Consider the following 57671-nt stretch of genomic DNA (forward strand, 5'->3'; position numbering starts at 1 on the left):
CTCAGCCGAAACGTTAACCAAAGGCGCCTCCTCTCAGGCCGAGGTGGTACCCTTTTGCCTGTCGCCTCCGGTCCCCTTTTGCATGTCGCCCGACACTCGTGGCCGCGTCGCCTGCGCCATCCGGCTCGAAGGGCCGGCCTTTCTATCTTGGCGGCCCCGCCACGTTGACCACGACCGCCGGCACGACGACGTTTTCGGGAGACAATCGCTACTTTGGCGCGACGACGGTGCGCGGCGGGACCCTGACCGCATCGGGCGCGAACGCCGGAACGGCGCGCTGACGGGCGCCGTCGCCTCCGCCGGCGGCGGCCGCCCCGCGCATCCGCTGTCTCGCGCGTGCGACGCTTCGGCGAGGATCTTTCGCGCAAGGCGCTGACATCGGCGAAACAGGGCCGGATCGGCATCTGTCTGCGAAAGCCGCAGCCGTCGCTCCGATGGGCGCGCGCCGTGCGCCAAACCAGGGTTTCCGACCTCGTCATGATCCGAGGCGCACTGCGACGACCTTTGTTCATGCAGGGCCGCGATGTGTGCGTGCGGTAGCGCGGCTCGTTTCTCCCAGCCGGCGGCGGAGCCGCCGTCGCGCCACAAACGGGGTGCAGTCAGGCCGGATCAGAAGGACGGGTGGAATGTCCGACGATCGAACCGAGTTCAAACCGTCCCGACGCGACCTCCTGGCCAGCGGCGCGGCGACCATTCTCGGCGTCGATCTCCTGCACGCGAAGCCTGCCGCCGCGGCGCAGGCCTCAGCGCCCGATGCGCCGCCTGCCGGCTACAACATTCTGTTCATCCTCGTCGACCAGGAGCATTTCTTTCCGAAATGGCCGTTCCCGGTCCCGGCGCGCGAATGGCTGAGGGCGAACGGCGTCACCTTCTCCAACCACCAGGCGGCGTCCTGCGTCTGCTCGCCCGCCCGCTCGGTCATCTATACGGGAGCGCACATCCAGCATTCCGGCGTCTTCGACAACCTGAACTATCTGTGGCAGCCGGACCTGTCGACGTCGATCAAGACGATCGGACACCGGATGCACGACCTCGGCTATCACGCGGCCTATCAGGGCAAGTGGCATCTCAGCGCCAATCTCGATCAGACGCGGGTCGCGATCGATGCGCCGATGGCCGACTACCGCAAGATCATCGGCAGCTACGGCTTCGACGACTTTTTTGGCGTCGGAGACCTCATCGACGGCGGCCTCGGCGGCTTCACATACGACGGATTGACCACGGACCGCACGGTCAGCTGGATGAGAAACGAGGGCGCGGCGCTTCGCGCCAAGGGCCAGCCGTGGTTCCTCGCCGTCAATTTCGTCAATCCGCACGACGTGATGTACATCGACTCGGATCTTCCCGGTCAGGTCGTCCAGGGCAGGAACCCGGCGATCGCGATCTTCCCGACGCCGCAGGACCGGCTTTACCAGGAGCGCTGGGACGACCTGCCGCTGCCCGCGACCAGGAGCCAGCCGCTCGACGCGCCGGGCCGGCCCAAGGCGCACGCCATCTATCAGTCCATTCAGGACATGATGGTCGGGGCGTGGCCGGACGAGGATCGTCGCTGGCGCATCCTGCGAAACTACTACTACAATTGCATCCGCGACTGCGACCAGCAGGTCATGCAGGTGTTGAAGGCGCTGAAGGACACCGATCAGGACCAGAACACGATTATCGTGTTCAACGCCGATCATGGCGAACTCGGCGGGCATCACCAGATGCGCGGCAAAGGCAACTGCGCCTACAAGGAGCAGAACCACGTGCCGCTGATCGTCCGTCATCCCGCCTATCCGGGCGGCGTAACCTGCGATGCGCTGACGTCGCAGATCGACCTTGCGCCGACTCTGATCGCCCTGACCGGTCTGGAACCGTCGAGGCGGGCGAAGGCCGCCGAGGGACTGGTCGGCCGCGACGTCTCGGGCTTGCTCGGGAAGGGCGGCGCGGCGAAGGTCGACGAAGTCCGCCCCGCTACGCTGTTCAATTACAACATGCTCTCCTATCAGGACGTCGCATGGGCGGAACACTTCGTTCAGATCATGTTCTCGCGCGCGGTCACGGATGCGGAAAAGATCCAGGAATTCCTGAAGAACGACCCGGACTTCGGCGAGCGCGTCGGCATCCGCAGCGTATTCGACGGGCGCTATCGCTTTTCCCGCTATTTCGGGCAGACGGATTTCAACACGCCGACGACGATGGAGGCGCTGCTCGCCAAGAACGACGTCGAACTCTACGATCTGAAAGAGGACCCCGACGAGATACACAATCTGGCCATGGATCCGGTGAAGCATGGAGACCTTCTGATCGCGCTCAACAAGGTCGCCAACGATTTGATCGCCGCCGAGGTCGGCCTCGACGACGGCGTCTTCCTGCCGATCCGCAACGGCAAATGGTTCTTCCCGCCGCCGAGCGAACGGTGAGGCCTCGTCCGAAGACCATCCCAATTCCAGTGGCCGATGCGGAATTCGCGACGTCGATCCGGAGCGATCACGCGAACATCCGGAAGCGCCGGATCAACAGGAAGACGGCGAGCGCGGCGAGCGCGCACAGGCCGCTGGCGTAGAGCGTTCCGTAGTCGGACTCGGTGAAGGGCAGGTTTTTCGTGTTCATGCCGAAATAGCCGGTTACGAAGGCCGGCGGCAGCAAGAGCGTCGTGACCACGGTGAGCAGGAACAGGTTCTTGTTGGTCGCGGAGGCGAGTTGCGACGCCGCCTCTTCCTGAAGGAGCCGGGCCCGGTCGCCTTGCAGATGCAGGTCGGAATGGAAGGAGGCCACCCGCTGCCTGACCCGACGTCCGAGATCGCGGTAGATTTCCAGCGCGCTCTGCGAGCGGTGCTGATCGAGTTGCCCCAGCACGCTCAGCGCGCCCTGGACGAGACGGTCCTGCTTCGAGATCGCGCGCCTGAGCTTGAGCAGCTTGCCGGTCTCGTCGCTCATCGCCTCGGACAGGACGCGGTCCTCGATGCGGTCGATCTCCTCAGCGATCGATTGCGCGGCGGCGCCGAGCGAATCCGCCGCTTCCTCGAGCATGCGCTCGAACAGCCCGGCGCTTCCCTCGAACCTGGCGCCGTTCTCGATTCTGGCCCTCAGCGCGTGGGCCGCCCTCACCGGGTGACGCCGCGCGGTCAGGAGAAACTGGGGTCGCAGAACGAACCGGAGGTCGGTGGGATCCTCCGAGGCGGCCATGAGATCGCGCTGAACGTCCAGGAGAACGCCCCACAGGGCGTCCCCGCCCCAGTCCAGGCGCGGGTGCGTGTCGGGAGACAGCAGGACGGCCTTCGCCTCCTCCGGCAGACCTTCCTGAGCGCCGATCCAGTCGCGGGTGCGCGCGTTGGCCAGAATCACGTGCGCCCAGACAAACCGGCGCCCGTGAATCAGATCGACAGGTCGATCCTCGGGAAGGAGGGCGCCCACTCCGCTTCCGTCGAACTCGAACGCCCAGGCCAAGCCAGGCGCCACGCTGGCGAGATCCACCCTGGACTGTTCCCTCATCGCCTGCCTCCTCGTCGCGACGGAAACCGCAGCCTACAGCCACTTCTTCCAGCGGAAGAAAACATACGGCAGCACCGCCGCGCACACCATCAGAAGCAGCGCGAACGGATAGCCCCACGTCCATTCCAGTTCCGGCATCACCTTGAAGTTCATACCGTAGATCGAGGCGATCACGGTCGGCGGCATGAAGATGACCGCGAGCACGGAAAAGAGTTTGATAATGTCGTTCTGCGCCAGGTTGATCAGCCCGAGCGTCGCGTCGAGCAGAAACTGCACTTTTTGCGCCTTGAAGCTCGCGTCCTCCTCGAGCGACTGCAGATCGCGCAGCGCCGTCTTGGTCGCCTCGCGCGCCGCCCGCTGCGCCTTGTCGGCCTTGCCGCCCTCCCCGTTCGCGTCGGCCATCAGAAACAGCAGCAGCCGCTCGATCGACACCATGCTTTCGCGCAGATTGGAGATCTTCTCGTCCTCGAGCCCGAGATCCCAGAGCGTGTCGGAATAAATCTGGCTGCGCCCCTCCATTTTCTCCTTGGCGTGAAACACCCGGCTCGCGATCGCGTCGAGGCGGACCCCAACCTGGTTCAGCGCGCGGGCCGAGCGGTTGATCACAGTGTTGATGAGTCCGGTCGCGATGGCGTCGGGCGAGCGCGCGGCCGCCTGCGCCCTGCAGAGCTTCTGGGCGTAGATGTCGAACGATTCGCAGGCGTGGTAGCGCACGGTGACCAGCGCCGTCGGCGCGATGACGAAGGTGACGTCGGTGATGTCGGGCGTGTCCTTCGGCTCGCTGATCACGCTCGCCTGGAGGTAGCGGACGCCGTTCTCTGCGTAATGGGCTTCCGGCGGCTCGGCGTAGTCGGGGTCGGCGCGGGTGGCGATGGCGACGCCGACGAAAAGCTGGACTTTCTCGTCCTCCTCCGCGGTCGGCTCGATCATGTCGATCCAGATCGTACCCTCCGGGATCGCCTCCTTGGGCGCGAGAACCTTGCGCGACAGGGGGGCGGACGGCGCAGGCGCCTGCGACAGACAATGAACGACGATCAAGCGCTGCTCTCCAAAATCCCGGTTTCATATCCCTGTCGCACAGGTTCCCGTCAGTTTGGCGACACCCGCGCGAGTGCGCCCATTCCGCTGCTCCGGCGGGGGGGGAATCCCTAGCGCAGCAGCGGCTCCGCCTCCGCTCGCAGCCCATCCGCGTCCTCGCTCACGAAGCCGAGATCGGCGAGCGCCCGCGCCACGGCGGCGACGAGGTCGGCGTTGCTGTCGGCGCGCTCTCCGGACGGCAGCGTCAGATTGTTTTCGAAACCGACCCGCGCATGGCCGCCGAGCAGCGCCCCCGCCGTCACGCACGCGGCCTCGCGCCGGCCGAAAGCGCAGACGCTCCAATGGGCGAAGCGGGGCGCGCCGGGCGCGAGAAACGGCAGCAGGTCCGCCGGCGCCGCGGTCCTGAGCAGCGTGAAGCGACCGAGGACGTAGAGCACGGCGACCGAGTCGAAGGGGACGACCCCGCGCCTGTGCATGTCCGCGAGCCGGGCGGCCTCCTCCGGGCTGTAGAGGATGATCTGCGGCCAGATCCGCATCCGCTTCAGGCGGACGAGGAAGTCGGCGAACGGCTTTTCGTCCCCGGCTTCCGGCGCGAGTTCCCGCAGCGCGAGCGACGCCGCCTCCGGGTTGGTCGCCAGCACCACCGCCATCTGCTCGGCCGGCGCGTATTTCCCGAGCGACTCGCTGGTGATCTGCACCACGAGGCGGTCGCCGACCGTCCGGCAGATCGCCGAGATCGCCGCGCGATAGGCCTCGGCGTCGAGCAGGTGGGCGCCGTCGGAATCGCGCACGTGCAGGTGGAGCATCGCGGCCCCGGCCTCGAGGCACTCGGCGGCCGCGCGCGCCAGGTCGTCGGCCGTCATCGGCAGCCCGGGATGGTCGGCCCTGGTCTTGCGGCCGCCGTTCGGCGCGACCGCGATCGCCACGCGCCTTCGCTGAACCCCGATCACGCCGCCCGCCTTTCCGATCGCCTCGCGGGTTCCTATGATTCGCCCGCCCGCCACGCCCGGCTTTGAGGAATGAGAATGACGCATATTTTGCATCGTGCGGCAAAGGTCGTTCCGCCCGTCGCCGTTTCGGGCGCGGGCGTGGAGATCGTCGACGCCGACGGCCGGCGCTATCTCGACGCCTCGGGCGGCGCCGCGGTGTCCTGTCTCGGCCACGGGCACCCGGACGTCGTCGCCGCCCTCCATCGCCAACTCGACGCGCTCGCCTACGCCCACACGGGGTTCTTCACCTCGGAGCCGGCCGAAAAGCTCGCCGACCGCCTCGTCGCCGATGCGCCGGAAGGCGTCAGTCACGTCTATCTGGTCAGCGGCGGCTCGGAAGCGGTCGAGGCCGCCCTCAAGCTCGCCCGGCAATATTTCGTCGAGATTGGCCAGCCGCAGCGACGGCGCGTCGTCGCCCGCCGACAGAGCTACCACGGCAACACGCTGGGCGCGCTCGCCGCGGGCGGCAATGCGTGGCGGCGGCGCCCGTTCGAGCCCCTGCTGATCGAGACCCATCATGTCGACCCGTGCTTCGCCTACCGGTTTCAGCGTGAAGGGGAGAGCGACGCCGACTACGCCGCGCGCGCCGCCGGGGCGCTCGAGGCCAAGCTCGTCGAGCTCGGCCCGGAGACGGTGGCGGCCTTCGTCGCCGAGACCGTGGTCGGCGCGACCGCCGGCGCCGTGCCGCCGGTGGCGGATTATTTCCGGCGCGTGCGAAGACTCTGCGACCGCTACGGCGTGTTGCTCATCCTCGACGAGGTCATGTGCGGCATGGGCCGGACGGGGACGCTGCACGCCTGCACGCAAGAGGGCGTCGCGCCGGACCTGATGACCGTGGCCAAGGGCCTCGGCGGCGGTTACCAGCCGATCGGCGCGGTGTTTCTCGCGCGAAAGATCTTCGACGCTGTCGCCGACGGATCAGGCGCCTTCCAGCACGGGCACACCTACATGGGGCATCCGATGGCCGCGGCGGCGGCGCTCGCCGTGCAGGAAACGATCGCGCGCGACGACCTGCTCGCCAACGTCCGGGCGATGGGCGATCGTCTGCGCTTGCGCCTCGTCGAACGCCTCGGCGCGAGCCCGCACGTCGGCGACATCCGCGGCCGGGGCCTGTTTCGGGCGCTGGAATTGGTCGCCGACCGGGCGACACGGGCCCCGTTCGATCCGGCGTTGAAGCTTCATGCGCGGATCAAGCGCGAGGCGATGGCCCGCGGTCTGATGGTCTACCCGATGGGCGGAACGATCGACGGCCGGCGCGGCGACCACGTCCTCCTCGCGCCGCCGTTCATCGTGACCGAGGCGCATGTCGAGGCGATCGTCGATCGGCTCGGCGAGGCGGTCGAGGCGGCGCTTCGGAGCGTGTGATAATGAGCGATCCGCTTCGGGACCCGATGGCCGGCCGCTCCGGTTCGCGGGGCCGGAAGAGCCCGTGACGACGCCCTGAGCCGGAAGCCGGCGCCCGACCCGTCGCCGGCGCCCCTACGGGCGCGCGGCAGGCAGCACGACATCGACCAGCCAGCGCACCAGGTCGCTTCGGCCGCGCGCGGCGGACACCACGGCCGAGACCGGAAACGAGCCGAGCTCCAGGGGCGGGGCGAAGACCGAGAGGCCGAAGCGCGGCGCAAAGGCCGCGGCGATCCGCGACGGCAGCGTCACGACGACATCGCTTTCCGCCGCCGCCGCGAGGGCGGACAGGAAGTAGGGGACCGCCGCGACCACCTCGCGCCGCATGCCGTTCGCCCGCAGCGCCGCATCGACCACGCCTTCGAGGTCGCCGTCGAGCGACACCACGACGTGGCGGGCGGCGAGATAGGCTGCGATGGCGAAAGGGCCGGGGCCCTCATGCCCGCGCGACGCCGCAACGACGCTGTACGTCTCGTCGAACAGCGTTTTCGACGCGACCGACGCCGGCAGGGCGCCGAACCGGCCGATCGCGACCTCGACCGTTCCCGCCCGAAGCGCTTCCACGGCGGCCCGGCGAACCAGCGGCCGAAAGCTCAGCCGGAGATTCGGCGCCGCCTCGCCGAGCCGCGCGATCAGCGGCGCCGCGAGCAGCGCGCAGTGATAATCGGAGGCCGCGATCCGCACCACCCCGGCCGCCTCGGCCAGATCGAAGGCGCGCGAATCGACCATGTCGCGGGCGAGCGCAAACAGCCGGTCGAGGTCCGGCGCCAGCGCGAGCGCCCTCGCCGTCGGCGCCAGTCCGTGCGGACGGCGGACGAACAGCGGGTCGCCGAAGATCGCGCGCAATCGGGCCAGCGCGTGGCTGACGGTCGATTGCGTCATCGCCAGTTCGCGCGCCGTGTCGGTCGCCCGCCGGGTGCGCAGGAGGCTCGCGAGGACGGTCAGGAGGGTGAAGTCCAGGCTTCTGATATCGACATGCGCCATATCCGACTTCAAATCTCTTCATTTGAATCGATATCAGTCTGCGCCCAGATTGAGCCCCGAACAACCGCGGAGGCGAAGGGTGAAGATCGCGATCATCGGCAGGGGCGCCGTCGGCAAAGCCATCGGCGGCGGCTGGGCCGCCGCCGGCCATCAGGTGGTCTACGGCGTTCGGGCCCCCTCCGCCGCGGACGAGACCGAGACCGCGCCGGCCGCGGCGGACGCCGACGTCGTCGTCATCGCCACGCCCTGGAGCGCCGTCCCCGTCGTCGTCGCGGCGGCCGGCGGCCTCGCGGGCAAGACCGTGATCGACTGCACCAATCCGCTCGCCCTGATCGACGGACGGCTGCAACTGGCGATCGGTCACACGACCTCCGGCGGCGAGACGCTGGCCGCGCTCGCGCCCGAGGCCTCCGTCGTCAAGACTCTGAACCAGCTCGGCGCTGAGAACCTCGGCGGCGCCCGCCGCTTCCCGGCCCCGCCCGTGATGTTCGCAGCCGGCGACGACGCAACCCGCAAGGCCGTCGCGCTCAGGCTCGTCGGCGACCTCGGCTTCGAGGCGATCGACGCCGGCCCGCTGGTCAACAGCCGCCTGCTCGAATCCCTGGCGATGCTGTGGATCGACCAGGCGCTGGCCCGCGGCGCCGGACGCGCCTTCGCCTACGCCCGCATCCGTCGCGCGACCTGACGGGGAGGCCCCGACGAGAACGTCAATGCCGTCAACGCCAGGTCGCCCGGGCGGATCGCCCTGGCGATCGCCAATCCCGGCGCCCGCCGCGATCGCGGCGCTCGGCGAATAGGCCGGGTCGTTCGCCTCGAGCGGGAGGACACGCATGCGCGCACTCACCAGGGCGGCCGCGATCGCGGCGGCGAGTTTCCTCTTCGGCGTTCTCGGCTTCGGCCTGCACATGGCCGCGCCGACCGCCATGCTGGCCGATGCGCACGGCATGATCGGATCGATCGCGGGTCTGATCGGGCTCCTGCTCGCCCTGGTCCTCGGCCTGGTGATCTGGACCAGTCACGGCGTCTACACCACGCAGGTCACGGAATCTCTGTCGCTCGGGCCGATCGTGATGCAACTCGACCATGCGTTCGAGCAACTGGGGCCGAAGGGACTCGAGGGGCGGAAACTGCTTCAGGGGCAGGTGCGGAGCCACCGGGAGCGGTTCTGGGGCGAGGACCGGCGCCGCCGCGGCGCGATCAGCTACGCGGTTTCGCGGGCGGACACGCGCGACATGGCCGAGTGTCTCGCCCGGATCGCGCCCGCCGACGACGGCGAGCGGCGGCTCGTCGCCACTACGCAATCCCTGTCGGCGTCGATGATCCAGACGCAACTCCTGATGGCGCGGCAGCTCGCGACGCCGCTGCCCCCCATCCTGCTCGCCGTCGTGGTGGGCTGGTCGTTCCTGCTGTTCTTCGCCTATGGCCTGTCGTCGGCCGCCAACCCGATCAGCCTCGTCATGGCGGCGCTCGGCGCGGTCGCGGTCGCCAGCGCCCTCCTGCTCATCTTCGAATTGATGGACCCCTACGACGGCCTCTTCCACATTCCGCCGGCGGGGATCGATCACGTGCTCGCCGCCATCGGCGTCCGGAGCGACGCGAAAGCGTGAGCGCCGCCCGCGCCGCGGCTTTCCCATCGATCGCGACGCCGCTGCGCCCGCGCGGACGCCGACCCGGCCCTTCCGCCGGCCTTCGCCATAGAAAGCGCACAACTCCGCGCCACTGGCGTCCCCGCGGCGGGCATGGGAAAGAGCGCGGCGGTCGGCCGGCGAAAGGACACGGGGAAGACATGGCTAACGGCATGCGATTGCTGGCGCTCGCTCTGACGGCGCTCGTCTCGGCCGGCGCCGCGGCCCAGAACGCGCCGCTGGACCTGCAGCAGCCGGTCAAGCTCGCCAAGGCGCCGAAGAGCGGACCGACGGCCAACCTGTCGGCGGCCGACGCGGTCGCCCGCGCCAACGCGTGGCTCGACGCCGCGCGCGTGATCACCGCCGATTTCGTCCAGATCGCCCCCGGCGGCAAGCGCTCCGAGGGCCAGTTGACGGTCCAGCGTCCCGGGAAAATGGCGTTCAAATACGCGGACCCGGCGCGGTTCGAGGTCATCGCCGACGGGCGCAGCGTCGCCATCATCGACCACAAGCTCAACACCCAGGACGAGTATTTCATCGGCCAGACGCCGCTCAAGTTCCTGCTCGCCGACCACATCGACCTCGCCCGCGACACGCAGGTCCTCAGCGTCGCCCAGGACGAGAAGGCGGTGACGATCGAGATCGAGGACAAGGCGGCGCTCGGCGGCTCGGCGCACCTCGAGCTGATCTTCGATCCGGCGACCTTCGCCCTGAAACAATGGACGGTGATCGACGCTCAAGGCTATCAGACCGTGGTGACGCTGTTCAACCTCGACCTGGCGACCCAGCCCGATCCCGACCTCTTCCACATCGACGAGAGGCTCCCGACCCGGCAGCTCGGCAGGGGACGATAATCCTTTCGGAGGACAGTCACGGGTGTATCGAAGGGATGACAAGCGGGCCGGCCCATGGTTTCATGAGGCTGGGGCAAAATGTCGCAGGTCATAGAGATTTTGAGCGGAAACGTCCAATTCGAGTGTGGCCATCGGCCGCCGGGCGCGGCGATGAACGCGGAGCTCGCGTCGCTCGCCGACGTCCTCGACGCCGCGGTGGTGATCATCCACGATGTCGAGGGCCGGATTCTGCATTGGACCTCGGGCTGCGAGCGTCTGTACGGCTACCCCCGGTCGGAGGCCGTCGGCGAGCGCGTCCATGATCTGCTCGACACCCGCTATCCCGTTGAGCGCGCCGAGATCGTCGCCACGCTGGCCGAGCGCGGCGCGTGGCAGGGCGAACTCGACCATCGCGCCCGCGACGGCTCGCGGCTGTCGGTCCAGAGCTTGTGGACGACGCGACAGTCGGCCGACGGCGCGACCAACGCGGTGCTGCAGAACAATCACGACGTCACCAGCCTGAGGCGGACTCAGGCCGAGCTGGCTGCGCGCGAGGCGCACCTCAGCTCCATTCTGGCGACGGTTCCCGACGCGATGATCGTCAGCGACGACCACGGCGTGATCACCTCCTTCAGCGCCGGGGCGACCGCTCTGTTCGGCTACAGCCCCGACGAGATCGTCGGGCGGAACGTCAAGGTGCTGATGCCGGGGCCCTACCGGGACGATCACAGCACCTACATGGACAACTATCTGCGCACCGGCGAGGCGCGGATCATCGGCTACGGCCGCCTCGTGCAGGCGGTCACCAAGGACGGCAAGATCTTTCCCGTCGAACTGGCGATCGGCGAGGCGACGGGCGCCGGGCGGCGCATCTTCACCGGCTTCATCCGCGATCTGTCGAGCCGGCAGAAGATGGAGCAGGAATTGCGTCAGGCGCAAAAGATGGACGCGATCGGCCAGCTCACCGGCGGGGTCGCGCATGACTTCAACAACATATTGACGGCGATCATCGCCAACCTCGAGCTGCTGGCGCCGATGCTCGAGGACCCCGACCACCGCGAGCTGGCGCGCGAGGCGCAGGGCGCGGCGCAGGACGGGTCGAAGCTCGCCGCCCAGCTGCTGGCCTTCGCGCGCCGCCAGCCGCTCAACCCGAAGCCGACCGACGTCGGCCGACACGTCGCCGGCTTCGCCGAGATGCTGCGCCGCACGCTGGGCGAAGCGGTGGCGCTCGAGCTGTCGGTCCCGACGGAAGCGCTTCTGGCCGTGGTCGACGGCGCGCAACTGCAGAACGCCGTGCTCAACCTCGCCATCAACGCGCGCGACGCGATGCCGCGCGGCGGCCGGCTCGCGGTCGAGATTTCCCAGGTTCGCCTCGACCCCGACTACGCCCAGATGTACCCCGAGGTGCGCACCGGCCGCTACGTGCTGGTCACGGTCACCGACACCGGCAGCGGCATGACCGAGGAGGTGCGACGCAAGGCGTTCGACCCGTTCTTCACCACCAAGCCGGTCGGCTCGGGCACGGGGCTCGGCCTGAGCATGGTCTACGGCTTCGTCAAGCAGTCCGGCGGGCACATCCAGCTCTATAGCGAGTCCGGGCACGGCACGAGCGTGCGCATCTACCTGCCCTACGCCGAATCCGCCGAGCCGGAGGCGGGGCCGTCCCGCGCCCGCCCGCCTGAGCTGCCGAAGGGCTCGGAGACGATTCTGCTGGTCGAGGATGACCCGCGCCTGCGCCGCGTGCTGAGCCGGCGGCTGAGAAGCCTCGGCTATGCCGTGGTGGAGGCGGACAACGGCGCCCAGGCGATGGCGGAGCTGGTGGCGCGGCCGGAGATCGCGCTGATTTTCACCGACATGGTGATGCCGGGCGGCATGACCGGCCTCGAACTCGCCCAGGCGGCGGTCGCGATGAAGCCCTCGGTCAAGATCCTGTTCACCTCCGGCTACGCCGAGCCCGCGATCGCCCGCCTCGGCCTCAGTTCCGGCGCGTGGCTGAAGAAGCCGTACACGGCGGACGAGCTCGCGGAAAAGGTGCGCGAGGTGCTGCGCCAGGGGGGCTGAGGCGCACGGACCCGGCGCCCCATTTCCGGCCCGTTCGTCGGGGAGGAATGACGCCGATGACGGCGTCCATCCCCCTCGAGCCCGAGGCGGCGCGCGACGCGCTCGCGCGCCCGGCTTTCGATCTTCTCAGCCATCTCGGCGGCCAGGTCGGCGGGGCAGCCCCGCGGCGGATCGGCGTGCTGCACACCGGGCCCGCGCCGGCCGGCGGGCGCATCGGCGCGCTCTTTCCCGGCGCCGTGATCGAAACGCTCGACCTGCGGCGGCCGGACAGCGCGCCGGACGTTGGGCGCGATCCCTACGACCTGATCGCCTCCGAGGGCGCGATCGAGTGGCGACCGGCGCTGCGCCGGCTTCTGCCGCGGTTGACCGCGAGACTGCGCGACGGCGGCGCGCTCGCCGCGCTGTTGCCGAACGACCTCTACGAGCCGTACCGGGCGGCGGCGCGGCTGGTCGCGGCCGACGGCCCCTGGACGAACACGCTCCTGCCGGTGGCGAAGACACGGCCGTTCAACGTCACGCTGGAGCAGCTCTACGCCCTCCTGAAACCGTGGTGCGCCTCGGTCGAGGTGTGGGAGACGACCGCGCTGCGCGCCTTCGACAGCGTCGAGGCGATCGCCGCCGCTGTGGGGACCGTCGCCCTCGCGCCGTTCCTTGCCCCGCTCGACGCCCCGTCGCGGGCGCAATTCCTCGATCGCTACCTGAGCGGATTGCGAGAAGCCTATCCGGCGCAGGCGGGCGAGGCGCTGGTCCGGCTGCCGATGATCTATGTCGTCGCCCGACGGTAGCGCGCGACGTTGCGCCGGGCCGAGGCTCGGAGCGTCGGGCTTCGCGCTCGCCGCGGGTCGGGACGGCGGAGATTTTCGCTTCGGCGCGGAACTTCAGGCGCGCTTGCGGCGTTGATCGGGGATGACCCCGGGAGGACGAATGTGATGACGAAGCCAGCCGAAGACGACCGCCAGCCGGAAGCCCTGGCGACCTTCGCCGCCGCCGCCCGCAACGAGGGGCGGAAGCCTGCCGATCTGGGTCTGACCGCCACGCCGGAAACGGAAGGCAAGCCGGGCGACCTCGCCGCCGAAGAACAGGACGCTACCGACATCCTGAACGCCGGCGCGACCGGCGACACGGAAAAAAAGGACGCGGCGATCGCCCGCAGGGTCGAGGCGGACAAGCGGGCGGGATAGCGTCTCGTCGCGCTTCAAGGGGAGGAAGGCCGGCCGGCGCGCCCCTGCGAGGTCCCTTGGCCTGCACGCGCCGTCGGGTCGCGCGGCGACCACGCGCCCCGCTTGATGGCCGGTCCCGCGTCGCCGGCGCCGCGCTTGTGGGAAAGCTCCGCCCTCCCCTTGCGTCGGCGGCCTGGCTGGGGTTTGTGGCGTCTCCCCCGTCGAGGCCGCGCCTTTGGATTTCTCCGTCGCCACCTGGAATATCAACTCGGTCCGCCTCCGCATCGACCTCGTGACCCGCTATCTCGCCGAGAAGGCGCCGGACGTGCTGTGCCTTCAGGAGACGAAGTGCCCGGACGCCAATTTTCCGCACGGCGCGTTTCGGGACGCCGGCTACCGGCACATCGCGATCAGCGGCCAGAAGGGCTATCACGGCGTCGCCATCGTCTCGCGCATCCCCTTCGCCTCGCATTCCGTGCGCGATTTCTGCCTCAAGGGCGACGCGCGCCATCTCGTGGTCACGCTCGACGGCGCCCTCGGCGGCGTCGACGTGCACAATTTCTACGTGCCCGCCGGCGGCGACGAGCCCGATCCGGAGATCAACCCGAAATTCGCCCACAAGCTGGCCTTCGTGGACGAGATGGCCGAATGGGCGGCGGCGGAGAAGGCCGCGGCCGGCCGGGCGATCCTGGTCGGCGACCTCAACATCGCGCCGCTCGAGCACGACGTCTGGAGCCACAAGGCGCTCCGGAACGTGGTTAGCCACACGGCCATGGAGGTAGAGAAACTCGCCCACGCTCAGCAGGCCGGACCCTGGGTCGACGCGCTGCGCAAGTTCGTCCCGGACGAGGAAAAACTCTACACCTGGTGGAGCTACCGGTCGCCCGACTGGGCCAAGGCGGACAAGGGGCGCCGGCTCGACCACGTCTGGGTCAGTCCGGCGCTCGGCGAGGCGGTCGCGGGGATGGAGGTGTTTCGTGAGGCGCGCGGCTGGACGCGTCCCTCGGATCACGTTCCGATCAAGGTCGCCTTCTCGCTCTGAGCGCGCAAGCCTCGCCGGACGGCGCGCGCGAGGCCGAGCCCGGCGAGACCGGTCAGCATCATCGCCCAGGTCGAGGGCTCCGGCGCGCCGACCGGATCGGGCTTGCCCTCGAGCACGTCGTCGGCGACCTCGGCGGTCAGGGCGTGAGCGGCCGCCGTCGGGTGCTCCGTGTCCCAGAACACGTACTGGCCGGGGTCGGCGCATTCCGTTCCGGGCGTGTCGTAATTGCCGCTGAAGCACGGATCGGCGGCGTTGGCGAAGCCGTATCGGGCCGGGTTGGCCACGACGTTCCGGATCGCGTTGAAGACCGGGACGTCGAACACCGCGAGCCCCTGCGCCTCGAGCGGCTGGAGGCCCTTCAGCACGCCCTGGTTGAACGCGCTGGCGAGCGTGCCGGCGAGCCTCCCGTACTTTTCGAACGCGGGAACGACCGAGAGGTCCGGGACCTGATAGAAGAGGAGGTCGCGGGCGCCGTCCGTGTAGAGCTTGTCGACCGCCGACACGGTGTTGTCGACCGCCTGCGTGAGAAACGTCGACAGCGCGGCGCTGTTCGTCGCGTCGGCGGCGAGCGCATTGCCGATGTCGTTGGCGCCGATGTCGAGCGTGTACAGCGCCCCGGTCTTCGGGGGCGACAACACGGTGGAATGGAGGGTCGTGAAGGAGTCGACCTGCTGGTCGAGGTCGACGAGCGGAACGCCGGGATTGACGATCGTCGGCCCCGTCTGGGCGCCGCCGACGGCGAAATCGTCGCCGCCGCGCGCGCTCGGCGTCACCGGGCCGAGGCCGAGGTCGGCCGAAAGGTCGTCGACCCAGTTCGGGCCGTTGCTGAAACGCCCATCGTAATAGGGCGCGATCGGAATCTTGCCGCCGGACGCGGCATAGACGTTGCCGACGTCGGACAGGCTGTCGCCGAACGCGTACAGCGCCGTGTAGGCCGACGCCGGAGAAGCCGCGAATCCCGCGATCGCCGCAACCGCCGCAATCCCCTTCCGCATCGCATTCCTCCCGGGCCAATTCCACGTGATGGAACGTTAACGCAAAATGCCGCGTGATGGAACGTTAACGCAAAAGGAGGCCGGATAGTTCCGCGTCGGCGCGCGGTCGTCCTCGCCTCCGGCGCGCGCGCAGGCCGGGACGGGCGCCTCGCATTGAGCGTTTTCACGGCTGCGACCGGATATTCCCGATAGCCGTTCACGCCGCGAGCGGCCTTGGCGCCATGTCGTTCAGAGAAGCGGATGCGCGAGGCGGCGACGCCCGTCCGTCCAGAAAACGCCCCGATGCGCACAAAAGGCCCCTTGACCTTAAACTTAGGTTCAAGGTGTAGCATCCCATGGCGGATGAGGAAACCTCTGTGACGCCCGGGAAATGACAACGCTTGGAGCGCGAGCGCCGCGCGCGGGAGGGTCTGGTTGAGCTTGGCCGGCCTCGTCGTCGGTCATCGCTTCGCTCCGCTTCCGCCTATCCGCTCGCCAGGCGCATCCGCTCGCCGACCGAGCCCACTTCGAGAAAAGGAGAACCGTAGATGGCGCGCGTACTGGTCACGGGGGGCACCGGCTTCCTCGGCGCTCATTGCTTGATTCAATTGCTGGCGGCTGGGCATGAGGTGCGGACGACGGTGCGCGATTTGGCGCGCGCCGGCGAGGTGAAGGCCATGCTTCGGCAAGGCGGCGCAGGGTCCGGCGCCGATCGTGTGACGTTCTTCGCTGCGGATCTCAATGCCGACAACGGCTGGCCTGAGGCCGTCGCCGGCTGTGACTATGCGCTCCACGTCGCCGCGCCCTTTCCGGCCAGGGCGCCCAAGGACGAGAATGAGCTGATACGGCCCTCCCGTGACGGCGCCCTGCGCGTGCTCAAGGCGGCGCGCGACGCCGGCGTCAAGCGGGTGGTGCTCACCTCGTCGTTCGCGGCGATCGGCTACGGCTCCAAGACCGACAAGGCTGCCTTCACCGAGAGCGACTGGACCAATCCCGACGATCCGACCGTTCAACCCTATCAGCGGTCGAAGACGATCGCCGAACGCGCGGCTTGGGACTTTATCGCCCGTGAGGGCGGGACCATGGAACTGGCCGTGATCAATCCTGTCGGTATCCTGGGACCCGCCCTCGGCCCCGACATTTCGACCTCGATCCACATGATGAAGCGAATGATCGACGGCGATACGCCAGGGTGTCCGGACGTGTGGTTCGGCTTTGTCGATGTTCGCGACGTGGCCGATCTGCATATCCGAGCGATGACCAATCCGGCGGCGCGCGGTGAACGGTTCCTGGCGACGGCCGAGCACTTCCTCAGCGTTCACCAAGCTGCGCAGATCTTGAAAGATAAGCTTGGGGCCGAGGGACGCGCCATTTCAACACGCCGCCTGCCCAACTGGCTCCTGCGACTCGTCGCGCTCTTCGATCCCGAAATCCGGGGTTTGGCGACAGAGCTCGGCAAGCCGAAGGACGCCACTTCGGAGAAAGCGCAGCGTCTCCTGGGCTGGAAGCCCAGAAGCCCCGGGGATGCGATGCTCGCGACGGCGCAGAGCCTGTCGAGCCTTGGACTGCTGAAGGCGCGCCAGGTCAGGATGAATTGAGGTCCATCATTGCGAGCGAAGCGAAGCAATCCACGCCGGGGACACTGCGGCGGCATGGATTGCTTCGCCTTCGGCTCGCAATGACGGCGGGTGTTTCCACCTGATTTCATCATGCGCTAGACTAATAGCTCGTCTCCCCCTCCTCCTCATCCTCCTTGTGGTCCAGTTCCGCGAGTTCGCGCATGAGGCGGAGGAAATCTTCGAAATGGATAAGGCCGTCGCCGTCCCTGGCGGCGAACCGCAGCATGTCGTGGATCTCTTCGGAGGTCACGAGTTCGTCGATGCCGTGGATCGCGAGCTTCAACTCCTCCTCGTCGATATAGCCATGGCCCTCGCGGTCGAACATCTTGAAGCGGTTTCGCAGGCGCTTTTCCGAATCGCTCGTCAGGTCGGTGCGCAAGAGGGCCGCGAACTGATCGAAATGGATGCCGGGCGCATTGCTCTCGTGCGTGATGCGGTCGATCGCCTCCTGCGCCCGCTCGGGCGAATAGTGGTGGCCCAACCTGTCGAGCACGTGGATCAGTTCGTCGCGCCCGAGCACGTTGTCGCCGTCGAGGTCGAACTCGCGAAAGGTCTCCTTCACGCGCACCACCTGCTTGGGCGTCAGCCACGTCGGGGCGAGCGAGCCGAAGCCGTCGGCGCGGTGCTCGTCGGTCAGGGCGTCGAGACGCTCGATCACCTCGAGCGCGTGCTCGGTCGCCCGCCACAGCTTGAGCGCGTCGTAGCCGAAATGCGGCGCCCCGCCGTCGACGATCAGCGGCAGGTCGAAGCGCATCTGCGGATTGTCGAGCAGCCGGCGGCCGATCTCGCTGGTCTCGCGGCCGTAATAATGATCGCGGTGGGGGAAATGGCCGACGAGATCGATGATCCTCAGGTGCTCGTCGAAAATGGTTCTGAACACCCGGAAGTCCTTCGGCAGCCGCGCCTCCAGGCGGTCGTAGAATTCGAGGCATTGCCGCTGGTCGTCCAGGTTCTCCTGATGCGTCAGGATGAGACAGGGGACGAACAGGCACTCCTCCGGCCGCAACACGTCCAGCCACGCGTGTCCCGCGTCCACGACGCCTCGCGCGCGGCCGTCCCCTGCGAACATGTCCTTGGTATGGCGGTAGATGTTGCGCGGGAACTGGTCGAGCAGGATCATCAGCGCCAGCGAGCCTCTCGGCGTCTCCATCCAGCCGTCGAGGCCGCCCGCGAGCGCCGTCTGCACGAGGGAGCCGAACCTCGCGGCGATCGTCGCGTCGGTTTCGGCGTCCTTGCCGAACCAGAGCTTGAGGCAGGCGAGCGCGTCGAGGTCCCCGCTCCCGCTCCGTCGAAACATGTAGGCGATGATGTCGTTCTGCGTCGCAAGACCATCCATTGGGCTACCCGTGTCGTTTCTCTGGGGGATCGACTTCGATGTGTTGACAGGCGTGAATTACGGCTGGATGACCAGCGTCGCGCGGTCGCGCCCGCGCCTATGTTTACGGCGCGCTCTTTTCCGCCGCTAGGCCGAAAGCGGCAAAACATTCAATTCCTTGCCGTCAGCCCGGGGGGCGCCCGCGGTCGCCGCTCCGCTCCCTCGGGCTTTGCTCGGGAAAGGGGCGCGACGCGGCTCGGGAGCGCCCGACGCGACCAAATCGGTCGTGGACTTTGACGCCGAGAGGGGGTTGATTGCCGGCGACGATCGCACCGGGAGGGGAAACATGGGCTGGCGCCTGATCAAGTGGTTTGTCCGCGCCGTCGTGACGCTGGCGCTCGCCGCGGCGGTCGCGGGCGTCGCGGGGGCCTGGCTGTTCTGGCGGGCGCTGCCGGTCACGTCCGGGACGGAGAAGCTGGCCGGCCTTTCGGCCGAGGTGCGGGTCTGGCGCGACGGCTACGGCGTGCCGCACGTGTTCGCGGCCAACAAGGACGACGCCGCCCGGGCGCTCGGCTGGCTGCACGCCAGCGAGCGGCTGTTCCAGATGGAGGTGAGCCGGCGGGTCGGCCAGGGGCGCGCGGCCGAGACCTTCGGCCCCGATCTCGTGAAGGTCGACAAGTTCATCCGCACGCTCGGCTTCTACCCGGCGGCCGAGGCGAGCTTCGCGGCGCTCTCGCCCGAGGCGCAGAAGCGCCTCCAGGCCTATTCCGACGGCGTCAACGCCTGGCTCGACGCGCGTCGAGGCGACCTGCCGCCCGAGTTCCTGCTGGTCGGCGTCACGCCCGAGCCGTGGAAGCCGGCGGACTCGCTGGTCTGGGGCAAGCTGATGGCGCTCGAACTGTCGCACAACCGCGAGCAGGAGGCGCTGCGCGCCCACATCGCGCAAAAACTCGGCCCCGACGAGGTCGGCTGGTTCTTCCCCGGCGCGCGGCCCGGCGATCCCGTCACCACGCAGCCGACGCTCACCGAGAAGCACGCCAGCGCCGACGACGTCGACGACGCGATCGGGGCGCTCACCGGCCTGAACCGCGGCGCCTCGAACGAATGGGTGGTCGCCGGCTCGCGCACCGTCACCGGCAAGCCGATCCTCGCCAACGACCCGCACCTCGGCCTCGGGGCGCCGATCCTGTGGTACCTCGCCCGCATCGTCACCCCCGACGGCTGGGTCAAGGGCGGCACCGTGCCGGGAACGCCCGGCGTGCTGCTCGGCCAGAACGACCACATCGCCTGGGGCTTCACCACCGCCGACACCGACGTACAGGACCTGTTCGTCGAAACGATCGATCCGACCGACCCGACCCGCTACCTGACGCCCGACGGGCCGAAACCGTTCGCGACGCGCGCGGAAACGATCAAGGTCAAGGGCGGCGCCGACGTGACGCTCACGATCCGGACGACGCGTCACGGCCCGGTGCTCTCCGACGTCAGCGCCGATCTCGCCAGCCTCGCCGGACCGGGCACGGTGGTGGCGCTCGCTTTCACCGGGCTCGGGGACCGCGACACCACGATGGAAGCGGTCATGCGCCTCGACGACGCCAGAAACTGGGACGATTTCCTCGCCGCGCTGCGGCTCCACCAGACGCCGACGCAGAACATCGTCTACGCCGACACCGCCGGCGACATCGGCTTCTTCAGCCCTGGCCTCGTTCCGGTGCGCAAGTCGGGCGACGGCCTCGCCCCGGTCGACGGCGCGTCGGGCGCCTTCGACTGGATCGGGACCGTGCCGTTCGAGGAGCTGCCGCAGCTCCACAATCCCAATTCCGGCTTCGCCTTCAACGCCAACAACGCCAACGTGGCCGACGATCATCAGCCGACCTTCGGCCGGGACTGGGAGGAGACCTTCCGCGCCCGCCGGATCCAGCAGTTCATGGACACAATCGACAAGCACAGCCTCGACACCTCGGCGACGATGCAGGGCGACCGCCTGTCGCTGGCGGCCAAGGCGTTGCAGCCGTTCCTCGCCAGGGTCGCGCCCTCGGACGAGCGCGCGCGGCAAGCCCAGTCGCTGGTGGCGAACTGGGACGGGGTGATGGACAAGGATCGCGCCGAGCCGCTGATCTACACCGCCTTCATGGGCGCGCTTCACCACATCCTGATGGAGGAGAAGACCGGCCTCGACATGCAGGCCAAAGGGCCGTTCGCCGCGACCACGCTGATCGCGCTGATGACCGACCATCCCGAGTGGTGCGGCGCGCCGGACAAGCCCGACCCCGACTGCAAGCGGACGCTCGGCCGGGCGCTGGACGAAGCGCTGGCGCTGCTGGTGGCGCGCGAGGGCGCCGACATGAGCCAGTGGCGCTGGGGGAACGAACACGTCAGCCTGCTCCAGCACCGGGTGTTCAGCCACGTTCCCCTGCTCGACCGGATGAGCGACCTCAGCGTCCCGTCGAGCGGCGGATTCTACACGCTCGATCGCGGCGGCGGGTTCGACGCGCCCAAGGACCGGCCGTTCGCGCGCACCCACGGCGCCGGCTTCCGCGGCCTCTACGACCTCGCCGACCCCGAGAAGTCGCGCTTCATGATCACCACCGGCGAATCCGGCCACATCCTGTCGCCCCACTACCGCGACCTCGTGCCGCTGTGGAACGACGGCAAGTCGATCGTGCTGACCGGAAGCGAGGACGACCTCAGGAAGGGCGGCGCCAAGCTCCTGACGCTGACGCCGTAACGGAAGCCCCTGCGAATGGGGCGTCTGGCGGTTCGACGACGGATGACGGTCGCGAGGCCGACGAAATGGTCTCGTCCCCACGGCGACCGGCAGCGTTGTCGTACATTTACCTATCCGGCCACGCGAACAGAAACACGCCAACTGGAGTATCGTTCCACAATTCGTCTTGACCCCAGCAGCGTATGAAATGATCGAAGTCTGGCGTCCAGGCGCGCCCGCGTTTGTTGTAATATGAAATAGCGGTCGATCCTGAATAGGGTTGCTCGTTTCGGGCGCTGCGGAGCTTTCGCCGCGGCTGTCGTCGGGGGGGTCGGCGCTGACAGCCGGGCCGGCTACCGCTCGAGGCTGACGCCCCGACCGGCGACCCGGGCGATCGAGCCGGGTCTGTGGCGGGCGACGCCGATCGCCGCCGTGCGCGCTGCGAGCGATCGGCGCCGGCGGCCAGGTCGAGCCGCCCGCGCGCTGCGACGCCTCTTCGCGGCCCCTGGGACAATCCATGGCGCGCCCGCCGCCGTGCGCCGAGGCGCTCTGGCGCCCCTCCTCCCGCCGAGGCGGCGGTTCCTCCCAAAGTACCCTTGTGCCCGCGACATAGCTGGTGAGATATTTCGCAGACGCCGCCAGGGCGAGCGCCGCAACAGCGGGCCGGCCGGCGACACGTTCGGCAAGGGAGGATCACCATGTATCAGGCTGCCATCGACAAGATCGCCGCGCGCGGGTTGATCCGCGCCAGGTACGACAACTTCATCGGCGGCAAGTGGGTCGCGCCCGTCGAGGGGCGCTATTTCGACAACCCGAGCCCGGTCACCGGCAAGAAGCTGTGCGAGATCCCGCGCTCCTCGCACCTCGACATCGAGCTCGCGCTCGACGCGGCGCACGCCGCCAAGGACGCGTGGGCGAAAACGTCGGTCGCCGAGCGCTCGCTGATCCTGCTGCGCATCGCCGACCGCATGGAGCAGAACCTGGACCTGCTGGCGCTCATCGAGACGCTCGACAACGGCAAGCCGATCCGCGAGACGACCCACGCCGACCTGCCGCTGTGCGTCGATCACTGGCGCTATTTCGCCGGCGCGCTGCGCGCCCAGGAAGGCACGCTCAGCGAGATCGACCACGACACCGTCGCCTATCACTACCACGAGCCGCTCGGCGTCGTCGGCCAGATCATCCCCTGGAACTTCCCGCTCCTGATGGCGATCTGGAAGCTCGCCCCGGCGATCGCGGCCGGCAATTGCGTCGTCCTGAAGCCGGCCGAGCAGACCCCGCTCAGCATCCTGGCGCTGTTCGAGCTGATCGGCGACCTCTTGCCCGCCGGCGTCGTCAACGTCGTCAACGGCTTCGGCCTCGAAGCGGGCAAGCCGCTCGCCTCGTCGAACCGCATCTCCAAGATCGCCTTCACCGGCGAGACCACCACCGGCCGGCTGATCATGCAGTACGCGTCCGAGAACCTGATCCCGGTCACGCTCGAACTCGGCGGCAAGTCGCCCAACATCTTCTTCGCCGACGTGATGGAAGAGGACGACGAGTTCTTCGACAAGGCGCTCGAAGGCTTCGCCATGTTCGCGCTCAACCAGGGCGAGGTGTGCACCTGCCCGAGCCGAGTGCTGGTCCAGGACTCGATCTACGACCGCTTCATGGAGCGGGCGGTCGAGCGGGTGAAGAAGGTCAAGCAGGGCCACCCGCTCGATCCGACCACGATGATCGGCGCCCAGGCGTCGTCCGACCAGCTCGAGAAGATCCTCTCCTACATGGAGATCGGCCGCGGCGAAGGCGCCCAGTGCCTGACCGGCGGCAACCGCGCCCACCTCGGCGGCGAACTCGAGGGCGGCTACTACGTCGAGCCGACGATCTTCGCCGGCCACAACAAGATGCGCATCTTCCAGGAGGAGATCTTCGGGCCGGTGGTCTCGGTGACCCGGTTCAAGGACGAAGCGGAAGCCCTCGCCATCGCCAACGACACGCTCTACGGCCTCGGCGCCGGCGTCTGGACCCGCAGCGGCCTGCGCTACTACCGGGTCGGCCGCGGCATCCAGGCCGGGCGGGTGTGGGTCAACTGCTACCACGCCTATCCGGCCCACGCGGCCTTCGGCGGCTACAAGCAGTCGGGCATCGGGCGCGAGACCCACAAGATGATGCTCGACCACTACCAGCAGACCAAGAACCTGCTGATCAGCTACTCGACCAAGGCGCTGGGCTTCTTCTGAGCCCTGCGACGACACAGTGACGGGCGGCGTCTCGCCGCCCCCGTAGGGCGTCCGGAAGGACGCCCGTCTCTCGACGAGCAAGGGCGCGTCCGGAAGGACGCCCGTCTCTCGACGAGCAAGGGCGCGTCCGGAAGGACGCCCGTCTCTCGACGGGCAAGGGCGCGTCCGGAAGGACGCCCGTCTCTCGACGGGCAAGGGCGCGTCCGGAAGGACGCCCGTCTCTCGACGGGCATGGAGCGCCGGGCGCGCTCCCTCCCACGGGTCGCGTTCGCCGGACGGAGGCTCGCCTCTGCCCGGCCTTTTCCAGGAACCGGAGACGACGCCATGGTCGAGCGCGTGCTCATCACCGACGCCGCAGCCGCGATGGTGGAGAAACTCAGGGGCCGACACGGGCCGCTGATGTTCCACCAGTCGGGCGGGTGCTGCGACGGCTCCGCGCCGATGTGCTACCCGGCCGGCGAATTCCGGGTGGGCGGCCAGGACGTGCGCCTCGGCGAGATCGCCGGCTGCGCCTTCTACATCGGCGCCGCCCAGTTCGAGTACTGGCGCCACACCCAGCTCATCATCGACGTCGTGCCCGGGCGCGGCGCGGGCTTCTCGGTGGAAGCGCCCGAAGGCGTCCGCTTCCTCACCCGCAGCCGCGTCTTCTCCGACGAAGAATCCGCCGAACTCGCCCGCGCCGGCGAGCCGCCGCGCGGGTCGAGCTGACTCGCGGGCGCGCACGCCGTTCCCGGCCCGTCTGTCCGCCGAAGCGCACTAGCCGCAGGGGGGCGCAGCGGGTAGAGTGTCGACATGACCCATCCGCGGCGAATCCTGATCGTCGACGACGACGCTGACCTGCGCAGCGCGCTGGTCGAGCAGCTCGCGCTCCACCCCGAATTCGAAGTCGAAGAGGTGGCGAGCGCGGCGGCGGCGCTCGCCGCGGCGCCTGCGAAAAACCCGGACATCGTGATCATGGACGTCGGCCTTCCCGACCTCGACGGCCGCGAGGCGGTGAAGCTGCTGCGCCGCGACGGCTATCGCCGCCCGATCATCATGTTGACGGCGCACGATTCGGACGCCGACGCGGTGGAGGGGCTCGATTCGGGCGCGAACGACTATGTCGGAAAACCGTTCCGCTTCGTCGTGCTGCTCGCCCGCATCCGCGCCCAGCTCCGACAGTACGAGGCGAGCGAGGACGCCGAGTTCCAGGTCGGCCCCTACACCTTCCGCCCGACCTCGAAGAACCTCGTCGACGGCAAGGGCGTCAAGCTCCGCCTGACCGAGAAGGAGGCGGCGATCCTGCGCTTCCTGCATCGCGCCGGCGAGCAGCCGGTGCCGCGCGAAGCGCTGCTGAAGCACGTCTGGGGCTACAACCCCAGCGTCACCACACATACGCTCGAGACCCACATCTACCGTCTGCGGCAGAAGATCGAGCACAATCCGGCTGAGGCGCAGCTCCTGATCACGGAAGCCGGCGGCTACAAGCTCGTCGCCCCGGCGGGAGGTCCGCCCGGGTGACCCTCGACGCCGACGTCGCGCGGCTGGCGCGGATTCCGCCGTTCAGCATGATGCCCCGCGAGGCGGTGCAACTGGTGGCGTTTTCCTGCGTCAAGCAGCGGCTTCGCGCCGGCGACGTGCTGTTCAGGGCGGGCGACGACGGCGACGCCGGCTATTTCGTCCAGTCCGGCGCGATCGTGCTGGAGGACGCGCGCTCGGGGTCCGCCCGGGCCCGGCGCGTCGGGGTCGGCGCGCTGATCGGCGAAACCGCCCTCTACGCCCCGGCCGTCCGGCGGGTCGACGCCCGCGCGGTCGAGGATGTCGTGCTGACGCGGATTCCGCGCGAGACGTTCCGCCGCGTGCTCGCCGAGTTTCCCGAGGCCGCGGGCAAGGTGCGCGCCGCGCTCGCGGCGCGCATGCAGCGGCTCGTCGAAGGCCTCGACGCGGCGCGCGCGCGCTCGATCGACGCTGCGCGTTCCGAGAGGGCCCCGACATGACCGCCTCCCCCATCGGCCCGCTCAAGGCCCCGAGCCTGGAAGACATCGAGGCGCTGGCCGACGCGGCCTTCGCGGGGCTGCCCGCGCGGTTTCGCGCCTTGTGCCAGGGCCTCGTCATCCAGGTCGTCGACTTTCCCGACGACGAGACGCTGGACGAGATGGGGGCGGAGAGCGAGTACGACCTGCTCGGCCTCTTTCGCGGCCGCGGCCTTCCCGATCGCGGCGCCGTCGACGAGACCGGGCAGATGCCCAACATGATCTGGCTCTACCGCAGACCGTTGCTCGACTATTGGTGCGACGGCGACAACACGCTGGACGCGGTGGTCACGCATGTGCTCGTCCACGAAATCGGCCACCATGTCGGCCTTTCGGACGCCGACATGGAGGCGATCGAGCGGCAGGCGCAATGAGCGATTCGCGGCGCGCCCGCCGAGCCTTCGCCAAAAAGATTGGAAAGCGTACGGATTTCGGCGCCTTCACAAGGGCGTCATGCTAGCTGTAGAGTAAAGGTGCGGTCGGGTGCGGTCCGGCTTCGTTCGATGCGGAGGAACGGAGCGTCTACGTGACGGTTCATATCCAGTCGCTGTCGCCGGGCAACTGCCCGGCCCTGGTGCTGAACGCGGACTTTCGCCCGCTGAGCTACTATCCCCTGTCGATCTGGTGCTGGCAGGACGCCATCAAGGCGGTGTTTCTCGACAGGGTGAACATCCTGTCCGAGTACGACACGCTGGTCCGCAGCCCGTCGTTCGAGATGCGGCTGCCCTCGGTCGTGTCCCTCAAGAGCTACGTGAAGCCGACCCGATTCCCCGCCTTCACCCGGTTCAACGTGTTCCTGCGCGACCGCTTCACCTGCCAGTATTGCGGCGAACGCGAGGATCTGACGTTCGACCACGTGATTCCGCGCTCCAAGGGCGGCGTGACCAGCTGGGAGAACGTCGTCGCCGCCTGCTCGGCCTGCAACCTCAGGAAAGCGGACATGCTGCCCTCGGTGGCGCGCATGTGGCCGTCGACCGAGCCGTACCAGCCGACGGTGCACGACCTTCACCAGAACGGCCGCGCGTTCCCGCCGAACTACCTCCACGAAAGCTGGATGGACTACCTGTACTGGGACAGCGAACTGGAGGAGTAGGGCGACGGCGGCGTCGTCCTCGCCCGCCGCCTCGCGGAGGCGGCCCGATAGCGACGGGAGTCTGTCCGTCGGCAGGTCGCCCGCATTCGATCCGATTCGGCGCCGGGCCGCCAATCCTGCTAAACGAGGCCCATGCGCATTTCCGACTTCAACGTTCTGATTGTCCCGAACCTCGGCGGCGCCGGCCCGGACGACTGGCCGAGCCGCTGGCTCGCCAAGCTTTCGACCGCCCGCATCGTCATGCCCGCCGACCCGCGCTCGCCGAACGCCAGCGCCTGGAGCGGGGCGGTCGCTGAGGCGGCCGGCGGCGCCACCCGGCCGATTCTGTTCGTCGGGCACGGTCTCGGCGCGGCGGCGATCGCCAGCGCCGCCTTCGGGCTCGGGGGCGCCGACGTGCGCGGCGCCTTTCTCGTCGCGCCGCCCGATCCGGCCGGACTCGGCCGAATCGCGGGCGGCGGCTGGTCCCTGCCCCGCGCGCCGTTGCCCTGGCCGAGCGTCGTGGTGGCGAGCCGCAACCACGCCGACAGCGACTACCGGGTCTCCGCGGAGCTCGCCGCACATTGGGGCGCCGAGCTGATCGACGCCGGCGACGCCGGCGGCCTCGACGCGGAAAGCGGGCACGGGCCCTGGCCGGAGGGGCTGATGCGGCTCGCCGGATTCATCAAGACGCTGTCGTGACGGCGGGCATCTCCGAAGGCGCGACGGCGAGAGGGGACCGGACGGAGCGCGCGCGTCCGCCCAGCCGCGTGGCCGCAGAAGCGGGCGGGACGTGGCGAAGGCGGGCGGCCGTCGGCGCGTTGGGGGTCGCCTGCGTCCTGGCGCTGATCGCCTGGCGCCTCGGCGTTCCGGCCGCGGGCCCGTCTCTCGCCGCCGCGAAGGCGTTCGCGGCCCTTCACCCGGCCGCCGCGGCCGCCGGGTTTCTGCTCGCCTATGTCGCGCTCGCCGCGCTCGCGGTTCCGGCGGCGTGGTTCATGGGCCTCGCCGCGGGCGCCCTGTTCGGGCCGTGGCTCGGCGTTCCGCTGGCCGTCGCCTCGGCCGCCGCGGCGGCGACCGTCGCCATGCTGCTCGCCCGCCACCTGTTTCGCGATCGTGTCGAGCGGCGGTGGCCGGCCCTGCGCGCGCGCCTCGGGGCCGCGGCCGGCGCCGACGGCGCGGCCGCGCTGCTGGCGGCGCGCCTGATCCCCGTCCTGCCCTTCGCGCTGGTGAATGTCGCCGCCGGCCTCAGCCCGATGCCGACCGGCGCCTTCGCCGCGATCACCGCCGTGGGCGTGCTGCCGCTCGCATCGATCTATGGTCTGGCGGGCGCAGAGCTCGGCGCGGTCACGAGTCCCGCCGATCTCCTCACGGCCCGAACTACCGCCCTGCTCTGCCTGCTCGCGATCGCTCCGCTGGCGGCGCGCGCCCTCACCCGGCGCCGGCGCCGTGACGACGCTTGAGACGCGTCGCCGTCTCGACCGCTCCTGACGGTCGCCGGGCGGGCGGCGCGCCCCGGGCGGCGAGGCGTCGGAACACGAGCGCTTCGCGGCGCTTTTCAACCGCCTGCGCGAGAACTGGCGCCGGGCGCGGGTTCGGTGTAACCATCCGTTTTTTGTGCGCGACGAAGAAAGCGCGCCGCCCGTAGGGGATAGATCGTGTCGAAACCAGTCACACCGCTTCTGGACGCGATCGCGTCCCCCGCCGATCTGCGGGCGCTGCCCGAGAGCGATCTCGTCAGGGTCGCCGAGGAATTGCGCGCCGAGACGGTCAGCGCCGTTTCCGTGACCGGCGGCCATCTCGGCGCCGGCCTCGGCGTGATCGAACTGACCGTCGCGCTGCATTACGTGTTCGACACGCCGCGCGACCGGCTGATCTGGGACGTCGGCCATCAGGCTTACCCGCACAAGATCCTGACCGGGCGCCGGGCCCGCATCCGCACCCTGCGCCAGGGCGGCGGGCTGTCGGGATTCACCAAGCGCGCGGAGAGCGAATACGACGCCTTCGGCGCCGGCCACTCGTCGACCTCGATCTCGGCCGGCCTCGGCATGGCGGTGGCGCGCGACCTCGCCCGCCGGACCAACACCGTCGTGGCGGTCATCGGCGACGGGGCGATGTCCGCCGGCATGGCCTACGAGGCGATGAACAACGCCGGCGCCACGGGCTCCCGGCTGATCGTCATTCTCAACGACAACGACATGTCGATCGCCCCGCCGACCGGCGCCATGTCGTCTTATCTCGCCCGTCTCGTGACCAGCCAGACCTACCGCTCGCTGCGCGACGTCGCCAAGCAGTTCGCCGGGCGGCTGCCGAAATTTCTCTACGACAAGGTGGAGCGCACCGAGGAATTCGGCCGCGGCTTCTTCACCGGCGGGACGCTGTTCGAGGAGCTCGGCTTCTATTATGTCGGCCCGCTCGACGGCCACAACCTCGACCACCTGCTGCCGATCCTCAGGAACGTGCGCGACATGCCCGGCGGGCCGGTTCTGGTCCACGTCGTGACCAAGAAGGGCAAGGGCTACGCGCCGGCCGAGGCCGCCGACGACAAGTACCACGGCGTTTCGGCTTTCGACGTGATCACCGGCGCGCAGTCCAAGCCCAAGAGCAACGCGCCCGCCTACACCAAGGTGTTCGGCGAAGCGCTGCTCGCGGAGGCGAAGCGCGACGACAGAATCGTCGCCGTCACCGCCGCCATGCCCCAGGGCACCGGCGTCGACATCATGGCCGAAGTCTATCCCAAGCGGGTGTTCGACGTCGGCATCGCCGAGCAGCACGCCGTCACCTTTTCCGCCGGCCTCGCGGCCGAGGGCTTCAAGCCGTTCTGCGCCATCTACTCGACCTTCCTGCAGCGCGCCTACGACCAGGTCGTGCATGACGTCGCGCTGCAGAAGCTGCCGGTCCGCTTCGCCATCGACCGCGCCGGCCTCGTCGGCGCGGACGGCCCGACCCACGCCGGCGCCTTCGACGTCGCCGCACTCGCCTGCCTGCCCAACATGGTGGTGATGGCGGCGGCCGACGAGGCCGAGCTCGTCCACATGGTCGCGACCGCTGCGGCCTACGACGCCGGCCCGAGCGCGCTGCGCTACCCGCGCGGCGACGGCGTCGGCGTCGAACTGCCGGAACGCGGGATTGCGCTGCCGATCGGCAAGGGCCGCATCGTGCGCGAGGGCTCGCGCATCGCGATCCTGAGCCTGGGGACGCGGCTCGCCGAGGCGATGAAGGCGGCCGAAGAACTCGCGGCCCGTGGGCTCTCGACCACCGTCGCCGACGCGCGCTTCGCCAAGCCTCTGGACCGCGAGTTGATCCTCGCGCTCGCGGCGAACCACGAACTGCTGATCACGGTCGAGGAAGGGGCCGTCGGCGGTTTCGGCGCCCATGTGCTGAGCCTGCTCGCCGATGCGGGCGCGCTCGACAGCGACCTCAAGGTCCGCACGCTGACCTTGCCCGACCGCTACCAGGACCACGACAAGCCAGACCGCATGTACGCCGCCGCCGGGCTCGACGCCAAGGGCATTGTCGCCAAGGCGCTCTCGGCGCTCGGACACATCGACCGCAAGGCGACGGGCCTGATCGCGTGACGCCGCCGCCAGGGGGTCCGCGCGAGCCCGCGGGGCCGAACCGGGCCAATCTGGCTGCGCTGATCGCGGTCGTCGTGATCGCGGCGCTCGGCTACTGGGCCTTCACCGCCATCGAGCGGCAGCGGGAGATCGCTCGCTGCCTCGACGAGGGACGACGGGACTGCCTGGAGCTGGTGAAGCCGGCCCCGTAGCCCTGCCGGATGGGCTGGAGCAGGGACTGTCGCCAGTCGCCCAGAGGGGGCCGACGACGTCCGCCCGATGGATCCCGCCCCGCGCCGCGATCGGCCGCGCGTTCGCGGTCGCCTCGACGACGAGCGACGTCACCGGCGCGATCGTGACGGCCGCAAATGAGGCGGGCGCGCAGCAGCCGTCACGAGTTGTTGGGCTTCTTCGCGCCCACGGAGCCTTTCAGGACGGCGGTGGCGTGAACCCGGCGATGGCCGACGCCGGGATTGGCCGCGCTTCGAGCCGCCGGACGCGGGGAAGCGGCGGTCGATTTCATGCCGCCGGCGGAGCAGGAGGGCGGGCTCGTCGAGACGTGGGTCGAGGCGGCATGCACGCCGCCGCCCGACGAGGCCGTCCCGACCGATCCGGGGCCGGAGGCGGCGTGATACGCCGCGCACTGCGCGGACGCCGCGCTCGACCAAGCGAGCGTCAGGCCCAGGGCGAGCGCCGCCCCGGAGAGACGTCCGAGCCAGCGATCGATGGTTTCCTTGGCTCCGTTAGCGGCTAAGCCGCAGGGCGCTGTCTTCAATGTCGCAACTCCCGATGCTGCAGATCTTGCGATGGGTCGACGGCGAACGGTTGTCGTGGGAAAGCAAAGCGACCATCTGTATTATACCACCGCTCGGGATTGAAGTCGAACTCGGCGCGCTCGGCGTGGGATCCGCGCGCCCTCCGCGCGAATTGGCGGCGACCCCTGGAATGCGCTTCCTGCGCTCCCGACGTGTCCAGGCCCGCGACCGGCGAGCGCGCCGGCAAGATCGAGCGGCGGGAAAGCCGGCGGCGTCGCGGCTTCCCGGTCGCCGCGGCGCCCGCCTGCGCGGCGCGCGCTCGATTGACTTCCGGCGCCCCTCGCGGCATAAGCCCGCCACCTGAAGCGGCGCGCGAGCGCCGCAACTTTTTTCCCGGCTCGCCGCCCGGTTCTGGGGCGACGGCGCCGGGCGCGCGTGTTCCGCGCGGGGCCTATTCGGAGACACGATCGTGAAGCGGACCTACCAACCCTCGAAGCTCGTTCGCAAGCGCCGCCACGGCTTCCGCGCCCGCATGGCGACGGTGGGCGGCCGCAAGGTGCTGAACGCCCGCCGCGCGCGCGGCCGCAAGAAGCTGTCGGCCTGAGTCTTCGCGAGCGGCCGGGACCCGGCCGCGCCGAGCGCGACCTTCCTCTCCTGCCCCACGCGGCGCCGCGGATGGAGCCGAACCCTCAGGATCAGGACGCTGCGGCGTCCCTCGGCCGAGACCTCGGGCGCCTGAAACGGCGCGCCGAGTTCCAGCGTGTGAGCCGCGGCCGGCGCAGGACTTTCGACGCGTTCACGCTGCAGGGCGCCGAGCGCCCCGGCGACGCCCTGCCGGAAGCCGCCCGGGTCGGGTTCACCGTGACCAAGAAAGTCGGCAACGCGGTCGTACGCAACCGCATCCGCCGTCGGCTCAAGGCCGCTCTCGCCGGCGCCGGGCCTCTGGCGGCGCGCGCCGATTGCGATTACGTGCTGGTCGCCCGGCGCGAGGCGCTGGCTCGGCCGTTCGCGGCGCTGGTCGACGACCTGCGCCGCGCCTTCCGCGCCGTCGGGCGCAATGACAAGGACGGCCGCCGTTCGGCCGCCGCAACACCGCCCAAAGGCAAGATCAGGCGACCATGAACTCCGAGGACACGAGGAATCTCTTTCTCGCCATCGCCCTGTCCGTGCTGGTGATGGCCGCCTGGCAGTATTTCTACGCCGGCCCGCTCTATCAGAAACAGCATCAGGCGCAGCTGCAGGAGCAGACCCAGGCCGCGCAGCAAACGCCGGCCGCCGCAGCGACCGGCGCCGTCAAGGAGGTGGGCGTTTCGCCGCCCGGCGGCGCGCCCGCGCCTGGCGTGGACGCGACCGTCAAGAACGTGCCGCAGGCGCTCGCCGACAATCCGCGCGTCGCCATCGACACGCCGAGCGTCGCCGGCTCGATCGACCTCAGGGGCGGCAAGCTCGACGACCTCGTGCTCAAGGACTACCGCGAGACGATCAGCAAGCAGAGCCCGCTGATCCGCCTGCTGTCGCCGAGCGGCGCGCCGGACGCCTACTGGACGACCACCGGCTACGTCGGCGCGGGAAGCGTCAAGACGCCGACGCTCGACACGCTCTGGACCTCCGACGGCAAGACCCTGACGCCGAGCCAGCCGGTGACGCTCACCTGGGACAACGGCGAAGGCCTCGTCTTCAGGCGGGTGATCTCGATCGACGACAAGTACATGTTCACGGTCGCCGATTCGGTCGAGAACACCGGCGCCGCCCCGGCGACGGTCAGGCCCTACGGCATGGTGCTTCGCCACGGCAAGCCGACCGTCTCGGGCTATTCGGTGCTGCACGAGGGCTTCGTCGGGGTGATCGGCGACGGCGGCGTGCAGGAGGTCACCTACCCCAACATCGAGAAGGCGACCAACCGGACCGACACCTGGTCCGGAGCGGGCGGCTGGCTCGGCTTCACCGACAAATATTGGGGCACGGCGATCATTCCCGATCAGGTCGAGCCGATCGACGCCCGCTTCACGGCGTCCGGGACGGTCCAGCCGGTCGACTACCAGGCCGATTTCGTCGGCCCCGAGAAGGTCGTCGCGCCCGGCCAGACCGTCGCGACCACCACCCGCGTCTTCGCCGGGGCCAAGGAAGTCAGCACGATCGACAATTACGGGACCAAGCTCGGCATCAAGAAGTTCGACCTGATGATCGACTGGGGCTGGTTCTACTTCATCACCAAGCCGCTGTTCCTGCTGATCGACATCATCTACAAGTTCGTGGGTAATTTCGGCGTCGCGATCCTGATCGTGACGGTGCTGGTCAAGCTCGCCTTCTTCCCGCTCGCCAACCGCTCGTTCCAGTCGATGGCGAAGATGAAGAAGATCCAGCCGCAGATCGCCGCGCTGAAGGACACCTATCCCGACGACAAGATGAAGCAGCAGCAGGCGCAGATGGAGCTGTTCAAGAAGGAAGGGGTCAATCCGGTCGCCGGCTGCCTGCCGATGGTGATCCAGATCCCGGTGTTCTTCGCGCTCTACAAGGTCATTTTCATCACCATCGAGATGCGGCATGCGCCGTTCTTCGGCTGGATCAAAGACCTGAGCGCCCCCGACCCGACCAACATCTTCACCCTGTTCGGCCTGATCCCGTGGAATCCGACGGCGCTGCCGGTGTTCGGGCACTTCCTCGCGCTCGGCATCTGGCCGCTGATCATGGGCGTGTCGATGTTCTTCCAGATGAAGATGAATCCGGAGCCGGCCGATCCGGTGCAGAAGTCGATGTTCGCCTGGATGCCGGTGATCTTCACCTTCATGCTCGGCACGTTCCCCGCCGGCCTGGTCATCTACTGGACCTGGAACAACACGCTGACGATCGCGCAGCAGTCGCTGATCATGAAGCGGGCCGGGGTGAAGGTGGAGCTGTTCGACAACGTCAAGAAGATGTTCGGCTTCAAGACGGACACCGCGGCGACCGCGACGCCTGCCAAGACGCCGCCGGCGAAGACGTCGTGAGTGAGGCGTTTTTCACCGCGAAGGGACACGAAGGTCGACTTCGTGCTTCTTGGCAGCCTTCGTGGTGAACCCTCTCGACGCCGGACCCGACTGGATCGAGGCGGGGCGAAAGCTGTTCGCCGGCCCGTGCGACTTCTTCTACGCGGCGGCGCGTTCCGACGGCCTGCCGCCGGTGGGCGCGCCCGAGATCGCCTTCGCCGGCCGCTCGAACGTCGGAAAGTCGTCGCTGGTCAACGCGCTGACCGGCCGCAACGCGCTCGCCCGCACCTCCAACACGCCGGGCCGCACGCAGGAACTGATCTTCTTCGACCTCGCCGGCCGGGCGACGCTGGTCGACATGCCGGGCTACGGCTACGCCGCCGTGTCGAAGGAGAAGTCGGCGTCCTGGGGCAAGCTCGTGCGCGACTATCTGCGCGGCCGGCCCTCGCTGATGCGCGTGTTCGTGCTCGTCGACGGCCGTCACGGGCTCAAGGACAGCGACCACGAGACGATGAAGCTGCTCGACGCCTCCGCCGTGTCCTATGCGGTGGTGCTGACCAAGCGCGACGAGGTGAAGCTTGCCGATCAGGCGGCGCGCGTCGAAGCGACGCTCGAGGCGCTGAGAAAGCACGCCGCGGCCTATCCCGAGGTGATCTTCACTTCCTCGCGCGACGGCGAAGGCGTGCCGGACCTGCGCGCCCACATCGCGCGGCTGCTCGCCGAGCGGGAGGGAGGCGGAGGGACCACGGGTTGAAGGACGCTTTGAACGGCCTCACCCAGACGAGAGTGTCGCCGAATTAATGGATGCTGCTCGGCAGTCGCCCAGACTGCGGAACCGTGAACGGAGAGTAAATGCCGATATCCTCGGCAAAAGCCTTCATAACCCGTTCATACGCAGTCTTGATTTTTGTTGGATCCGTTACCTCATTGCTAAAATGCTCGGACCATTCGACTTTCCAATCGCCGGAGCGGCTCTGTTGTCGTCTTCCGAACTGGGTTTTAAGTTTGGCATCAACACCCCATCCTTGATAAGTTTCGAAACACAAATCTTGAAAGCTAATGCAAGCTCGAAAAAATTCGTCACTAAACAATGGCGAATATATGTAGATTTTGCTATCAAGTGTTCGTTTCAGTTCGACAATTTGTAGCGGATCACAATCTCTCCACGCGCCAACATACGTATAATAACATAGCAAGCGATTGAATATCGGAACCATTTCGTCAAAAATGACCAGCCTCTTTTCTATAAGCTTTTGACTTCTCCACTGCAGGTGTTCGAATTTTTTCGTTATCCTATGGATAAAAATGCCTCCAATAGCTATCGTGAATGGCGTTGCGGCTCCAACAATAAGCTTGGAGACCTCAAGCCAACTCCAATTGCCAAGCTCCATTTTCTCCATGCTCCCCACGCAATTTCTCAATGAATGGACTCCTGGATGAGCCTATATGGATCGCAATCTTGGTTCCACCGCGCTCGCCGGAAAATTCTCGTCGGCCAGAAAGCGCATTCATGCCGCAGTCGGAAAGGTCTTCTCCGACGCCAGTCGATCGCGCGCATAGGCGAGACAGGCGCGAATGTCGGCGGTCTCGAGCGCGGGGAAATTGTCCAGAATTTCGCTTTCGCTCCAGCCCTCGGCGAGCAGGCCGACCACGAACTCGACCGACAGCCGGGTCCCGCGCACCACCGGCTTGCCGGCGAGAACCTGCGGGTCGAGGACAATGCGGGCGGAATCGGACATCGGCGAGCTCGTGACGTTCACAACCTCTTCGACGCCATCATGCCCCGACGCCGGCTGGCTGGCAACGAACGCGCGGCCCGAGATCGATCATGCTCGCGCCGCCGAAGGCGCCCCGGCCGAGGCCGGCGGGTCGGGACAGCGCGATCCCGGCGCACGGACTGGGCGGTCAGCCCGCGTGCGCGAACCGCACGAGGCCGATGATGGCGCCGACGACGATCACGGTCTGAAAGCCGATCGCGCCAAACACCCACTTCAGGATATCGGACTTTGTCGCTTCGATCTCGCGCAGGAGACGGGCCTCGGTAGCCGCGAGGTCGGACGCTACCGCAGCGAGGTCGGACCTGACGGTAGCGAGGTCGGCTTTGGTCGCAAGCCCATCCTGCATGGCGTCGGCCATCGCCGTCGCAAAGCCCTTTGCCTGCTCCTGGGTAAGCTTCGCCTTGTCGCGCAGAGCGGTGGCGAGCTTCAGGGTATCGAAAGCGACGGCGGTCACAGCGCCAATTTACTCCCGCAGCTGCGCCTTTTCAAGCTCTCGAGCGGAGCGAAGCTGCGCCTCCCCTCCCGCCCACGGCCCCTACCGCCTCAACTCCCGGAAGAACGCCCGCACGTCCTCGGCCAGGGCCTCGGGCTGCTCCATCGCGGCGAAATGGCCGCCCTTCGCCATCTCCGTCCAGCGGCGGATGTCGGTGAAGGTCTTGTCCGCGATCGAGCGCGGCGGCTTGAGAATCTCGCGCGGAAAGGCGGCGTAGCCGGTGGGCGCCGTGACGCCGCTGTCGGGAATCGGCCACGGCCGATGGCGGCGGAACCAGTAGGGATAGAACGACGAGCCGATCGCGCGGGTGAACCAGTAAAAGCTGATGTTGGCCAGCATCCGGTCGCGCGAGAGGGCGCTCTCGACGTCGCCGCCGCAATCCGACCAGGCGCGGAACTTCTCCAGAATCCAGGCGGCGAGCCCGACGGGCGAGTCGGTGAGCGCGAAGCTCAGGGTCTGCGGCCGCGTGCCCTGGATCCACTGGTAGCCGGTCTCCTCGTTCAGAAAATGGGTCAGTTCGTCGATGAAGACGCGCTCCTCGGGCGTCGGGTCCACGAAGGCCGCTGGATCGCGACGGACGAACAGCATGTTGACGTGGAGGCCGATCAGCCGGTCCGCGTGGACCGCGCCCATCCGAGCCGCGGCGATGGCTCCCCAGTCGCCGCCCTGCACGGCGAAGCGCGGGTAGCCGAGCGTGCCGCTCATCAGATCAGCCAGAATGTCGGCGATCTCCTCGACGCCGAACCGGGTCTGCCCCGGCCGGAACGACAGGCCGTAACCTGGCAGCGACGGCGCGACGACGGTGAAGGCGTCGGCCGGATCGCCGCCGAAGCGCGCCGGGTCGGTCAACCGCGGAATGAGGTCCAGGAACTCGAACACGGAGCCCGGCCAGCCGTGCATCAGGAGCAGCGGCATGGGGGCTGGACCCTTGCCGGGAACGTGCAGGAAATGGAGGTCGCAGTCCGGCCGCGCGATCCTGAATTGCGGGAAGGCGTTCAGCCGCGCCTCCTCGACCCGCCAGTCGAAGCCGTCGCGCCAATAGTCCGCGAGCGCGCGCACCGCGTCGACGCTCGTTCCGTAGGCCCAGGGGTCGCCGGGCGCCGGGTCGGGAAGCCGCATCCGCCCCAGCCGGGCCGCCAGGTCGGCGATGTCCTCGTCCGGAACGCGGTAGGTGAACTGTTGCGGCACGCTCGCTTCCCTCCCCGATGACGCGCGATTGTCGAGGCAACCCCGATCGCCGTCAATCGGATGGCCCGCGCCGCCGCGAGCCCGCGCCGCCGTTTCCCGCCGGCTCTCCGCCGGCAGCCCTCGCCGCCATTTCGACAGGCGGCTGTGCGAAAATCTTGGGCGCCTGCGCCGCGACCGCCTGCGCTCGCCGCACTTTTGCTCGTTTCGTGGGCCAGCGTAAGAAGTCGCGGCGCGGCGGGGCCGCTTTTCACCAAACCTGATGAAAGTTGCCTGCGACGCGCTCCGGCGCCGAACTTGCGTCGGATCGTTTGCCGCAGTTGCGGCGTTTCATGACCCGGGCGGTCGTTTCGACCGGCGGGGCGCCGCGCCGGCGACGGGCGGCGAGATCGCGGCGCCGGCCGAGAGGCCGGATGATCGGGACCCCTCGTCGGCAGGACGCGACGGGCCGGGTCGGAAGCGGAATCGGGGCGAGAGAACACGAATGCCGCTCGAGGGCGAAGTTGGGTCGACACACTTGGTCCCGAACACACGACGCCGCGGGTCGGGGCGCGCGCCCAAGTCGCCTTGCCGTTTGTCTCAGTTCGAAACACGCGTACACTGTCGGTTAACCTTTCCGACTCACCCTCGAAAAGGGGCGTGATCGGAGCCCGAGTTTATTGGAGACGCGCCATGAGCCCGAACGCCGGTTTTGTACTTTCGGGATCGGAATCCAACGCCGCGGGCCGCGACATCCGCGACTTGTTCTCCTCGGCCTATGCGCGCGAGCGGCGCGAGGCGATGAGCCTCAACGACTACCTCGAAGGGTGCCGCAGCAATCCGGCGATGATGGCCTCGGCGGCCGAGCGCATGATCGCGGCGATCGGCGAGCCGGTGGTGGTCGACACCTCGAAGGACCAGCGCCTCGGCCGCATCTTTCTCAACCGCACCATCAAGCTCTACCCCTCGATGACCGGCTTCTTCGGCATGGAGGACACGATCCAGCGCGTGGTCAGCTACTTCCAGCATGCTGCGCAGGGTCTCGAGGAGCGCAAACAGATTCTCTACCTCCTCGGTCCGGTCGGCGGCGGCAAGTCGTCGCTCGCCGAACGCCTGAAGGCGCTGATGGAGACGCAGCCGATCTACGTGCTCGCCGCCGACGACGAGATGAGCCCGGTGTTCGAATCGCCGCTGGGCCTGTTCCGCCCCGACGCCATGGGCGCGGCGCTGGAAAGCCGCTACGGCATCCCGCAGCGGCGCCTGACCGGCATCTGCTCGCCCTGGGCGGCCAAGCGCATGGATCAGTTCGACGGCGACATCTCGCGCTTTTCCGTCGTCAAGCTCTATCCGTCCAAGCTGCGGCAGATCGGCGTCGCCAAGACCGAGCCGGGCGACGAGAACAACCAGGACATCTCGACTTTGGTCGGCAAGGTCGACATCCGCAAGCTCGAGCATTTCTCGCAGCACGACCCGGACGCCTACAGCTATTCCGGCGGCCTCAACCGCACGACGCAGGGGCTGCTCGAATTCGTGGAAATGTTCAAGGCGCCGATCAAGGTGCTGCACCCGCTGCTCACCGCCACCCAGGAAGGCAACTACGCCGGCACCGAGAACCTCGGCGCCCTGCCCTTCCAGGGCATCGTGCTCGCCCATTCCAACGAATCGGAATGGGAGCAGTTCAAGAACAACAAGAACAACGAGGCGTTCCTCGACCGCATCTGCGTCGTCAAGGTCCCCTACTGCCTCAGGGTGGACGAAGAAGCCAAAATTTACGCCAAGCTGCTTGAGAACAGCGAGCTCGCGCACGCCTCGTGCGCGCCGGAAGTGCTCGAATTCCTTGCCCGCTTTTGCATTTTGACCCGGCTCAGGGACCACGAGAACTCTTCGCTCTATTCCAAGCTGCGGGTCTATAATGGCGAAAGCCTGAAGGACACCGATCCGAAGGCGAAGTCCCTGCAGGAATACCGCGACGCAGCCGGGGTGGCCGAGGGCATGAGCGGCGTCTCGACCCGGTTCGCCTTCAAGGTGCTGTCGGAGACGTTCAACTTCGACAACGAGGAGGTGGCCGCCGACCCGGTCCACCTGATGTACATCCTCGAGCAGGCGATCAAGCGCGAGCAATATCCCAAGGACGTGGAGAGCCGCTACCTCGACCACATCAAGTCGGTGCTCGCGCCGCGCTACGCCGAGTTCATCGGCCGCGAGATCCAGAAGGCCTACATCGAATCCTACAGCGAATACGGGCAGAACCTGTTCGACCGCTACATCGCCTATGCCGACGCGTGGATCGAGGAACAGGACTACAAGGACCCCGACACCGGCCAGGTGTTCGACCGCCACGTGCTCGATTCGGAGCTTTCCAAGACCGAAAAACCGGCCGGGATCGCCAATCCGAAAGACTTCCGCAACGAGATTGTTAAATTCGCCCTGCGCTCGCGGGCCGCCAACCAGGGCCGAAATCCATCGTGGACCTCCTACGAGAAGATCCGCGAGGTAATCGAGAAGCGTATGTTCAGTCAGGTCGAGGAGCTTCTGCCGGTCATCAGCTTCGGCGCCAAGCAGGATTCCAAGACCGAGAAACAGCACGCCGATTTCCTCGACCGGATGAAGGCGCGCGGCTACACGGAGCGGCAGGTGCGCCGGCTGGTGGAGTGGTATATGCGCGTCAACAAGGCCGGGTAGGCAGCAGAGAAGGAACGGGCATGGCCCAATTCGTCGACCGCCGTCTCAATCCGCGCGACAAGAGCCTGGGCAACCGACAGCGCTTCCTTCGTCGCGTACGCTCCGAGGTCAAGCGCGCGGTCGACAAGGCGGTGGCGGAGCGGTCGATCGCCGACGTGGCCAAGGGCGGCTCGGTGTCGATCCCGTCCGACGGCATCGACGAGCCGCAGTTCCATCTCTCGCGCGAAAGCGGCGAGCGCGAGTTCGTCCTGCCGGGCAACAAGGAGTTCGTCGCCGGCGACACCATCGACAAGCCGAAAAAGGGCGGCGGAGGCGGCGGCGGGCGCGAGGCTGGCTCCGGCCGCGGCGAAGATCCGTTCTCCTTCGCCCTCACCGAAGCCGAGTTCCTCGACATTTTGTTCGAGGACCTCGAGCTGCCCGATCTGGTCAAGACCTCGCTGCGGGACGCCAAGGCGAAGGAATACCGCCGCGCTGGCTTTTCGAGCGACGGCACGACGCCGAATCTGGCGGTGTTGCGCACGATGCGCGTCAGCATGGGGCGGCGGCTCGCGCTGCGCCGCCCCACCGCCGGCGAAGTCCAGAAGCTCGAGGAGGAGCTCGAGGCGTTGCGCGCCCAGCCCGGCTCCGACGTCGCCGAGCGCCAGCGCATCGTCCATCTCGTGCGCGAGATCGAGCGGCTGAAGCGCCGGCAGCGCGCCATTCCGTTCATCGATCCGATCGACGTGCGCTACAGCCGGTTCTCGCCGGTCCTGGTTCCGCGCGCCAAAGCGGTGATGTTCTGCCTGATGGACGTCTCGGCCTCGATGGGCGAGCGCGAGAAGGAGCTGGCCAAGCGGTTCTTCATCCTCCTGCACCTGTTCCTGAAGCGGAAGTACGAGCGGGTCGACATCGTGTTCATCCGCCATACCGACGAAGCGGCGGAGGTCGACGAGCAGGAGTTCTTCTACGGCCGCGAGACCGGCGGCACGGTGGTCAGCACGGCGCTGAAGGAGATGCTGACGATCCGCGAGGCGCGCTATCCGGTCGCCGACTGGAACGTCTATTGCGCGCAGGCCTCCGACGGCGACAATTCGGGCAGCGATTCGCGCGAATGCGTGGCGCTGCTGATGCAGGCGATCCTGCCGCTGGCGCAGTACTACGCCTATATCGAGATCGCCGACGAGGACAGCCCGCGCGACTTCGGCGGCAAGGAGCTGTGGCGCGCCTACGCCGGCCTCAAGGAGGCCGCGCCGAACTTCGCCATGGCGCGGGTCGCCGGCCGCTCCGACATCTATCCCGTGTTCCGCAAGCTCTTCTCGAAGCCCGCCGCCAAGGGAGCAGCGCCATGACCGCGTCACTGGAAGCGACCCACGCCCTTCATCCCGGAGGCCGGCTGCTGTTCGACGGCGCCGAATGGGACTTTCAGACCGTCCGCCGCGTCTACGACGCGATCGAGACGATCGCCCGCGACGAGCTCGGCCTCGATCTCTTCCCCAACCAGATCGAGATCATCTCGGCCGAGCAGATGCTCGACGCGTATTCCTCGGTCGGCATGCCGCTGATGTACGCGCACTGGTCCTACGGCAAGCGCTTCGCCCGCGACGAGGCGTTGTACCGCAAGGGCTACACCGCGCTCGCCTACGAGATCGTGATCAACTCCAATCCGTGCATCAGCTATTGCATGGAGGAGAACACGATGGCCATGCAGACGCTGGTCATCGCCCACGCCGCCTTTGGCCACAATCATTTCTTCAAGTCGAATTACCTGTTCCAGCAGTGGACCGACCCGACCGGCATCCTCGACTACCTCGACTTCGCCAAGCGCTACGTCGCCTCCTGCGAGGAGCGCTACGGCGTCGAGGCGGTCGAGCGGACGATCGACGCCGCGCACGCCCTGATGGGCCAGGGCGTGTTCCGCTATCCGAGGGCGCGCAAGCTCAGTCTCGCCGAATACGAGCGGGTGCGGCGCGAGCGGCTCGAGCGCGAGGCGCACGAGTACCGCGACCTGTGGCGGACCGTTCCCGGCGCCAAGCCCGCCGAGGAGGCGCCCGGCGCCCTCGACGAGGACGCGCGCGAACGCAAGCGCAACCTCCGCCTGCCCGAGGAGAACCTGCTCTATTTCCTGGAGAAGAACAGCCCGAAGCTGCGCGTCTGGCAGCGCGAGCTGCTGCGCATCGTGCGCAACGTCGCGCAATATTTCTATCCCCAGCGCCAGACGAAGCTGATGAACGAAGGCTGCGCCACCTTCGTCCACTACACCATCGTCAACCGGCTGTACGACAAGGGGCTGATCTCGGAGGGCGCGCTGCTCGAAATTTTGATGAGCCACGCCAACGTCGTCGCCCAGTTCGACTACACGGACCCGCGCTTCTCGGGCTTCAACCCCTACGCGCTCGGCTTCGCCATGATGCAGGACATCCGGCGGATTTGCGAAACGCCGACCGACGAGGACCGCGCGTGGTTCCCCGACATCGCCGGGCGCAGCGACTGGCCGGCGGTGCTGCGCGACGTGTGGGCGAACTACCGCGACGAATCGTTCGTCCGCCAGTTCCTCTCGCCGCGCCTGATCCGCCAGTTCCGCATGTTCGCGCTCGCCGACAAGGCCAACGATTCCAAGGTGCGGGTGCAGGCGATCCACGACGCCGAGGGCTATCGCCGGGTGCGCTCGACGCTGGCCGACAGCTACGACGTGGCGGCCAACGAGCCCGACCTCCAGGTGGTGGACGGAGACCTGATCGGCGACCGCCCGCTGGTGCTGAGACTGACCCGGCGCAACGGCGTCGGTCTCGCCGACATCGGCAAGGACGCGACGCTGCGCCACATCCGCTGGCTGTGGGGCTACGAGGTGCGCGTCGAGGAGGCGGCGGGGTAGCGCGGACGCGACCAGAGACTCGGCCCCGGTCGGGTCGGGTCGGGTGAAACGCTCCGGCCATCGCCGCCCGCCACGGGCGTGGCTGCGACGCCGGCGTTGCGCCTCCCGCGCAAACGTCAGAAAAGGACCTCCCCTCGAGGAGTTCGCCCCGTGACCGAATCCCTGCCCGTTTTCGACCTCGTCATCGCCGGCGCGGCGGCGTCGGGGCTCGCCCTCGCCGCGGCGTTGAAGCAGGCGCTGGGCGAAGGGATCGCGGTGGCGGTGATCGATCCGGCGCCGCCGCGCGACGCGTCCCGGCCGCCGCTGCGCACCGTCGCGATCGCCGAGGGGCCGCGACGGCTTCTGGAGACCGTCGGCGCCTGGGACGCGATCGAGCCCAAGGCGCAGGCCATCGTCAAGATGACGATCATGGACGGCGGCGTGCACGACGCCGTCCGCCTGCCCCATCTCGGCTTCGAGGCAACCGAATCCGGCCCGCTCGCCCACATGGCGTTCAACGACGACGTGGTCGCGGCGCTCTCGGAGCTGTGCCGGGCGCTCGGCGTCGTGACCATAGCGGGCGCCGTCGCCGGTTTTCGGCCGGCCGCGCGCGTCGCCGACATCGGGCTCGCCGACGGGCGCTCCGTGCGCGCCCGCCTCGCCGTCGCCGCCGACGGCGCGCGCTCGAAGCTGAGGACGCTCGCCGAGATTCCGGCCTACGGCTGGGATTACGACCAGTCCGGCATCGTCGCGACGATCGCGCACGAATACGATCACGAGGGAGAGGCGCGGCAGCACTTCCTCCCCGCCGGCCCGTTCGCCATTCTGCCCCTGCCCGGCCGGCGATCGAGCATCGTCTGGAACGAACGGCGCGCCGACGCGCGCGCGCTTCTGGCCCTCGACCCCGACGACTTCCTGCGCCAACTCGCGCTGCGCTTCACCCCGACGCTGGGTGAGATTGCGCTCGCCTCGCGGGTCGAGGCGTTCCCGTTCCGCTTCCAGGTGGCGCGCCGGTTCGTTGGCGACCGGCTGGCGCTGGTGGGCGATGCGGCGCACGTTGTCCACCCGATCGCCGGCCAGGGGCTGAATCTGGGCCTGCGCGACGTCGCGGCGCTGGCCGAGACGGTCGTCGCGGCGATGCGGCTCGGCCTCGACCCGGGCGCGGCGGGCGGGCTCGAAGCCTACCAGAGGGCGCGCCGCTTCGACGCAGCCGCCAGCGGCATGGGCATGGACCTGATGAACCGCCTGTTTTCCAACGATATCGGTCCGCTGCGGTTCGTCCGCGACCTCGGCCTCAGGCTGGTCGACCGCGCGCCGTGGCTCAAGGAGCGGTTCATCATCGAGGCGGGCGGCGCGGGCGGCGAGGCGCCGCGGCTCCTGCGCGGCGTCGGGCTATGAGCGGCGGCGATCGCGCCCGCAGGCGCGCGACCCGGGCGCCCGGCTGGCTCGGGCCCTCGCGGCCGAAGCCCGCTGCCTGACGGGCGGCGCCGCTGTCTACCGCCGGCCACATTGGCGTCGCAAAGGAACGTCAAGCCGCTAACGGCGTTCAAGCGCCGTTCAGGCCGCGCGTGATCGTATAGCCGTCAGTCGGAAGCTCCAGAATCGCGATCGACGCCAAGGCTTCGCAGCGGGCGTCGGACGATGACCGTCCGCGTGGCGGACGGAGACTGGGCGATGTCGAACTTCGTCCTTGCAACGACGGAAAGGAAGACGCGATGCGTTTCTTGCAACCGGGGCTGGCGATTCTGCTGATGGGCGTCGCGACGCCGATCCTCGCCCTGCCCGCCTTCGCACAGACCTGCGCCTGTCCCACGACCGACGGTTTCGCGCCTGGGCCGGTGATCGAGGCCGAGGAGCCGCCGCCGCCCCTGCCCGTGTACGAGCAGCCGCCGCTGCCCGCGCCGGGCCATGTGTGGACGCCGGGCTACTGGGCCTGGAACAACTCCGACTATTATTGGGTGCCGGGCGTGTGGGCGCCGCCGCCGCGGCCGAACGTGCTGTGGACGCCGGGATACTGGGCGTTCGTCGGCGGCGTCTATCTGTTCCATCAGGGTTACTGGGGTCCGCACGTCGGCTTCTACGGCGGCGTGAATTACGGCTTCGGTTACAACGGCCTCGGCTACGAAGGCGGGCGGTGGGAAGCGAATCGCTTCGTCTACAACACGACCGTCAACAATTTCGGCGGCGTCCACGTCACCAACGTCTACACCCAGCCGGTCCCGGTCGCGCCCGGCGCGGGACGCGCCAGCTTCAACGGCGGTCCCGGAGGCATCGCGCTGAGACCCACCCCGGAGCAGGCGCGCCTGACCACCGAAGAGCACATCCGGCCGACGCCGGTTCAGCTCGCCCATGCGCGTGCGGCCAGCATGGATCCGATGCAGTTCCATTCGGCCAACCAGGGCAAGCCCGCGGTGGCGGCGACCGCGCGTCCAGGCGAGCTGAAGGGCCCGGGCGTCATGCCGGCGACGGCGGCGGGCTCCGCCGCGATCGCGCCCGGCGCGCCCGGCGAACCGCAGCGGCTCGCCCCGGGCGAGAAGCCGCCGGAGAGCGTCCCGGGCCTCGAACGCAAGACGCCGGCGGGAGCGACGCTCGCGCCCGGCGAACCGCAGCGCCTCGCCCCGGGCGAAAAGCCCGGCGCCCCGGCCCAGACGCCGCTCGGCGAAAAGCCGGTCAAGACCGAAACGCCGGCGCTTGCGAAGCCGGCGCCAGACAAGGCGCCCGGCGTCCCGGTCGAGCGCGAGGGCGGCGCAAAGCCGCCCGCGCCGAAGCCCGAAGCGAAGCCGGAGCCGCCGAAGCCCGCCGCGGCCGTCCCGGCGCCGGGCGGCGAGCGCCCGCGACCCGAGGCGGGGCCGGGCGGCGAGCGCCCGCGGCCCGAGGCGGGGCCGGGCGGGGCGCCGAAAGGCGAGCCCGCGGCCGCCGAACGCAAGCCGCCACGCCCGGAAGGCAAGGAGCGCGCCTGCGGCGGCCCCGGCGAGCCGCCCTGCCGATGAGCCGAGCGGCGGAGGGCCGAGGCCCTCCGCTTTCGGCCGCCGCGGCGGCCGCTTTGGCGTAACCGCAGAAACCGTCTAAAGCCCTGCGCCATGTCGCGCATGGTCCGCAATATCTTCTCCGTCGGCGGCTGGACGGTCGTCTCGCGCCTGACCGGCTTCGTCCGCGACATGGCGCTGGCGGCGCTGCTCGGCGGCGGCGCCCTCAACGACGCCTATGTCGCGGCGATCAAGCTGCCCAACCAGTTCCGCCAGATCTTCGGCGAGGGCTCGTTCAACGCCGCCTACCTGCCGACCTACACGCGGGTTCTGGAGACGAAGGGCCCCGAGCACGCCGGCCAGTTCGCCAGCCAGGTGTTCACCCTGCTGATCCTCTCGCAGGTCGTCCTGCTCGCCCTCGTCTATCTCGACATGCCGCTGCTGGTGGAGTTGACGTCCCCCGGCTTCGTGCGCGAGCCGCAAAAATTCGCGGCCGCGGTGGCGATGTCGCGGATCATGTTCCCCTACATCGCCTTCATCGCGGTGTTCGCGCTGCACCAGGGCACGCTCAACGCCAACAATTCCTGGAGCGTGCCGGCGGCCGCGCCCGCTGCGGCCAACCTGTGCATGATCGCCTTCCTCGCCTGGGCGGCGTGGTTTCCGAAGCTCTCGCCGGGCGTCGCGAGCATGGCGAGCTGGGGCTTTCTCGCCTCGGGGGCGACGCAACTCGCCATCGCCATGGCCGACGCGCGCCGGCGCGGGCTGCTCGAGCGCCTCATGCGGCCGCGCTGGACGCCCGAGGTGCGACAATTCTTCTGGATGCTCGGGCCGGCGATCGGCATCTCCGCGAGTTACCAGATCGGCGCGCTCGCCGATCAGATCGTCGGCTCGCTGTTGCCGACCGGCGGCCTGTCGGCGATCAGCTACGCCGATCGCCTCTATCAACTGCCGGGCGGCGTGATCGTGATCGCGACCGGCTCGGTCCTGCTCCGGGAAATGGCCGGGCTCGTCGCCCGCGGCGACGACGAGGCGGCGCTGCACGCCCAGAACCGCGCCGCCTCGCTGACCTTCGCGCTCGGCGCGCCCTTCGTCGTCGTCTTCCTGCTCATTCCGGACCTGATCATCGCCGCCGCCTTCGAGCACGGCGCCTTCAAGGCCAGCGCCACCCAGCAGGCGGCGGGGGTGCTGGCCGCCTATTCGCTCGGCATGCCGGCGCTGTTCGTCGACCGGATCGTGGCCGCGAGCTTTCTCTCACGCGGCGACACGGCGACGCCGATGAAGGCGACGCTCGCCGGGGTCGCGCTCAATGTCGCGCTGAAGGTCCTGCTCTACCGGCCGCTCGGCGCCCCCGGCCTCGCGCTCGGCACCGCGGCCGGCCTGTGGCTGAAGGTCGGCAGCGTCTATGCGCTGGCGCGCCGGCGCGGCTGGGCGGAGCCCGACGACCGGTTCATCGGCGCCGTCGCCGCCACCCTGTTCGCCTCGGGCGCCCTCGCGCTGGCGCTGACGCTCGCCGACGCGTATCTGGCGGACGCCCTGGCGCACACCGCTTTTTCGCGCGAGATCCGGCTGGCCGCGCTCGCGGGCCTCGGCGTCTCGGTCTATTTTCCGGCGCTGGCGCTCGGGCTCGGGCTCTCGGGGGCGGCGCCGACCGGCGCGCTCGCGCGGGTTCTGCGCGCCGTGCGGCCGGGCGATTCATGACCGCCGAGCCTGCCCCGCAGCGGCATGCCCGTGAAAACGGGCGTCCCGAACCCTACGGCGGAGGCTCGAGCAATCGGGCGCGGCGGCGAAGCCCTCCGGCGCCATTACGCACCCGGAGGACTCGATCTCGAGCGCCTTCCCGCGAAGAGGGCATTTTTTTTCGCGACCCGCCGCCAGCAGCGTCCAGCGGCGCCGTGCGACAACTTGGCTTGGCGCCCGCCCACCTTACCGCCGGCAGACGATTGACCCGGCGGCCGTAGCAATAGTATTACAATATGAGTTATACGGCGCCGGCCGGAGCGGAAAGCGCGTGTCCTTCCCTGCGGCGCAGGCGCTTGCATGTTAGAGTGTTGAGCGATAGAGGGCGATCGAGCGCCATGGCAGGGCGAGCGGGAGGATAACCAGGCAGGGCGAAGAGCGGCGCCGCGCCTTTCGTGCGGGCGATCGCTGAAGTCGCTTCCCCATTTTCCACACATTGTGGCAGTCCCGGCGGCGCTCGGCGCGGTCAAGGACTGCTGAGGAATCCGCGCGCCGGCCTCGCCGGCGAGAGGTAGCCCGCCGAAGCCGGCGAGCGCAATTGAGGCCACGAGTTGGCCGAGGAGGAAGGCATGAAATTGATGACAATCGCGGCGGCGGTCGCGTTTGGCGTATTCGCCGCCGCGAGTCCCGCGCTGGCCGACGACAAGCCGACGATCGGCATCTCGATGCCGACCAAGTCTTCCGCGCGCTGGATCGCGGACGGCGACAACATGGCCAAGGTGCTACAGGCCAAGGGCTACAATACCGATCTGCAATACGCCGACAACGACATTCCGACCCAGCTCAACCAGATCGAAAACATGATCACCAAGAAGGAGAAAGTCCTGGTGATCGCGGCGATCGACGGCACGACCCTGTCGAACGCGCTGGAGAAGGCCTCCGAACAGGGGATCAAGGTGATCTCCTACGACCGCCTGATCGTCGGCTCGCCGCACGTCGACTATTACGCCACCTTCAACAACTTCCAGGTCGGGGTCGAGCAGGCCAAGACCCTGGTTCACGGCCTCGGCCTCGACCAGGGCAAGAAGGGCCCGTTCAACATCGAGCTGTTCGGCGGCTCGGCCGACGACAACAACGCCTTCTTCTTCTACGACGGCGCGATGTCGGTGCTTCAGCCCCTGATCGACAAGGGCGAGCTCGTCGTCGTGTCGGGACAGAAGGGCATGGACAAGGTCGCGACGCTGCGCTGGGACGCGGCCACCGCCCAGTCCCGCATGGAGAACCTGCTCTCGGCCTACTACACCAAGAAGAAGGTCGACGCTGTGCTGTCGCCCTATGACGGCATCAGCATCGGCATCATCTCCGCGCTGAAGGGCGTCGGCTACGGCTCCAAGGATCTGCCGATGCCGATCATCTCCGGCCAGGACGCGGAAATCCCGTCGGTCAAGTCGATCATCGGACACGAGCAATATTCGACGATCTTCAAGGACACCCGCGACCTCGCCAAGGTCGCCGCCGGCATGGTTGACGCCGTCGTCAAGGGCGGCAAGCCCGAGATCAACGACACCACGACCTACAACAACAAGGTCAAGGTGGTGCCGTCGTTCCTGTTGAAGCCGGTGCCGGTCGACGCGACCAACTGGAAGCAGACCCTGGTCGACAGCGGCTATTACAAGCTCGACCAGCTGCAGTAAGCAGCACGCGAAAAAGCCTCCGCGCTTCGGCGCGGAGGCCCGTTTTCAGCCTTTTCCGGCGGCCCGCGATGCGGCAGACTGCCGACTGGGAAACGTCAGGGAAGCCTATGCCCGCCATCCTCGAAATGAAGGGAATCACCAAGAGATTCCCTGGGGTCGTCGCCCTGCGCGACGTCAATCTCGCAGTCGAGGAGGGCGAGATTCACGCGATCTGCGGCGAGAACGGCGCCGGCAAATCGACGCTGATGAAGGTGCTGAGCGGCGTCTACCCCTACGGCTCCTACGAGGGCGAGATCTGGTACAAGGGCGAGCCGCGCCGCTTCCACCGCATCGCCGACAGCGAGCACCTCGGCATCATCATCATCCACCAGGAGCTCGCGCTCGCGCCCCAGCTTTCGATCGCCGAAAACATGTTCCTCGGCAACGAGCCGGCCCGCAACGGCGTGATCGACTGGAACGAATCGTTCCGCCGCAGCCGCGAGCTGATGAAGACGGTGGGCCTGAAAGAATCGCCCAACACGCTGATCACCAACATCGGCGTCGGCAAGCAGCAGCTGGTCGAGATCGCCAAGGCGCTGTCGAAGAAGGTCAAGCTCCTGATCCTCGACGAGCCGACGGCGAGCCTGAATGAAGCCGACAGCGCGGCGCTGCTCAACCTGCTGCTCGAGTTCAAGAAGCAGGGCATGACCTCGATCATGATCTCGCACAAGCTGAACGAACTGGCTCGCGTCGCGGACTCGATCACCGTGATCCGCGACGGATCGACCGTCGAGACCATCGACTGCCGCGCCGGCCAGGTCAGCGAGAGCCGGATCATCCGCAGCATGGTCGGGCGGGAGATGACGGAGCGCTATCCGCCGCGCGCCTCGACCATCGGCGAGGAGCTGTTTTCCATTCGCGACTGGCGCGTCGAGCATCCGCAGCACGCGGGCCGCGCGGTGGTGAAGGACGTCAGCCTGCACGTCCGCCGCGGCGAGGTTGTCGGCATCGCGGGCCTCATGGGCGCGGGACGCACCGAACTGGCGATGAGCGTGTTCGGCCGGGCCTACGGGCGCAACATCACCGGCGCGGCGACGCTCGAGGGCAAGGCGGTCAAGCTCGACACCATCGACGACGCGATCGACGCCGGCCTCGCCTACGTCACCGAGGACCGCAAGACCCTCGGCCTGATCCTCAACGAAGACATCAAGCACAACATCACGCTCGCCAGGCTCGAGGGCGTGGCCGACGGCGGCGTGATCAACGAAGCGCGCGAGGAGCAGGTCGCCACCCGCTTCCGCACCGCGCTGCGCATCCGCTCGTCCAGCATCCATCAGCGCACGCTCGATCTCAGCGGCGGCAACCAGCAGAAGGTCGTGCTGAGCAAGTGGCTGTTCACCGAGCCCAAGGTTCTCATGCTCGACGAGCCGACGCGCGGCATCGACGTCGGCGCGAAATTCGAAATCTACACGCTCATCAACGACCTCGCGGCCCAGGGCAAGGGCGTGATCGTGATCTCGTCGGAGATGCCCGAGCTGCTCGGGATCTGCGACCGCATCTACGTGATGAACGAGGGCCGATTCGTCGACGAAATGCCGGCCAAGGAAGCCAGTCAGGAGAAAATCATGGCGTCGATCATGCGCCAGTACGCGGGGGCCTTCCAATGAGCACGCAGATCCAGGCGGACGCCGCCGCCCTCAAGGCGGAAGTCCGGGGCCAACTCTGGAAGGACAATCTTCGCGACTACGGGCTGCTCGGCTCGCTCTTGCTGATCGTCCTGTTCTTCTACCTGATCACGGCCGACCACGCCTCGGTGTCGCCGGTCAACATCACCAACCTGATCATGCAGAACTCCTACGTCGTGATCATGGCGCTGGGCATGCTGCTGATCATCGTGGGCGGCAATATCGACCTCTCGGTCGGATCGATCGTCGGCTTCGTCGGCGCCGTCGGCGGATCGCTGATCGTCTACGCGAAGTTTCCCTACCCGCTGGTGATCGTCATCTGCCTGGCGGTGGGGGCCCTGATCGGCGCGGCGCAAGGCGTTCTCGTCGCCTACGCCAAGATGCCGTCCTTCATCGTCACGCTCGGCGGCATGCTGATCTTCCGCGGCCTGACCGGCAACATGCTGCTTGGCCAGTTCGTCGGGCCCTTCCCGAAGGGCTTCCAGAGCATCGCCTCCGGCTTCCTGCCCGACGTCACCGATTTCGGATCGATCGCCGACTCGCTGCCCGAATGGGCGAACATCCACTGGGTGTCGCTGCTGCTCGGCGCGCTCGTCGCGCTGTGGATGTTCGTCGGCGGCATCCGGCGCTGGCGCCGGGCCAAGCTCGACGGGATGGAGGTCGAGCCGCTCGCCCTGCTGATCGGCAAGAACCTCGTGTTCGCCGTGATCATCGTCGGCATCGCCTGGAACCTCGCGCTCTACAAGGGCCTTCCGATCATCCTGGTGATCATGGGCGCGCTGATCGCGCTCTACCAGTTCATCACCACCCGGACCGTGGTCGGGCGGCGCATCTACGCGCTCGGCGGCAACGTGCTCGCGGCGCGCCTCTCCGGCGTCAAGACCGAGCGGCTGATCTTCTTCACCTTCGCCAACATGGGCCTGCTGGCCGGGCTCGCCGGCCTCGTCGTCGCCGCGCGCCTCAATTCGGCGACGCCTTCCGCCGGCTCCGGGTTCGAACTCGACGTCATCGCCGCCTGCTTCATCGGCGGCACGTCGGCCTCGGGCGGCGCCGGCAAGGTGATGAACGTGGTCATCGGCGCCTTGTTCATGGGCGTCATGAACAACGGCATGTCGCTGGTCGGCCTCGGCATCTTCTGGCAGCAGGTGGTCAAGGGTCTCGTCCTGCTGGCCGCGGTGTTCGTCGACGTCTACCAGAAGCGCAAGGGCTGACGGGAGACATGGCCGGTCTCGGGGCTCAGGCGCGCGACGTCGCGCAGGACTTTCTGCTGCGCTTCGGGCGCTCGGCCAGAGTGAGCCGCGCCCCCGGGCGCGTCAACCTGATCGGCGAACACACCGACTACAACGACGGCTTCGTCATGCCGGCGGCGCTGGATTTCTCGACCCTGGTCGCCGCCGCGCCGCGTCAGGACCGCACGATCCGCGTCTATTCCCTGTTCATGGACGAAACGCGCGCGTTCGACCTCGACGCGCCCGCCCCGAGCGGGCGGCACGACTGGTCGGATTACGTGTTCGGCGTCGCGGCGATGCTGGAGACGAGCGGCTTGCGCCTCGCCGGCGCCGACCTCGTGGTGGGAAGCGACGTGCCGCTCGGCGCGGGCCTCAGTTCCTCGGCGGCGCTGGAAGTCGCCGTCGCGCACGCGCTCCTCGCGGCGTCGGGGCTGCCGTTCGAGCCGGTCGCGGCGGCGAGGGTGGCGCAGCGGGCGGAGAACGACTTCGTCGGCATGCGCTGCGGCATCATGGACCAGTACATCGCCGCCTGCGGCGTCGCCGGAAACGCGCTGCTGATCGACTGCCGCTCGCTCGACGCGCGCCCCGTGCCGATCGCGCCGACCCTCAGGCTGGTCATCGCCAACTCCCACGTCCGCCACCAGCACGCCGGCGGCGACTACAACGACCGGCGCGCCGCCTGCGAGGAAGGGGTGCGGCTGCTGAGACCCCTGCTCGGGCCGATCGCGGCGCTGCGCGACGTGACCCCGGCCGACCTCGAGCGCCATCGCCGGGCGCTGCCCGACCTCGTCTTCCGCCGCTGCCGCCACATCGTCACCGAGAACGCCCGCGTGCTGGAAGCCGAGCGGGCGCTGAAGGCCGGCGACTTCGAGGCCTGCGGCGCGGCGATGAACGCCTCGCAACGCTCGATGCGCGACGACTTCGCCATCACCTGCCCGGAGATCGATTTCCTCGCCGATTTCGCGCAGGGGCTCGCCGGCGTGCACGGCTCGCGCATGACCGGCGGCGGCTTCGGCGGCTGCACGGTGAGTCTCGTCGAGGCGGACGCGGTCGAATCCGTCGGCCGGGCGCTCGTCGACGCCTATCGGCTCGCCTTCGGCCTTCACGCGGAGGTGTTCGTCTGCGCGCCGTCCGACGGCGCGGGCTTCGTGGACCTGCACGAATGACGGCGGAGCTGGACCCCCCTCGCCCTGGCCGCCTGCGGCTGCCTGTCCCTCTCCCTAGGCAATGCGGCTCCCCTTCCCCAGCTTTGCTGGGGAAGGGCGTTTCCCGCCGCCGCGCGCAACGCCACGAGGAGAGAGGCTCCGAAGCGCCGGATGAGGGTTTTCCAGCATGACGCTCGACCTCTCCGAAACGTCGCATCGCCGCTTCAATCCGCTGACGGGCGAATGGGTGCTGATCTCGCCGCATCGCATGAAGCGCCCGTGGCAGGGCAAGCGCGAATCCACGCCCGCGACCGGGCTTCCGGCCCACGATCCCGATTGCTACCTCTGCGCCGGCAACTTGCGCGCCAACGGCGCAAAAAATCCCGATTACCGGCACACGTTCGTGTTCGACAACGATTTCGCCGCGCTGAGCGCCGACGCGCCCGGCGAGCGGGTCGAGGACGGCCTGATCCGCGCCGAGGGGGAGTCCGGCGTCTGCCGCGTGCTGTGCTTCTCGCCCCGCCACGACCTGACGCTGGCGATGATGGAGATTTCGGACATCGAGCGGGTGGTCGACGCCTGGGTCGAGGAGACGATCAATCTCGGCGGGCGTCCGGACATCGGCGCGGTGCAGATCTTCGAGAATCGCGGCGAGATCATGGGCTGCTCGAACCCGCATCCGCACGGCCAGATCTGGGCGACCAAGAATCTGCCGAACGAGATGGAGAAGGAAACCCATCGCCAGGCGCAGTATCTGCTGGACCACGGCCGGCCGCTGCTCCTCGACTACCTCGCGCAGGAACTGCGCCTGGGCGAGCGGATCGTGTCCGAGAACGCGCATTTCGTCACGCTCGCGCCGTTCTGGGCGATCTGGCCGTTCGAGACGATGATTCTGCCGCGCCGCCGCATCGGCGGCTTCGACGAGTTTTCGCCCGAGGAAAAGACCGCGCTCGCGGCGGCGCTGTCGGACCTCACCCGCCGCTACGACCGGCTGTTCGACGTCTCGTTCCCCTATTCGATGGGCTTTCACCAGAAGCCGACCGACGGCGCCGTCCACGCCGAATGGCAGATGCACGCGCATTTTTATCCGCCGCTGCTGCGCTCGGCGACGGTGAAGAAGTTCATGGTCGGCTTCGAGATGCTCGGCTCCCCCCAGCGCGACCTGACGCCCGAGCAGGCCGCGGCGCGGCTGCGGGAGGTGTAGACAGGCCCTCGCGAGGCTTCGCGCCCGGCTTACGTCGAGGAACGCGACCTCATACGCCGCAGTGTCGCCTGCGAGTCCGCGCATTCCGATGACGTCACCCTCGCGAAGGCAACGCAAACTGCCTTTGCGCGTCTGCGTACGTGCGGGCGGCAAAGCCGCCGTCCGGAAAATCGGCGCTCGTTTTGCCTGACGCCCAGAACACCCGGGACTCGCTGCCGTCCTGCCGGGCGAGTCGAAGGCATTCCTCCACGCGGCCCAGCATCGTCCCAAAATTGTCGCCGGGATGGAGACGGCAGAGGCCGGCATGAAAGCTCAACGTCCAAGGCTCGCCCAGCACCGCCTGGACCTGTTCGCCGAACTCGCTGTCGAAGCGACGTTGCACACGGACCAGGAAACCCAGGGCTTCATCCTCCCCGCCGCGGATCAGGAAGATGAACTCGTCTCCGCCGGAGTACTTGCGATAAATCCGGCGCCAGAGGTCGTCGGGCGCAACGGCCCCGGCGAACGGCCTCTTGTAAGCCTCCTCGTCTCGACGCATCGAATTGTAGATGCCTTGAGCGATAGATTTGATGACGAGGTCGCCTCTTCGATAGCCAAACCGAGTATTGATCTTGCCAAATCCATCAAGATCAAGCATGATAACCTGATATTGGTCCTTTTCTGTGATCCTGCTTGCAATTTTTCGTACGTCTTCTGAAAGCTTGGACTGATTCGGAATCCCGGTCACAACATCGACAAGAGTGTCATCTCTATATCTCTTCAGCTCCTTCTCCAATGCATCGACCTGCAACGACAGGACGTGCTTGTCATTGGCGCCGCGCTGCAACCTGGTCGCAAAATGGAACCATACCAGCAACAACGCGATTACAACCGTTCCTGATATGCCTGCTATGGTCGACCCCGCGATATCGATATGATAAACACCTTTCAATAGCAAATTCAATTCTGACGTATAGATCGCAACTACGATTGCAATCGCCGCCAGCGCCGTTGATATTATAGTTATCAATCTATCGATAGACATCGTAGTCAAGATAACTTCTGGTCAATACCGTTTGCGCACGTCATATCCCTCGGCGCTACCCAAAAAGCAACGCTGGAGTTCGTTGGTCGAAATACCTCCGAGACGCTAGCGAATCCGAATATTCCGATCAAGCCACCCCAATCGAGCATCCGCAAATCGACGCTCGCCGGACTCGCCCGCCCCTGGTTCGGCGGCGGCACGGTCAATTTCGTCACCGTTCGCGGCCGCCGGCATTGTCTCGCCCCGCGCGAGGCCGGCTTCGAGGACGGCGCCCTCAATTTCCTGAGCATCCCCGCGGTCGAGAGCGGCCTCAGGCGCCTCGACGCGATCGGCATGGACACGATCCGGACCCGGGTCGCCTGCCTGACCGACTGGCTGATCGCCCGCCTGCTCGAGCTGCGCCACGACAACGGGCGCGCGCTGGTGCGAATCTACGGGCCGGCCAACGGCGCCATGCGCGGCGGGACGGTGACCATGAATGTCTACGATTCCCTCGGCCATCTCCTCGACTATCGCCGGATCGACGAACTCGCGGGCCTCGAGGGGATTTCGCTCCGGACCGGCTGCTTCTGCAATCCGGGGGCGGGCGAGTGGGCGGAAGACCTGACGGAGGGCGACATGCTCGACAGCCTGTCGCAAGGCGCCGACATGACGCTGCCGCGCTTTCTGCAAGTCATGCAGCATCGCGGAAAAAGCGCCGGCGCGATCCGGGTCTCGCTCGGCCTGGTCAGCAACCTCGCCGACGTCGAGCGCTTCGTCGCCTTCGCCGGCGCCTTCCGCGACCAGACCGCGCTGACGATCGGCGAGGTGACGTTCGACATCGATTCGTGCCGGGTGATCCGCGACGGGGGCTGAGCGAAACCCGAGCGGCCGAGGCGCCGCGCGCGGCAAAAGGCGCCATCGCCAGCCGAAGCGTCCTCACGCGCCGGGCGCCGGCGCCTCCGGCGGGTCTTTCAGCGCCAGCATCATGAGCAGCCCCACGACGACGGCGATCGCCAAAACCAGGAATCCGTCGACATAGGCGAGCACATAGGACTGCCTGCGGGCGGCGGCGGCGAGGAGCGCCGCGGCGCGCGCCGCCTCCTGCGGTCCGCCGAGCGAGCGGCTCGTGACGGCGTGGGCGTAGCCCTGAAGCCGGAGAATCGTCGGCGGCGCCCCCGACACGATGTGCTGGCCGACGAAACTGGAATGGATCTGCTCGCGCACGCGGACAAAGGTCTGAACGAAGGCGGAGCCGATCTCGGCGCCGAACAGGCGGCCGGTCTGCAAGAGCGCGCCGAAGGTCAGGATTTCGGCCGGCTGCAGATGCCTCAGGGCGAGCCAGACGACCGAGGTCAGCGCAAAGGTCTGGCCCGCCGCCTGGAGAAGTTGCGACGGCATGAACTGGTCCGACGCCCAGTCGCCGGTGAGCTGGCCGGCCATGGCGCAGGCGATCCCGATCAACGCGAAGCCGAGCGCCAGCGGCACGCGCGGATCGACGAAGCGGAGGATCGTCGCAATGATCGGCGCGAGCAGGAATTGCGGCATGGCGATCCAGATGAGCGCCCCGCCGACCTCGAGCGCCCGGTATCCCTGAACCGTGATCAGGTATTGCGGGATCAGGTAGGAGGTCGACAGAATCACCATCCGGAAGAAGCTGATCGTGAGGGCGATCAGCGGAAGATTGCCGCTCGCGGCGAAGCGCAGGTTGATCCAGGGTTTTTCGTGGGTCAGCTCGTGAGCCAGAAAGGCTGCGATCAGCAGCGCGCCGGCGAGCATGAGACCCACGATCAGCCCGGAATTGAACCAGTCGAGGCGATTGCCCTGGTCGAGCGCGGCGTAGAGGACACTGAGGCCGGCGCTCGCAAACAGCATCCCGGCCCAGTCGGCGTTGCGGAACAGCCCGCGATTGAAGGCCTGGCGCGGCACGCCGAACCAGACGCAAGACCACATCACCGGCGCCAGCAGGGCCGAGTCCCAAAAAATCCATCGCCACGACCAGTTGGTGTCGAAATAGCCCTCGATCGACGCCGAGACGTTCAGCGACAGCTCCAAATTCATCGCGTAGGCCGCAACCCCGTAAATCCGCAAGCGGGGCGGAAGATTGAGCATGACGACGCCGATCGTCAGCGGGATGAACGTTCCGGACGACAGCCCGCTGACCGTCTGCAAGGCCAGGACGGAGCGGAGGTCCGGCGAAAACGGAAGCAAGAAATTCGACACGGCGAACAGGGCGCAGGAGACCAGAAGCACCCTGCGCACGCCGAACGCCATTCCGAGCCACGACGACATGAGCGCGATCATCATCTGCCCGACGGTGAAGGCCGTCGTGATCCAGGCCC

The 57671-nt window shown here is 68.2% G+C and carries 51 protein-coding genes (1 of these 51 running past the window's edge); 38 read left to right on the plus strand and 13 right to left on the minus strand.

Annotated elements, in window-relative coordinates:
* The first annotated feature begins 98 nt into the window (after window positions 1-98).
* Window positions 99-281, plus strand: a complete 183-nt coding sequence (locus tag DFR50_RS33660) for an autotransporter-associated beta strand repeat-containing protein (RefSeq protein WP_113891516.1) — start codon at window positions 99-101, stop codon at window positions 279-281.
* Window positions 282-626: 345 nt separating this feature from the next.
* Complete coding sequence (locus DFR50_RS22500) at window positions 627-2402, plus strand: sulfatase family protein (RefSeq protein WP_113891517.1); 1776 nt, start codon at window positions 627-629, stop codon at window positions 2400-2402.
* A gap of 67 nt (window positions 2403-2469) precedes the next feature.
* Here DFR50_RS22500 and DFR50_RS22505 read toward each other — a convergent pair whose 3' ends face one another.
* The 3 genes from DFR50_RS22505 to DFR50_RS22515 form a co-directional block, all read right to left on the minus strand.
* Entirely contained in the window at window positions 2470-3474 is a 1005-nt protein-coding gene (locus DFR50_RS22505; RefSeq protein WP_113891518.1) for a CorA family divalent cation transporter, read from the minus strand.
* Between the two features lie 33 nt (window positions 3475-3507).
* The gene (locus DFR50_RS22510) at window positions 3508-4512 is read right to left on the minus strand and encodes a magnesium transporter CorA family protein (protein ID WP_245428050.1); all 1005 of its coding nucleotides are present in this window, start codon (window positions 4510-4512) and stop codon (window positions 3508-3510) included.
* 110 nt (window positions 4513-4622) lie between these two features.
* On the minus strand, window positions 4623-5459 hold the full coding sequence (locus tag DFR50_RS22515) for a beta-keto acid cleavage family enzyme (protein ID WP_245428054.1): 837 nt from the start codon (window positions 5457-5459) through the stop codon (window positions 4623-4625).
* A gap of 78 nt (window positions 5460-5537) precedes the next feature.
* On the opposite strand from DFR50_RS22515, the gene DFR50_RS22520 reads away from it, so the two are divergent.
* On the plus strand, window positions 5538-6866 hold the full coding sequence (locus tag DFR50_RS22520) for an aspartate aminotransferase family protein (protein WP_113891520.1): 1329 nt from the start codon (window positions 5538-5540) through the stop codon (window positions 6864-6866).
* 114 nt (window positions 6867-6980) lie between these two features.
* Here the strand turns inward: DFR50_RS22520 and DFR50_RS22525 are convergent, their stop codons facing one another.
* Entirely contained in the window at window positions 6981-7889 is a 909-nt protein-coding gene (locus DFR50_RS22525) for a LysR family transcriptional regulator (protein WP_113891521.1), read from the minus strand.
* 79 nt (window positions 7890-7968) lie between these two features.
* On the opposite strand from DFR50_RS22525, the gene DFR50_RS22530 reads away from it, so the two are divergent.
* The 7 genes from DFR50_RS22530 (at window position 7969) to DFR50_RS22560 (ending at window position 14610) form a co-directional block, all read left to right on the plus strand.
* Window positions 7969-8574, plus strand: coding sequence for an NADPH-dependent F420 reductase (locus tag DFR50_RS22530; RefSeq protein ID WP_113891522.1), 606 nt, complete (start codon window positions 7969-7971; stop codon window positions 8572-8574).
* 145 nt (window positions 8575-8719) lie between these two features.
* Entirely contained in the window at window positions 8720-9496 is a 777-nt protein-coding gene (locus DFR50_RS22535; RefSeq protein WP_113891523.1) for a bestrophin-like domain, read from the plus strand.
* Window positions 9497-9675: 179 nt separating this feature from the next.
* Window positions 9676-10368: a LolA family protein gene (locus DFR50_RS22540; RefSeq protein WP_113891524.1), complete on the plus strand. Its 693-nt coding sequence runs from the start codon at window positions 9676-9678 to the stop codon at window positions 10366-10368.
* A gap of 150 nt (window positions 10369-10518) precedes the next feature.
* Entirely contained in the window at window positions 10519-12408 is a 1890-nt protein-coding gene (locus DFR50_RS22545; RefSeq protein ID WP_113891580.1) for a hybrid sensor histidine kinase/response regulator, read from the plus strand.
* A 56-nt stretch (window positions 12409-12464) separates the two neighbouring features.
* Window positions 12465-13193, plus strand: coding sequence for a class I SAM-dependent methyltransferase (locus tag DFR50_RS22550; protein ID WP_147262859.1), 729 nt, complete (start codon window positions 12465-12467; stop codon window positions 13191-13193).
* Between the two features lie 144 nt (window positions 13194-13337).
* Window positions 13338-13589, plus strand: a complete 252-nt coding sequence (locus DFR50_RS22555; RefSeq protein WP_113891526.1) for a hypothetical protein — start codon at window positions 13338-13340, stop codon at window positions 13587-13589.
* A gap of 214 nt (window positions 13590-13803) precedes the next feature.
* Entirely contained in the window at window positions 13804-14610 is an 807-nt protein-coding gene (locus tag DFR50_RS22560; protein ID WP_113891527.1) for an exodeoxyribonuclease III, read from the plus strand.
* On the opposite strand, the gene DFR50_RS22565 is transcribed toward DFR50_RS22560, so the two are convergent.
* Complete coding sequence (locus DFR50_RS22565; protein ID WP_113891528.1) at window positions 14577-15605, minus strand: SGNH/GDSL hydrolase family protein; 1029 nt, start codon at window positions 15603-15605, stop codon at window positions 14577-14579. The genes DFR50_RS22560 and DFR50_RS22565 overlap by 34 nt on opposite strands.
* Before the next feature lie 527 nt (window positions 15606-16132).
* Here DFR50_RS22565 and DFR50_RS22570 point away from each other — a divergent pair.
* Window positions 16133-17182 (plus strand): SDR family oxidoreductase, encoded by a 1050-nt coding sequence (locus tag DFR50_RS22570; protein WP_113891529.1) that lies wholly within the window; start codon window positions 16133-16135, stop codon window positions 17180-17182.
* Window positions 17183-17303: 121 nt separating this feature from the next.
* Here the strand turns inward: DFR50_RS22570 and DFR50_RS22575 are convergent, their stop codons facing one another.
* Window positions 17304-18539, minus strand: a complete 1236-nt coding sequence (locus DFR50_RS22575) for a DUF924 family protein (RefSeq protein WP_113891530.1) — start codon at window positions 18537-18539, stop codon at window positions 17304-17306.
* Between the two features lie 325 nt (window positions 18540-18864).
* Here DFR50_RS22575 and DFR50_RS22580 point away from each other — a divergent pair, with 325 nt between their 5' ends.
* From DFR50_RS22580 to DFR50_RS22630, 11 genes are all read left to right on the plus strand, one after another.
* A complete protein-coding gene (locus DFR50_RS22580; RefSeq protein ID WP_113891531.1) occupies window positions 18865-21246 on the plus strand; it encodes a penicillin acylase family protein in 2382 nt (793 codons plus the stop codon).
* A 677-nt stretch (window positions 21247-21923) separates the two neighbouring features.
* Window positions 21924-23444, plus strand: coding sequence for an aldehyde dehydrogenase (adh, locus tag DFR50_RS22585; RefSeq protein WP_113891532.1), 1521 nt, complete (start codon window positions 21924-21926; stop codon window positions 23442-23444).
* Window positions 23445-23768: 324 nt separating this feature from the next.
* Window positions 23769-24152, plus strand: coding sequence for a DUF779 domain-containing protein (locus tag DFR50_RS22590; protein WP_113891533.1), 384 nt, complete (start codon window positions 23769-23771; stop codon window positions 24150-24152).
* Between the two features lie 84 nt (window positions 24153-24236).
* Window positions 24237-24944: a response regulator transcription factor gene (locus DFR50_RS22595; RefSeq protein WP_113891534.1), complete on the plus strand. Its 708-nt coding sequence runs from the start codon at window positions 24237-24239 to the stop codon at window positions 24942-24944.
* Window positions 24941-25420 (plus strand): Crp/Fnr family transcriptional regulator, encoded by a 480-nt coding sequence (locus tag DFR50_RS22600; RefSeq protein WP_113891535.1) that lies wholly within the window; start codon window positions 24941-24943, stop codon window positions 25418-25420. Before DFR50_RS22595 ends, DFR50_RS22600 begins: the two co-directional genes overlap by 4 nt.
* The gene (locus DFR50_RS22605; protein ID WP_113891536.1) at window positions 25417-25830 is read left to right on the plus strand and encodes a metallopeptidase family protein; all 414 of its coding nucleotides are present in this window, start codon (window positions 25417-25419) and stop codon (window positions 25828-25830) included. Before DFR50_RS22600 ends, DFR50_RS22605 begins: the two co-directional genes overlap by 4 nt.
* Before the next feature lie 152 nt (window positions 25831-25982).
* Complete coding sequence (locus tag DFR50_RS22610) at window positions 25983-26549, plus strand: HNH endonuclease (protein WP_113891537.1); 567 nt, start codon at window positions 25983-25985, stop codon at window positions 26547-26549.
* Window positions 26550-26681: 132 nt separating this feature from the next.
* Window positions 26682-27227 carry an RBBP9/YdeN family alpha/beta hydrolase gene (locus tag DFR50_RS22615; RefSeq protein ID WP_113891538.1) on the plus strand — a complete coding sequence of 182 codons (546 nt, stop codon included), beginning with the start codon at window positions 26682-26684 and terminating at the stop codon, window positions 27225-27227.
* 68 nt (window positions 27228-27295) lie between these two features.
* Window positions 27296-27985, plus strand: a complete 690-nt coding sequence (locus DFR50_RS22620) for a VTT domain-containing protein (RefSeq protein ID WP_147262860.1) — start codon at window positions 27296-27298, stop codon at window positions 27983-27985.
* 195 nt (window positions 27986-28180) lie between these two features.
* Entirely contained in the window at window positions 28181-30100 is a 1920-nt protein-coding gene (gene dxs / locus DFR50_RS22625; protein WP_113891540.1) for a 1-deoxy-D-xylulose-5-phosphate synthase, read from the plus strand.
* On the plus strand, window positions 30097-30291 hold the full coding sequence (locus tag DFR50_RS22630; protein ID WP_113891541.1) for a hypothetical protein: 195 nt from the start codon (window positions 30097-30099) through the stop codon (window positions 30289-30291). The genes dxs and DFR50_RS22630 overlap by 4 nt, the downstream gene beginning before the upstream one ends.
* A 179-nt stretch (window positions 30292-30470) precedes the next feature.
* Here the strand turns inward: DFR50_RS22630 and DFR50_RS31595 are convergent, their stop codons facing one another.
* On the minus strand, window positions 30471-30854 hold the full coding sequence (locus DFR50_RS31595; protein ID WP_147262861.1) for a hypothetical protein: 384 nt from the start codon (window positions 30852-30854) through the stop codon (window positions 30471-30473).
* A 449-nt stretch (window positions 30855-31303) separates the two neighbouring features.
* Here DFR50_RS31595 and rpmH point away from each other — a divergent pair, with 449 nt between their 5' ends.
* The 4 genes from rpmH to yihA all read left to right on the plus strand — a co-directional run bounded on the left by rpmH (window position 31304) and on the right by yihA (window position 34554).
* Entirely contained in the window at window positions 31304-31438 is a 135-nt protein-coding gene (gene rpmH, locus DFR50_RS22635) for a 50S ribosomal protein L34 (protein WP_113891542.1), read from the plus strand.
* 71 nt (window positions 31439-31509) lie between these two features.
* A complete protein-coding gene (gene rnpA, locus DFR50_RS22640) occupies window positions 31510-31956 on the plus strand; it encodes a ribonuclease P protein component (protein ID WP_113891543.1) in 447 nt (148 codons plus the stop codon).
* A complete protein-coding gene (gene yidC / locus DFR50_RS22645; protein ID WP_113891544.1) occupies window positions 31953-33821 on the plus strand; it encodes a membrane protein insertase YidC in 1869 nt (622 codons plus the stop codon). Before rnpA ends, yidC begins: the two co-directional genes overlap by 4 nt.
* 64 nt (window positions 33822-33885) lie before the next feature.
* Window positions 33886-34554 carry a ribosome biogenesis GTP-binding protein YihA/YsxC gene (gene yihA / locus DFR50_RS22650; protein ID WP_425376087.1) on the plus strand — a complete coding sequence of 223 codons (669 nt, stop codon included), beginning with the start codon at window positions 33886-33888 and terminating at the stop codon, window positions 34552-34554.
* 43 nt (window positions 34555-34597) lie between these two features.
* Here yihA and DFR50_RS31600 read toward each other — a convergent pair whose 3' ends face one another.
* The 4 genes from DFR50_RS31600 to DFR50_RS22665 all read right to left on the minus strand — a co-directional run bounded on the left by DFR50_RS31600 (window position 34598) and on the right by DFR50_RS22665 (window position 37259).
* Complete coding sequence (locus DFR50_RS31600) at window positions 34598-35191, minus strand: hypothetical protein (protein ID WP_147262862.1); 594 nt, start codon at window positions 35189-35191, stop codon at window positions 34598-34600.
* Window positions 35192-35308: 117 nt separating this feature from the next.
* Window positions 35309-35539: a DUF433 domain-containing protein gene (locus DFR50_RS22655; RefSeq protein WP_113891582.1), complete on the minus strand. Its 231-nt coding sequence runs from the start codon at window positions 35537-35539 to the stop codon at window positions 35309-35311.
* 166 nt (window positions 35540-35705) lie between these two features.
* A complete protein-coding gene (locus DFR50_RS22660; protein ID WP_113891545.1) occupies window positions 35706-36032 on the minus strand; it encodes a DUF1640 domain-containing protein in 327 nt (108 codons plus the stop codon).
* A gap of 81 nt (window positions 36033-36113) precedes the next feature.
* On the minus strand, window positions 36114-37259 hold the full coding sequence (locus tag DFR50_RS22665) for an epoxide hydrolase family protein (RefSeq protein ID WP_210209008.1): 1146 nt from the start codon (window positions 37257-37259) through the stop codon (window positions 36114-36116).
* 669 nt (window positions 37260-37928) lie between these two features.
* On the opposite strand from DFR50_RS22665, the gene DFR50_RS22670 reads away from it, so the two are divergent.
* From DFR50_RS22670 to DFR50_RS22720, 11 genes are all read left to right on the plus strand, one after another.
* On the plus strand, window positions 37929-39917 hold the full coding sequence (locus DFR50_RS22670) for a PrkA family serine protein kinase (RefSeq protein WP_113891547.1): 1989 nt from the start codon (window positions 37929-37931) through the stop codon (window positions 39915-39917).
* A 20-nt stretch (window positions 39918-39937) separates the two neighbouring features.
* On the plus strand, window positions 39938-41245 hold the full coding sequence (locus tag DFR50_RS22675) for a YeaH/YhbH family protein (protein ID WP_113891548.1): 1308 nt from the start codon (window positions 39938-39940) through the stop codon (window positions 41243-41245).
* A complete protein-coding gene (locus DFR50_RS22680; RefSeq protein WP_113891549.1) occupies window positions 41242-42768 on the plus strand; it encodes a SpoVR family protein in 1527 nt (508 codons plus the stop codon). Before DFR50_RS22675 ends, DFR50_RS22680 begins: the two co-directional genes overlap by 4 nt.
* A gap of 150 nt (window positions 42769-42918) precedes the next feature.
* On the plus strand, window positions 42919-44145 hold the full coding sequence (locus tag DFR50_RS22685; protein WP_245428052.1) for an FAD-dependent monooxygenase: 1227 nt from the start codon (window positions 42919-42921) through the stop codon (window positions 44143-44145).
* A 317-nt stretch (window positions 44146-44462) separates the two neighbouring features.
* Entirely contained in the window at window positions 44463-45737 is a 1275-nt protein-coding gene (locus tag DFR50_RS32635; protein WP_210209009.1) for a YXWGXW repeat-containing protein, read from the plus strand.
* Between the two features lie 90 nt (window positions 45738-45827).
* Window positions 45828-47411: a murein biosynthesis integral membrane protein MurJ gene (murJ, locus tag DFR50_RS22695; protein ID WP_113891550.1), complete on the plus strand. Its 1584-nt coding sequence runs from the start codon at window positions 45828-45830 to the stop codon at window positions 47409-47411.
* A gap of 608 nt (window positions 47412-48019) precedes the next feature.
* Complete coding sequence (gene chvE / locus DFR50_RS22700) at window positions 48020-49084, plus strand: multiple monosaccharide ABC transporter substrate-binding protein (RefSeq protein ID WP_113891551.1); 1065 nt, start codon at window positions 48020-48022, stop codon at window positions 49082-49084.
* Window positions 49085-49191: 107 nt separating this feature from the next.
* On the plus strand, window positions 49192-50730 hold the full coding sequence (gene mmsA / locus DFR50_RS22705; protein WP_113891552.1) for a multiple monosaccharide ABC transporter ATP-binding protein: 1539 nt from the start codon (window positions 49192-49194) through the stop codon (window positions 50728-50730).
* An 8-nt stretch (window positions 50731-50738) separates the two neighbouring features.
* Window positions 50739-51959, plus strand: a complete 1221-nt coding sequence (gene mmsB / locus DFR50_RS22710) for a multiple monosaccharide ABC transporter permease (protein WP_425376088.1) — start codon at window positions 50739-50741, stop codon at window positions 51957-51959.
* A gap of 8 nt (window positions 51960-51967) precedes the next feature.
* Entirely contained in the window at window positions 51968-53143 is a 1176-nt protein-coding gene (galK, locus tag DFR50_RS22715) for a galactokinase (RefSeq protein ID WP_113891554.1), read from the plus strand.
* A gap of 166 nt (window positions 53144-53309) precedes the next feature.
* Window positions 53310-54326, plus strand: a complete 1017-nt coding sequence (locus tag DFR50_RS22720; protein ID WP_113891555.1) for a UDP-glucose--hexose-1-phosphate uridylyltransferase — start codon at window positions 53310-53312, stop codon at window positions 54324-54326.
* Window positions 54327-54420: 94 nt separating this feature from the next.
* Here the strand turns inward: DFR50_RS22720 and DFR50_RS22725 are convergent, their stop codons facing one another.
* Window positions 54421-55350 (minus strand): GGDEF domain-containing protein, encoded by a 930-nt coding sequence (locus DFR50_RS22725; protein WP_113891556.1) that lies wholly within the window; start codon window positions 55348-55350, stop codon window positions 54421-54423.
* A gap of 147 nt (window positions 55351-55497) precedes the next feature.
* Here DFR50_RS22725 and DFR50_RS22730 point away from each other — a divergent pair, with 147 nt between their 5' ends.
* Window positions 55498-56205, plus strand: coding sequence for an aminotransferase class V-fold PLP-dependent enzyme (locus tag DFR50_RS22730; RefSeq protein ID WP_245428058.1), 708 nt, complete (start codon window positions 55498-55500; stop codon window positions 56203-56205).
* A gap of 63 nt (window positions 56206-56268) precedes the next feature.
* Here DFR50_RS22730 and DFR50_RS22735 read toward each other — a convergent pair whose 3' ends face one another.
* Window positions 56269-57671, minus strand: partial view of an MFS transporter gene (locus tag DFR50_RS22735; protein ID WP_170153350.1) — the 3' portion only. The gene runs 193 nt beyond the window's last position; the window shows 1403 of its 1596 coding nt (coding positions 194-1596); its start codon lies off the right edge, out of view; its stop codon occupies window positions 56269-56271.

The organism is Roseiarcus fermentans (assembly GCF_003315135.1).
GTDB classification, from domain to species: domain Bacteria; phylum Pseudomonadota; class Alphaproteobacteria; order Rhizobiales; family Beijerinckiaceae; genus Roseiarcus; species Roseiarcus fermentans.

What these genes read in the sequence shown, in the direction of transcription:
- DFR50_RS22500 (WP_113891517.1), top strand. Translation starts at nt 627, where the DNA reads ATGTCCGACGATCGAACCGAGTTCAAACCGTCCCGACGCGACCTCCTG.
- DFR50_RS22505 (WP_113891518.1), bottom strand. Translation starts at nt 3,474, where the DNA reads ATGAGGGAACAGTCCAGGGTGGATCTCGCCAGCGTGGCGCCTGGCTTG.
- DFR50_RS22520 (WP_113891520.1), top strand. Translation starts at nt 5,538, where the DNA reads ATGACGCATATTTTGCATCGTGCGGCAAAGGTCGTTCCGCCCGTCGCC.
- DFR50_RS22525 (WP_113891521.1), bottom strand. Translation starts at nt 7,889, where the DNA reads ATGGCGCATGTCGATATCAGAAGCCTGGACTTCACCCTCCTGACCGTC.
- DFR50_RS22535 (WP_113891523.1), top strand. Translation starts at nt 8,720, where the DNA reads ATGCGCGCACTCACCAGGGCGGCCGCGATCGCGGCGGCGAGTTTCCTC.
- DFR50_RS22540 (WP_113891524.1), top strand. Translation starts at nt 9,676, where the DNA reads ATGGCTAACGGCATGCGATTGCTGGCGCTCGCTCTGACGGCGCTCGTC.
- DFR50_RS22545 (WP_113891580.1), top strand. Translation starts at nt 10,519, where the DNA reads ATGAACGCGGAGCTCGCGTCGCTCGCCGACGTCCTCGACGCCGCGGTG.
- DFR50_RS22550 (WP_147262859.1), top strand. Translation starts at nt 12,465, where the DNA reads ATGACGGCGTCCATCCCCCTCGAGCCCGAGGCGGCGCGCGACGCGCTC.
- DFR50_RS22555 (WP_113891526.1), top strand. Translation starts at nt 13,338, where the DNA reads ATGACGAAGCCAGCCGAAGACGACCGCCAGCCGGAAGCCCTGGCGACC.
- DFR50_RS22565 (WP_113891528.1), bottom strand. Translation starts at nt 15,605, where the DNA reads ATGCGGAAGGGGATTGCGGCGGTTGCGGCGATCGCGGGATTCGCGGCT.
- DFR50_RS22570 (WP_113891529.1), top strand. Translation starts at nt 16,133, where the DNA reads ATGGCGCGCGTACTGGTCACGGGGGGCACCGGCTTCCTCGGCGCTCAT.
- DFR50_RS22575 (WP_113891530.1), bottom strand. Translation starts at nt 18,539, where the DNA reads ATGGATGGTCTTGCGACGCAGAACGACATCATCGCCTACATGTTTCGA.
- DFR50_RS22580 (WP_113891531.1), top strand. Translation starts at nt 18,865, where the DNA reads ATGGGCTGGCGCCTGATCAAGTGGTTTGTCCGCGCCGTCGTGACGCTG.
- adh (WP_113891532.1), top strand. Translation starts at nt 21,924, where the DNA reads ATGTATCAGGCTGCCATCGACAAGATCGCCGCGCGCGGGTTGATCCGC.
- DFR50_RS22590 (WP_113891533.1), top strand. Translation starts at nt 23,769, where the DNA reads ATGGTCGAGCGCGTGCTCATCACCGACGCCGCAGCCGCGATGGTGGAG.
- DFR50_RS22595 (WP_113891534.1), top strand. Translation starts at nt 24,237, where the DNA reads ATGACCCATCCGCGGCGAATCCTGATCGTCGACGACGACGCTGACCTG.
- DFR50_RS22605 (WP_113891536.1), top strand. Translation starts at nt 25,417, where the DNA reads ATGACCGCCTCCCCCATCGGCCCGCTCAAGGCCCCGAGCCTGGAAGAC.
- DFR50_RS22615 (WP_113891538.1), top strand. Translation starts at nt 26,682, where the DNA reads ATGCGCATTTCCGACTTCAACGTTCTGATTGTCCCGAACCTCGGCGGC.
- rnpA (WP_113891543.1), top strand. Translation starts at nt 31,510, where the DNA reads ATGGAGCCGAACCCTCAGGATCAGGACGCTGCGGCGTCCCTCGGCCGA.
- yidC (WP_113891544.1), top strand. Translation starts at nt 31,953, where the DNA reads ATGAACTCCGAGGACACGAGGAATCTCTTTCTCGCCATCGCCCTGTCC.
- DFR50_RS31600 (WP_147262862.1), bottom strand. Translation starts at nt 35,191, where the DNA reads ATGGAGCTTGGCAATTGGAGTTGGCTTGAGGTCTCCAAGCTTATTGTT.
- DFR50_RS22655 (WP_113891582.1), bottom strand. Translation starts at nt 35,539, where the DNA reads ATGTCCGATTCCGCCCGCATTGTCCTCGACCCGCAGGTTCTCGCCGGC.
- DFR50_RS22670 (WP_113891547.1), top strand. Translation starts at nt 37,929, where the DNA reads ATGAGCCCGAACGCCGGTTTTGTACTTTCGGGATCGGAATCCAACGCC.
- DFR50_RS22675 (WP_113891548.1), top strand. Translation starts at nt 39,938, where the DNA reads ATGGCCCAATTCGTCGACCGCCGTCTCAATCCGCGCGACAAGAGCCTG.
- DFR50_RS22680 (WP_113891549.1), top strand. Translation starts at nt 41,242, where the DNA reads ATGACCGCGTCACTGGAAGCGACCCACGCCCTTCATCCCGGAGGCCGG.
- DFR50_RS32635 (WP_210209009.1), top strand. Translation starts at nt 44,463, where the DNA reads ATGCGTTTCTTGCAACCGGGGCTGGCGATTCTGCTGATGGGCGTCGCG.
- murJ (WP_113891550.1), top strand. Translation starts at nt 45,828, where the DNA reads ATGTCGCGCATGGTCCGCAATATCTTCTCCGTCGGCGGCTGGACGGTC.
- chvE (WP_113891551.1), top strand. Translation starts at nt 48,020, where the DNA reads ATGAAATTGATGACAATCGCGGCGGCGGTCGCGTTTGGCGTATTCGCC.
- mmsA (WP_113891552.1), top strand. Translation starts at nt 49,192, where the DNA reads ATGCCCGCCATCCTCGAAATGAAGGGAATCACCAAGAGATTCCCTGGG.
- galK (WP_113891554.1), top strand. Translation starts at nt 51,968, where the DNA reads ATGGCCGGTCTCGGGGCTCAGGCGCGCGACGTCGCGCAGGACTTTCTG.
- DFR50_RS22720 (WP_113891555.1), top strand. Translation starts at nt 53,310, where the DNA reads ATGACGCTCGACCTCTCCGAAACGTCGCATCGCCGCTTCAATCCGCTG.
- DFR50_RS22725 (WP_113891556.1), bottom strand. Translation starts at nt 55,350, where the DNA reads ATGTCTATCGATAGATTGATAACTATAATATCAACGGCGCTGGCGGCG.